Annotated in this window: 51 protein-coding genes (1 of these 51 running past the window's edge); 16 read left to right on the top strand and 35 right to left on the bottom strand. The window is 54.5% G+C overall.

Annotated elements, in window-relative coordinates; genetic code table 11:
- Positions 1-407: 407 nt before the first annotated feature.
- Entirely contained in the window at positions 408-974 is a 567-nt protein-coding gene (gene gmhB, locus BJ887_RS11650) for a D-glycero-beta-D-manno-heptose 1,7-bisphosphate 7-phosphatase (protein ID WP_014168732.1), read from the bottom strand.
- Positions 975-1,162: 188 nt separating this feature from the next.
- Between gmhB and metN the strand changes: the two genes are divergently transcribed.
- From metN to proS, 6 genes are all read left to right on the top strand, one after another.
- Positions 1,163-2,194 (top strand): methionine ABC transporter ATP-binding protein MetN, encoded by a 1,032-nt coding sequence (metN, locus tag BJ887_RS11655; protein ID WP_014168731.1) that lies wholly within the window; start codon positions 1,163-1,165, stop codon positions 2,192-2,194.
- Positions 2,187-2,840 carry a methionine ABC transporter permease MetI gene (locus tag BJ887_RS11660; protein WP_014168730.1) on the top strand — a complete coding sequence of 218 codons (654 nt, stop codon included), beginning with the start codon at positions 2,187-2,189 and terminating at the stop codon, positions 2,838-2,840. Before metN ends, BJ887_RS11660 begins: the two co-directional genes overlap by 8 nt.
- Before the next feature lie 40 nt (positions 2,841-2,880).
- Positions 2,881-3,696, top strand: a complete 816-nt coding sequence (metQ, locus tag BJ887_RS11665; protein WP_014168729.1) for a methionine ABC transporter substrate-binding lipoprotein MetQ — start codon at positions 2,881-2,883, stop codon at positions 3,694-3,696.
- A 106-nt stretch (positions 3,697-3,802) separates the two neighbouring features.
- Positions 3,803-4,207, top strand: coding sequence for an Rcs stress response system protein RcsF (gene rcsF / locus BJ887_RS11670; protein ID WP_014168727.1), 405 nt, complete (start codon positions 3,803-3,805; stop codon positions 4,205-4,207).
- A complete protein-coding gene (gene tsaA / locus BJ887_RS11675; RefSeq protein ID WP_073397214.1) occupies positions 4,204-4,908 on the top strand; it encodes a tRNA (N6-threonylcarbamoyladenosine(37)-N6)-methyltransferase TrmO in 705 nt (234 codons plus the stop codon). The genes rcsF and tsaA overlap by 4 nt, the downstream gene beginning before the upstream one ends.
- Positions 4,909-5,020: 112 nt before the next feature.
- Entirely contained in the window at positions 5,021-6,739 is a 1,719-nt protein-coding gene (gene proS / locus BJ887_RS11680) for a proline--tRNA ligase (protein WP_014168725.1), read from the top strand.
- A gap of 53 nt (positions 6,740-6,792) precedes the next feature.
- Here proS and nlpE read toward each other — a convergent pair whose 3' ends face one another.
- From nlpE to BJ887_RS11695, 3 genes are read right to left on the bottom strand one after another with little or no spacing between them, the layout of a single operon-like run.
- Positions 6,793-7,491: an envelope stress response activation lipoprotein NlpE gene (gene nlpE / locus BJ887_RS11685; RefSeq protein ID WP_014168724.1), complete on the bottom strand. Its 699-nt coding sequence runs from the start codon at positions 7,489-7,491 to the stop codon at positions 6,793-6,795.
- A gap of 33 nt (positions 7,492-7,524) precedes the next feature.
- On the bottom strand, positions 7,525-7,947 hold the full coding sequence (arfB, locus tag BJ887_RS11690; RefSeq protein ID WP_121339898.1) for an alternative ribosome rescue aminoacyl-tRNA hydrolase ArfB: 423 nt from the start codon (positions 7,945-7,947) through the stop codon (positions 7,525-7,527).
- Complete coding sequence (locus BJ887_RS11695; RefSeq protein ID WP_014168722.1) at positions 7,944-8,489, bottom strand: YaeQ family protein; 546 nt, start codon at positions 8,487-8,489, stop codon at positions 7,944-7,946. The genes arfB and BJ887_RS11695 overlap by 4 nt, the downstream gene beginning before the upstream one ends.
- A gap of 196 nt (positions 8,490-8,685) precedes the next feature.
- Here BJ887_RS11695 and BJ887_RS11700 point away from each other — a divergent pair, with 196 nt between their 5' ends.
- Together BJ887_RS11700 and rof are read left to right on the top strand one after the other, a co-directional pair.
- Positions 8,686-8,886 carry a YaeP family protein gene (locus BJ887_RS11700; protein WP_014168721.1) on the top strand — a complete coding sequence of 67 codons (201 nt, stop codon included), beginning with the start codon at positions 8,686-8,688 and terminating at the stop codon, positions 8,884-8,886.
- Positions 8,873-9,133 carry a Rho-binding antiterminator gene (gene rof / locus BJ887_RS11705; protein WP_014168720.1) on the top strand — a complete coding sequence of 87 codons (261 nt, stop codon included), beginning with the start codon at positions 8,873-8,875 and terminating at the stop codon, positions 9,131-9,133. Before BJ887_RS11700 ends, rof begins: the two co-directional genes overlap by 14 nt.
- A 28-nt stretch (positions 9,134-9,161) precedes the next feature.
- Here the strand turns inward: rof and tilS are convergent, their stop codons facing one another.
- From tilS to rpsB, 20 genes are all read right to left on the bottom strand, one after another.
- Positions 9,162-10,448, bottom strand: a complete 1,287-nt coding sequence (tilS, locus tag BJ887_RS11710) for a tRNA lysidine(34) synthetase TilS (RefSeq protein WP_121339899.1) — start codon at positions 10,446-10,448, stop codon at positions 9,162-9,164.
- Positions 10,449-10,505: 57 nt separating this feature from the next.
- Positions 10,506-10,895, bottom strand: coding sequence for a VOC family protein (locus BJ887_RS11715; protein WP_014168718.1), 390 nt, complete (start codon positions 10,893-10,895; stop codon positions 10,506-10,508).
- 64 nt (positions 10,896-10,959) lie between these two features.
- Positions 10,960-13,092, bottom strand: a complete 2,133-nt coding sequence (locus tag BJ887_RS11720) for a lysine decarboxylase LdcC (RefSeq protein ID WP_047743460.1) — start codon at positions 13,090-13,092, stop codon at positions 10,960-10,962.
- 100 nt (positions 13,093-13,192) lie between these two features.
- A complete protein-coding gene (accA, locus tag BJ887_RS11725; protein ID WP_014168716.1) occupies positions 13,193-14,152 on the bottom strand; it encodes an acetyl-CoA carboxylase carboxyl transferase subunit alpha in 960 nt (319 codons plus the stop codon).
- A 12-nt stretch (positions 14,153-14,164) separates the two neighbouring features.
- Positions 14,165-17,647 carry a DNA polymerase III subunit alpha gene (gene dnaE / locus BJ887_RS11730; protein WP_014168715.1) on the bottom strand — a complete coding sequence of 1,161 codons (3,483 nt, stop codon included), beginning with the start codon at positions 17,645-17,647 and terminating at the stop codon, positions 14,165-14,167.
- A gap of 38 nt (positions 17,648-17,685) precedes the next feature.
- On the bottom strand, positions 17,686-18,282 hold the full coding sequence (rnhB, locus tag BJ887_RS11735) for a ribonuclease HII (RefSeq protein ID WP_014168714.1): 597 nt from the start codon (positions 18,280-18,282) through the stop codon (positions 17,686-17,688).
- Positions 18,279-19,427, bottom strand: a complete 1,149-nt coding sequence (gene lpxB / locus BJ887_RS11740; RefSeq protein WP_121339900.1) for a lipid-A-disaccharide synthase — start codon at positions 19,425-19,427, stop codon at positions 18,279-18,281. The genes rnhB and lpxB overlap by 4 nt, the downstream gene beginning before the upstream one ends.
- Entirely contained in the window at positions 19,427-20,215 is a 789-nt protein-coding gene (gene lpxA / locus BJ887_RS11745; RefSeq protein ID WP_020882620.1) for an acyl-ACP--UDP-N-acetylglucosamine O-acyltransferase, read from the bottom strand. The genes lpxB and lpxA overlap by 1 nt, the downstream gene beginning before the upstream one ends.
- Positions 20,216-20,218: 3 nt before the next feature.
- Positions 20,219-20,674: a 3-hydroxyacyl-ACP dehydratase FabZ gene (fabZ, locus tag BJ887_RS11750; protein ID WP_010426706.1), complete on the bottom strand. Its 456-nt coding sequence runs from the start codon at positions 20,672-20,674 to the stop codon at positions 20,219-20,221.
- A 103-nt stretch (positions 20,675-20,777) separates the two neighbouring features.
- Positions 20,778-21,803: a UDP-3-O-(3-hydroxymyristoyl)glucosamine N-acyltransferase gene (lpxD, locus tag BJ887_RS11755; RefSeq protein ID WP_014168709.1), complete on the bottom strand. Its 1,026-nt coding sequence runs from the start codon at positions 21,801-21,803 to the stop codon at positions 20,778-20,780.
- Positions 21,804-21,806: 3 nt separating this feature from the next.
- Entirely contained in the window at positions 21,807-22,301 is a 495-nt protein-coding gene (gene skp / locus BJ887_RS11760) for a molecular chaperone Skp (protein WP_020882619.1), read from the bottom strand.
- A gap of 122 nt (positions 22,302-22,423) precedes the next feature.
- Positions 22,424-24,841: an outer membrane protein assembly factor BamA gene (gene bamA, locus BJ887_RS11765; protein ID WP_014168707.1), complete on the bottom strand. Its 2,418-nt coding sequence runs from the start codon at positions 24,839-24,841 to the stop codon at positions 22,424-22,426.
- Between the two features lie 31 nt (positions 24,842-24,872).
- Positions 24,873-26,225 (bottom strand): sigma E protease regulator RseP, encoded by a 1,353-nt coding sequence (gene rseP / locus BJ887_RS11770; protein WP_020882618.1) that lies wholly within the window; start codon positions 26,223-26,225, stop codon positions 24,873-24,875.
- 11 nt (positions 26,226-26,236) lie between these two features.
- Positions 26,237-27,094 (bottom strand): phosphatidate cytidylyltransferase, encoded by an 858-nt coding sequence (gene cdsA, locus BJ887_RS11775; protein ID WP_032679640.1) that lies wholly within the window; start codon positions 27,092-27,094, stop codon positions 26,237-26,239.
- Positions 27,095-27,106: 12 nt separating this feature from the next.
- Complete coding sequence (gene ispU / locus BJ887_RS11780) at positions 27,107-27,865, bottom strand: (2E,6E)-farnesyl-diphosphate-specific ditrans,polycis-undecaprenyl-diphosphate synthase (protein ID WP_014168704.1); 759 nt, start codon at positions 27,863-27,865, stop codon at positions 27,107-27,109.
- Between the two features lie 186 nt (positions 27,866-28,051).
- Entirely contained in the window at positions 28,052-29,251 is a 1,200-nt protein-coding gene (gene ispC, locus BJ887_RS11785) for a 1-deoxy-D-xylulose-5-phosphate reductoisomerase (protein ID WP_020882617.1), read from the bottom strand.
- Positions 29,252-29,346: 95 nt separating this feature from the next.
- Positions 29,347-29,904, bottom strand: a complete 558-nt coding sequence (frr, locus tag BJ887_RS11790; RefSeq protein ID WP_014168702.1) for a ribosome recycling factor — start codon at positions 29,902-29,904, stop codon at positions 29,347-29,349.
- Positions 29,905-30,070: 166 nt separating this feature from the next.
- On the bottom strand, positions 30,071-30,796 hold the full coding sequence (pyrH, locus tag BJ887_RS11795) for a UMP kinase (protein ID WP_003856194.1): 726 nt from the start codon (positions 30,794-30,796) through the stop codon (positions 30,071-30,073).
- 150 nt (positions 30,797-30,946) lie between these two features.
- Entirely contained in the window at positions 30,947-31,798 is an 852-nt protein-coding gene (tsf, locus tag BJ887_RS11800) for a translation elongation factor Ts (RefSeq protein ID WP_008501911.1), read from the bottom strand.
- Positions 31,799-31,915: 117 nt separating this feature from the next.
- Positions 31,916-32,641, bottom strand: coding sequence for a 30S ribosomal protein S2 (rpsB, locus tag BJ887_RS11805; RefSeq protein WP_003856207.1), 726 nt, complete (start codon positions 32,639-32,641; stop codon positions 31,916-31,918).
- A gap of 321 nt (positions 32,642-32,962) precedes the next feature.
- Between rpsB and map the strand changes: the two genes are divergently transcribed.
- The 4 genes from map to BJ887_RS11825 all read left to right on the top strand — a co-directional run bounded on the left by map (position 32,963) and on the right by BJ887_RS11825 (position 37,851).
- Positions 32,963-33,757 carry a type I methionyl aminopeptidase gene (gene map / locus BJ887_RS11810; protein WP_014168699.1) on the top strand — a complete coding sequence of 265 codons (795 nt, stop codon included), beginning with the start codon at positions 32,963-32,965 and terminating at the stop codon, positions 33,755-33,757.
- Positions 33,758-33,820: 63 nt separating this feature from the next.
- A complete protein-coding gene (glnD, locus tag BJ887_RS11815) occupies positions 33,821-36,496 on the top strand; it encodes a bifunctional uridylyltransferase/uridylyl-removing protein GlnD (protein WP_113656567.1) in 2,676 nt (891 codons plus the stop codon).
- Positions 36,497-36,528: 32 nt separating this feature from the next.
- On the top strand, positions 36,529-37,353 hold the full coding sequence (gene dapD / locus BJ887_RS11820) for a 2,3,4,5-tetrahydropyridine-2,6-dicarboxylate N-succinyltransferase (RefSeq protein WP_020882614.1): 825 nt from the start codon (positions 36,529-36,531) through the stop codon (positions 37,351-37,353).
- A gap of 111 nt (positions 37,354-37,464) precedes the next feature.
- Entirely contained in the window at positions 37,465-37,851 is a 387-nt protein-coding gene (locus BJ887_RS11825; protein WP_014168696.1) for a DUF3461 family protein, read from the top strand.
- Between the two features lie 90 nt (positions 37,852-37,941).
- Here the strand turns inward: BJ887_RS11825 and cdaR are convergent, their stop codons facing one another.
- From cdaR to dgt, 3 genes are all read right to left on the bottom strand, one after another.
- Positions 37,942-39,099 carry a DNA-binding transcriptional regulator CdaR gene (cdaR, locus tag BJ887_RS11830; RefSeq protein ID WP_020882613.1) on the bottom strand — a complete coding sequence of 386 codons (1,158 nt, stop codon included), beginning with the start codon at positions 39,097-39,099 and terminating at the stop codon, positions 37,942-37,944.
- A 154-nt stretch (positions 39,100-39,253) separates the two neighbouring features.
- Positions 39,254-40,690 (bottom strand): serine endoprotease DegP, encoded by a 1,437-nt coding sequence (degP, locus tag BJ887_RS11835; RefSeq protein ID WP_032679638.1) that lies wholly within the window; start codon positions 40,688-40,690, stop codon positions 39,254-39,256.
- 131 nt (positions 40,691-40,821) lie between these two features.
- Positions 40,822-42,336, bottom strand: coding sequence for a dGTPase (dgt, locus tag BJ887_RS11840; protein WP_121339901.1), 1,515 nt, complete (start codon positions 42,334-42,336; stop codon positions 40,822-40,824).
- Positions 42,337-42,418: 82 nt separating this feature from the next.
- Between dgt and mtnN the strand changes: the two genes are divergently transcribed.
- Genes mtnN through BJ887_RS11855 form a run of 3 tightly spaced genes read left to right on the top strand, consistent with a single transcriptional unit; the run spans position 42,419 to position 44,561 of the window.
- Complete coding sequence (mtnN, locus tag BJ887_RS11845) at positions 42,419-43,117, top strand: 5'-methylthioadenosine/S-adenosylhomocysteine nucleosidase (RefSeq protein ID WP_014168692.1); 699 nt, start codon at positions 42,419-42,421, stop codon at positions 43,115-43,117.
- A complete protein-coding gene (gene btuF, locus BJ887_RS11850; RefSeq protein ID WP_025205196.1) occupies positions 43,110-43,910 on the top strand; it encodes a vitamin B12 ABC transporter substrate-binding protein BtuF in 801 nt (266 codons plus the stop codon). The genes mtnN and btuF overlap by 8 nt, the downstream gene beginning before the upstream one ends.
- 27 nt (positions 43,911-43,937) lie before the next feature.
- A complete protein-coding gene (locus tag BJ887_RS11855) occupies positions 43,938-44,561 on the top strand; it encodes a TRIC cation channel family protein (RefSeq protein ID WP_014168690.1) in 624 nt (207 codons plus the stop codon).
- A gap of 56 nt (positions 44,562-44,617) precedes the next feature.
- On the opposite strand, the gene erpA is transcribed toward BJ887_RS11855, so the two are convergent.
- Together erpA and clcA are read right to left on the bottom strand one after the other, a co-directional pair.
- The gene (gene erpA, locus BJ887_RS11860) at positions 44,618-44,962 is read right to left on the bottom strand and encodes an iron-sulfur cluster insertion protein ErpA (protein WP_013095643.1); all 345 of its coding nucleotides are present in this window, start codon (positions 44,960-44,962) and stop codon (positions 44,618-44,620) included.
- Between the two features lie 85 nt (positions 44,963-45,047).
- Positions 45,048-46,448, bottom strand: a complete 1,401-nt coding sequence (clcA, locus tag BJ887_RS11865; RefSeq protein ID WP_121339902.1) for a H(+)/Cl(-) exchange transporter ClcA — start codon at positions 46,446-46,448, stop codon at positions 45,048-45,050.
- Between the two features lie 177 nt (positions 46,449-46,625).
- On the opposite strand from clcA, the gene hemL reads away from it, so the two are divergent.
- Positions 46,626-47,906: a glutamate-1-semialdehyde 2,1-aminomutase gene (gene hemL, locus BJ887_RS11870; RefSeq protein WP_032679636.1), complete on the top strand. Its 1,281-nt coding sequence runs from the start codon at positions 46,626-46,628 to the stop codon at positions 47,904-47,906.
- A 56-nt stretch (positions 47,907-47,962) separates the two neighbouring features.
- On the opposite strand, the gene fhuB is transcribed toward hemL, so the two are convergent.
- The 6 genes from fhuB to hrpB all read right to left on the bottom strand — a co-directional run.
- Positions 47,963-49,945: a Fe(3+)-hydroxamate ABC transporter permease FhuB gene (gene fhuB / locus BJ887_RS11875; RefSeq protein WP_063214156.1), complete on the bottom strand. Its 1,983-nt coding sequence runs from the start codon at positions 49,943-49,945 to the stop codon at positions 47,963-47,965.
- Positions 49,942-50,832 carry a Fe(3+)-hydroxamate ABC transporter substrate-binding protein FhuD gene (gene fhuD, locus BJ887_RS11880; RefSeq protein WP_014168686.1) on the bottom strand — a complete coding sequence of 297 codons (891 nt, stop codon included), beginning with the start codon at positions 50,830-50,832 and terminating at the stop codon, positions 49,942-49,944. Before fhuD ends, fhuB begins: the two co-directional genes overlap by 4 nt.
- Complete coding sequence (gene fhuC / locus BJ887_RS11885; RefSeq protein WP_020882606.1) at positions 50,832-51,629, bottom strand: Fe3+-hydroxamate ABC transporter ATP-binding protein FhuC; 798 nt, start codon at positions 51,627-51,629, stop codon at positions 50,832-50,834. The genes fhuD and fhuC overlap by 1 nt, the downstream gene beginning before the upstream one ends.
- A 50-nt stretch (positions 51,630-51,679) precedes the next feature.
- The gene (gene fhuA, locus BJ887_RS11890; protein WP_014168684.1) at positions 51,680-53,899 is read right to left on the bottom strand and encodes a ferrichrome porin FhuA; all 2,220 of its coding nucleotides are present in this window, start codon (positions 53,897-53,899) and stop codon (positions 51,680-51,682) included.
- A gap of 229 nt (positions 53,900-54,128) precedes the next feature.
- On the bottom strand, positions 54,129-56,654 hold the full coding sequence (gene mrcB / locus BJ887_RS11895; RefSeq protein WP_025205202.1) for a bifunctional glycosyl transferase/transpeptidase: 2,526 nt from the start codon (positions 56,652-56,654) through the stop codon (positions 54,129-54,131).
- A gap of 176 nt (positions 56,655-56,830) precedes the next feature.
- A protein-coding gene (hrpB, locus tag BJ887_RS11900) for an ATP-dependent helicase HrpB (RefSeq protein ID WP_121339903.1) crosses the window boundary here: on the bottom strand, positions 56,831-57,671 show its 3' end. Its footprint extends 1,589 nt past the window's final position; the window shows 841 of its 2,430 coding nt (coding positions 1,590-2,430); its start codon lies beyond the right edge, outside the window; the stop codon is at positions 56,831-56,833.

Consider the following 57,671-nt stretch of genomic DNA (forward strand, 5'->3'; position numbering starts at 1 on the left):
GCGTTCAATCTGAGCCATGATCAAACTCTTCAATTTAAGTTTGATGCTCGTGAATTAAACTTCGTAATGAATTACGTATGTTCACTCAGAGACTTTGGTATTCATTTTTCGTCCGAGGACGTTAAGAATCCATGTCACTTTGAGTGCCCACACAGATTGTCTGATAAATTGTTAAAGAGCAGTTGCGACGCGGCTTACAGCTCACCGTCGCGAGGTGGCGTATATTACGCTTTCCTCTTTCAGAGTCAACCCTGAAGTTCAGGATTTTTTCTCTTCAACCGACCGGGTTATCTGTGAAGTGATTCACATCTGCCGTGTCGATGGAGGCGCATTATAGGGTGCCGCCGAGGAATGACAAGCGGAAATATGCATTTTTATTTCGACCGCTCACCTTTTCACCAAAAAGGCTATTTTTGGTGCTTTTTAATCTCTTTTGGCAGCTCTGCCAGGCTATTAATCACCCAATCCGCGGCACTCTCTGCTTCAGGGGTCACAGGTTTGCCGGTGCGCACAAGTATTTTAGTCCCCACACCTGCGGCGGTTGCTGCCTGCATATCTTCCAGTTTATCGCCCACCATATAAGAAGCAGCCATATCGATATGCAGGAATTCCTGCGCAGAGATAAACATTCCCGGATGCGGCTTGCGGCAATCACACGTCTGGCGAAACTCTTCTACAGTTCCCTGCGGGTGGTGCGGGCAATAGTAAATGCCATCAAGTTCAACACCGCGGTCAGCCAGCGACCAGTCCATCCATTCCGTCAGCGTCTCGAATTGCGCCTCGGTGAATTTTCCACGAGCGATACCGGACTGATTGGTCACGACCACCAGCGCATAGCCCATCTCTTTCAGCTGGCGCATGGCATCGATAACGCCCTCGATAAACTCGAACTCATCAATCTCGTGGACATAACCGTGATCCACATTAATAGTGCCATCACGATCGAGAAAAATTGCGGGTACTGATTTTGCCACCGGTTTGCTCCTGAAAAAGGCATGTACAGCTAGTATCTCATGAATCGCAGCGCAATAAAGTGCTCATCGTACAGAGTTGGATTGATTTAGACGTCTGGATGCCTTAACATCCGTTTTGTTTACGGTCATCACCCGTATCTGGCAGAAGAAAATGCCACGGCTAACTTACATACGATAAAAATAATCTAATGATTAAACTTTCCAATATCACCAAAGTGTTCCAGCAGGGGAACCGAACCATTCAGGCGCTGAACAATGTCAGCCTGCATGTTCCTGCTGGTCAAATTTATGGCGTCATTGGCGCATCGGGTGCAGGTAAAAGTACGCTGATCCGTTGTGTTAACCTGCTTGAGCGCCCAACCCAGGGTCGTGTAGAAGTAGGCGGGCAGGAACTGACCGCACTTTCAGAGAAAGAACTGACGAAAGCACGCCGCCAGATTGGCATGATCTTCCAGCACTTTAACCTGCTGGCCTCCCGTACGGTGTTTGGCAACGTTGCCTTGCCGCTGGAACTGGACAACACGCCAAAAGAAGAAGTTAAGCGTCGCGTAACCGAACTGCTGGATCTCGTTGGTCTGGGTGATAAACACGATAGCTACCCGGCAAACCTGTCCGGTGGACAAAAACAGCGTGTGGCCATTGCCCGCGCGCTGGCAAGTAACCCGAAAGTGCTGCTGTGCGATGAAGCCACCAGCGCATTAGATCCCGCCACTACGCGTTCCATTCTGGAGCTGCTGAAGGACATCAACCGTCGCCTCGGCCTGACCATTCTCCTTATTACACATGAAATGGACGTGGTGAAACGCATCTGTGATTGCGTCGCGGTAATCAGCAACGGTGAGTTGATTGAGCAAGACACGGTCAGCGAAGTGTTTTCCCATCCGAAAACCCCACTGGCACAACAGTTTATTCAGTCCACGCTGCACCTGGATATTCCGGAAGATTATCTGGAGCGTTTAAAAACAGAATCGACCGCGGACAGCGTCCCGATGCTGCGTATGGAGTTCACTGGCCAGTCCGTCGATGCACCGCTGCTGTCCGAAACCGCGCGCCGCTTTAATGTGAATAACAACATCATCAGCGCGCAAATGGATTACGCCGGTGGCGTGAAGTTCGGCATCATGCTGACGGAAATGCACGGCACACAAGCAGAAACCCAGGCGGCAATTGCCTGGCTGCAAGAACATCACGTAAAAGTAGAGGTACTGGGTTATGTCTGAGCCGATGATGTGGCTGCTGGTTCGCGGCGTTTGGGAAACGCTGGCAATGACCTTTGTATCAGGCTTCTTTGGTTTTGTGATTGGTCTGCCAGTCGGCGTGCTGTTGTATGTGACGCGCCCGGGACAAATCATTGAGAACGCGAAGCTGTATCGCACCCTCTCTGCACTGGTGAATATCTTCCGTTCTATCCCGTTCATCATTCTGCTGGTGTGGATGATTCCATTTACCCGAGTGATCGTGGGAACGTCTATCGGTTTGCAGGCAGCCATCGTTCCGCTGACCGTAGGAGCTGCGCCGTTTATCGCCCGTATGGTGGAAAACGCCCTGCTGGAAATCCCGACCGGTTTGATCGAGGCTTCCCGCGCGATGGGGGCAACGCCAATGCAGATCGTGCGTAAAGTCCTGCTGCCTGAAGCGCTGCCAGGGCTGGTGAATGCGGCAACCATTACGTTGATTACTCTGGTGGGTTATTCCGCGATGGGCGGTGCCGTTGGCGCCGGCGGTTTAGGCCAGATTGGCTACCAGTACGGCTATATTGGTTATAACGCTACCGTAATGAATACCGTTCTGGTATTGCTGGTTGTGCTGGTTTACTTAATCCAGTTCTCTGGCGATCGCATCGTCCGGACTGTTACTCACAAATAACGTTACACACAACACAAACTCGACGAGTTAAGGATATAACATGGCGTTTAAATTAAAGACCTTTGCAGCGGTAGGCGCGCTGATCGGCTCTCTGGCACTGGTGGGTTGCGGTCAGGACGAAAAAGATCCAAACCACATCAAAGTGGGCGTTATCGTGGGTGCAGAACAGCAGGTTGCTGAAGTCGCGCAGAAAGTCGCGAAAGAGAAGTATGGTCTGGACGTTGAGCTGGTGACCTTTAACGATTACGTTCTGCCGAACGAAGCGCTGAGCAAAGGCGATATCGACGCCAACGCCTTCCAGCACAAACCTTACCTGGATCAGCAGATCAAGGATCGCGGCTATAAACTGGTGGGTGTGGGTAACACCTTTGTTTACCCTATTGCCGGTTACTCCAAGAAAATTAAATCTCTGGACGAACTGCAGCCAGGCTCTCAGGTTGCCGTCCCTAACGACCCAACCAACCTTGGCCGTTCCCTGCTGCTGCTGCAGAAAGTGGGCCTGATTAAACTGAAAGACGGTGTTGGCCTGCTGCCAACCGTTCTGGATGTCACCGAGAATCCGAAAAATCTGAAAATTGTTGAGCTGGAAGCCCCACAGCTGCCACGTTCTCTCGACGACGCGCAGATTGCCCTGGCCGTTATCAACACCACGTACGCCAGCCAGATTGGCCTGACGCCAGCGAAAGACGGTATCTTCGTTGAAGACAAAGACTCCCCGTATGTAAACCTGATTGTGACTCGCGAAGACAACAAAGATGCGGAAAACGTGAAGAAGTTCGTACAGGCTTATCAGTCTGACGAAGTTTACCAGGAAGCCAACAAAGTGTTTAACGGCGGCGCTGTTAAGGGCTGGTAATCTCACCTCAGTGTAATATCATCAAGACGGGCTTATGCCCGTCTTGTCATTTGTGCAGTCAACTGATTCAATATCTGACGTTTTGATTATCCATTGAGGAATTATTATGCGTGCTTTACCGATCTGTCTTTTAGCACTCATGCTGAGCGGCTGTTCTATGCTAAGCAGATCTCCTGTTGAACCTGTCCAAAGCACGGCAACCCCGCCAAAAGCAGAACCCGTAAAACCGAAAGCGCCTCGCCCTGCGCCGGTTCGCATTATTACCAAAGCTGACGAACTCGTGGGTAAACCTTTCCGTGAACTGGGTGAAGTAAGCGGCGAATCCTGTCAGGCTACCAATCAGGACTCTCCACCGAATATCCCAACAGCGCGTAAACGCATGCAGATCAACGCGGCAAAAATGAAAGCAAACGCGGTTCTGCTGCATAGCTGCGAAGTGACCAGTGGAACACCGGGTTGCTACCGTCAGGCGGTTTGCATCGGCTCGGCGCTGAACATTACGGCGAAATGAGTTCATTTCAGTTCGAACAGATAGGCGTTATTCGCTCTCCCTATAAAGAGAAGTTCGCCGTGCCACGCCAGCCAGGTCTGGTCACCAGCGGTGGCGAGCTTCACTTGATCGCGCCCTACAATCAGGCCGATGCCGTACGCGGGCTCGAAGCATTCAGCCACTTATGGGTTGTGTTTGTGTTTCACCAGACGATGGAAGGTGGCTGGCGTCCGACCGTACGCCCTCCTCGTCTGGGAGGCAACGCCAGGATGGGCGTGTTTGCGACGCGCTCAACCTTCCGTCCAAACCCTGTCGGGATGTCGCTGGTCGAACTGAAGGGTATACGCTGTCAGAAGGATCAGGTCATACTGGAGTTAGGCAGCCTTGACCTGGTTGATGGCACGCCGGTTATCGATATCAAGCCGTATCTCCCCTTTGCCGAAGCGTTACCCGACGCCCGCGCAAGCTATGCTCAGGAAGCACCGCAGGCAGATATGCCTGTTCACTTCACGGCTGAGATAACCACGCAGCTTCAGCAGCTGGAAACACGCTATCCCCGCCTTCGTGACTTTATCACCGAAGTGCTGGCACAGGACCCCCGCCCGGCCTATCGTAAAGAAGAGGACGCCGGGAAAACCTACGCCGTCTGGCTGCTGGATTTTAACGTTCGCTGGCGCGTGACCGGGACAGGTTTTGAAGTGTTTGCCCTTGAACCCAGGTAATTTTGTCCTCCTCTCTTTTGGCATCTTTGCCACACTGGTAAACTAAACCACTTTTTTTGTCTCAGGCTGGTGTTTCAGCCTGTTCCAATCGTCGAAATGGAACCGTAACAACATGCGTACTAGCCAATATCTGCTCTCCACTCTGAAGGAGACGCCTGCCGACGCCGAAGTGATCAGCCATCAGCTGATGCTGCGCGCCGGGATGATCCGCAAGCTGGCCTCCGGGTTATATACCTGGCTGCCGACCGGCGTGCGCGTCCTGAAAAAAGTCGAAAACATCGTGCGTGAAGAGATGAACAACGCCGGTGCTATCGAGGTGTCCATGCCTGTGGTTCAGCCCGCTGACCTGTGGCAGGAGAGCGGCCGTTGGGAGCAATATGGCCCTGAGCTGCTGCGTTTCGTTGATCGTGGCGAGCGCCCATTCGTCCTCGGCCCAACGCATGAAGAAGTCATTACCGACCTGATTCGTAATGAGCTGAGCTCTTACAAACAGCTGCCGCTGAACTTCTTCCAGATCCAGACCAAGTTCCGTGATGAAGTTCGCCCACGTTTCGGCGTCATGCGCTCACGCGAATTCCTGATGAAAGATGCTTACTCTTTCCATACGTCTCAGGAATCGCTGCAAGAGACCTACGACAAAATGTACGAGGCTTACAGCAAAATCTTCTCCCGTATGGGTCTGGATTTCCGTGCTGTGCAGGCTGATACCGGTTCTATTGGCGGAAGCGCGTCTCATGAGTTCCAGGTTCTGGCTCAGAGCGGTGAAGACGATGTGATCTTCTCTGACTCTTCTGATTACGCTGCGAACATCGAGTTTGCAGAAGCGCTGGCCCCTAAAGCGCCACGTGCTGCTGCAACGGAAGAGATGACGCTGGTTGATACACCTCACGCAAAAACCATTGCCGAGCTGGTTGAGCAGTTCAACCTGCCCGTCGAAAAAACGGTAAAAACCCTGCTGGTGAAATCCACCGAAGGTAGCGCGTACCCGCTGGTTGCCCTGCTGGTGCGTGGCGATCACGAACTAAATGAAGTGAAAGCTGAGAAGCTGCCTCAGGTTGCCAGCCCGCTGACGTTCGCAACGGAAGCGGAAATCCGTGCCGTCGTGAACGCAGGTCCTGGTTCTCTGGGCCCGGTGAATATGCCGGTTCCGGTGGTTATTGACCGTACGGTAGCCGCAATGAGCGACTTCGCCGCTGGCGCTAACATCGACGGTAAACATTACTTCGGTATCAACTGGGATCGCGATGTCGCGACGCCGGAAGTGGCTGATATCCGTAACGTGGTGGCAGGCGATCCAAGCCCGGACGGCCAGGGCACCCTGATGATCAAACGCGGTATCGAAGTGGGCCACATCTTCCAACTGGGGGATAAATATTCCCGCGCGCTGAATGCCGCCGTTCAGGGGGAAGATGGCCGCAACCAGATCCTGACCATGGGTTGCTACGGTATCGGTGTGACGCGTGTGGTTGCAGCCGCCATTGAGCAAAACTACGACGAACGTGGCATCGTCTGGCCAGACAATATCGCCCCGTTCCAGGTGGCTATTCTGCCAATGAACATGCACAAGTCTTACCGCGTGCAGGAGCTGGCCGAAAAACTTTACTCCGAGCTGCGCGCTCAGGGTATCGAAGTGCTGATGGATGACCGTAAAGAGCGTCCAGGCGTGATGTTTGCCGATATGGAACTGATCGGTATCCCGCACACCGTAGTCATCGGCGACCGTAACCTCGACAGCGACGACATTGAATACAAATACCGTCGCAGTGGTGAAAAGCAGATGATCAAGACTGGCGACATTCTTGATTACCTGGTGAAAGCCATCAAAGGTTAACGTTCAACAAAAAACCCCGCTCAGGCGGGGTTTTTTAATGGATCGATATCGGCTTATTTACTGTTACAGTCTTTGCCCGCAACAAACTTCGCGTCTTTATCTGCCACCAGCGTTTTCACCAGCTCTCCGCTGTCCGGGTTCGGCTCCAGCGTAAAGTGACCATCTACCGTCAGCAGGACAGGCTTGCTGTCATTGCCGCGCGCAACAGCGTAATCACGCTCCAGCTGCGCATTGTTCGCCACGCTGATTTTCTTGCCGGTGGCGCAGTCGGTAAAGATCGCCGCATCCGCCATATAGAAATACATCCCACGCATTGGCATTGGCGTTGCAGGCAGGGCCGCTTTCACCGGGGCCAGCGTATAGTTGAACTGGGACTCAATCGGATTGCCTTCGCGGTCGAGCATCTCCATCCCTTCACCTTTGGCGCGGAAATAGGTTTTCTCACCAGTGGTATCCGTCAGTACCAGCTTCTCAGCCGTACGCGCCCATGTCCCGTAGGACGCAAAGGAAGATGGTTCTTTCGCCCCCTGATAACGCTGGTTCATAACCCAGGTACCGTCTTTCTGCAGGAACAGTGACGTTTCAATGCCCTCGCAGTCGGCACACGGTAAAACGCCGCGCCAGCTCTGCTGCATTGGTTTTAACTCTTCATTCTGCGCAGGCTGCACGACCTGCGTTTCAGAACGGTTGTTACACCCGAAAAGCGCAAACAGCGTACTCACTGCCAGCGCTGACAATAATGCTTTTTTCACAATGAATTCCTTATGAAATTGTGTTCCTTTTCGTCACTCCGTAGGGCGACGAACTTTACCGCGTAGTGCTTTCACTGTGGATTTTTGGGCCTTCGACGATAGCCGACGCTCTTTCGATGCGCGGGTCGGTCGCGTTGCCCGACGGCTTTTTTGCACTGCCGTTAGTTCTTTAATCATCGACACCAGTCTGGCAATCGCCGCTTCGCGGTTCAACTCCTGGCTGCGGTACTCCTGCGCTTTAATCACAATCACGCCATCACTGGTGATCAGGTGATGGCTGGCAGCGAGCAGGCTTTCTTTGTAATACTCTGGCAGGCTGGAGGCCCGAATGTCAAAGCGCAAATGGATAGCCGTTGAAGCCTTGTTAATGTGCTGTCCACCCGCCCCCTGAGCACGGATGGCGGTGATCTCCAGCTCATTGTCAGGGATGCTAACGTTTCGGGACAAGACAATCATGGCGCTGGCTGCCACGCCGTCAAATGAATTTCCAGATTATTCTGAGAATCAGAAAGCCAGATAGCACCGTCCTGAATTGTGGCCTGCAGGACCATCGTCCGGCTGGCAAACTCGCTCAGCTTCGCCAGTTGCTCATCGTCCAGATACCAGACGGTAAGGTTGGCAAACTGCCCGCACTTGCTCTTGCTTTGCTGCCACCAGATTTCCGCAGCACGTTGATTATACGCGAATAACGCCACGTTAGCGGACTGCGTGCAGGCCTTTTTAATGCGGCGCTCATCCGGCAGGCCGAGTTCAATCCATAAATCGATACCCAGATGATCGTTGTGCAGCCAGGCCTCTGGCTCGTCCTCAGCGCTTAAGCCACGGCTAAATTGCAGACGCTCGTCAGCATACTTTATCCACGCCAGCAGGCGCAGCATCATGCGCTCCTGGGTTTCAGAGGGGTGGCGTGCCAGAGTGAGTGACGCATCCAGGAACTGGTTGCGGTCAAGATCTGCCACATTGACCACAGCTTTATAAATTGTCGCTTTCAGCGCCATGAGAGAACTCCTTTCGAATCAGGCGCACATTGTAGCGAAAAAGGAATAAAAAGGCTGTTCCCGGGTGAACATTCACCGGCTATCAAGGCGCTGATATTGCTTAAATGAGTATGGTATAGTCACCTTGCTAAACCGAGTTTATCTTCGTAGGCTTAATGATATCTCACAGTAAGTCAGTGCGCTGGCGGGAGGGGATGTGAATAATTATTGTGAGTTAATTCGCAAACGGTATGCGGAAATCGCCAGCGGAGATCTGGGGTATGTCCCGGACGCGTTGGGCTGTGTATTGAAAGTGCTTAATGAAGTGGCCTCTGATGAGGGCCTTTCAGAATCGGTCAGGGAAAAAGCAGCGTATGCTGCGGCGAATTTACTGGTGAGCGATTATGTCAATGAATGAAACTTATCAACCCATCAATTGTGATGACTATGACAACCTCGAACTCGCCTGCCAGCATCATTTAATACTGACGCTGGAGCTAAAAGATGGCGAAGTGTTGAAGGCAAAAGCCAGCGACCTGGTTTCGCGAAAGAATGTGGAATATCTGATAGTGGAAGATGCCGGGGCGACGCGTGAGCTACGTCTGGACAAAATTGCCAGCTTCAGCCACCCGCAAATCGGCACCGTTGTGGTGAGCGAATCCTGATGACACTAACGGGCAGCCCGGCTGCCCGTTACGCTTTCCACTCAAACTGCACGCCCGTTTCTGCCCACCCCTCTTGCGTAATGAATACCCCTGCTGCAGCAATCAGCGTTTCACCGTAGAAAAGTAGCGGCGTGGTATCGCGTCGCCAGGGCGGCACATTGCTCTCCTGCCAGATTTTCTTCAGCTTCCGCCCTCCGTTGCGCCCGACAATATGCAGCAGACCGCCCGCCTTAAAGCGCACGGTGACCGGCTCCCCGGGTTCAGGCAGACGCACATGGCCGGTTGGCACCAGAGACACACGACCGGCATCACAGGGCAACAACAGCGGTTCCGCAAGCGACGGCCAGTCGAGCACCCTGTCGGCGAGCGAGGGAGATGATTTAACCCACCAGAGCGCCCCTTTATAGCGTCTGACGTCGAAACCGTTCAGGTGCACACACGGCGTAGCATCTTCCCGTGCCAGGGCGACTTCATCCCAAAGACGAGCCAGCATTGCCCGCGACGGCATAGCGGCACCGTGAGAGGCCAGCCAGCGTCGTAACAATGCGGCCCGACGCGCCGGGCTCATCGCTTCCAGCGGTGCGATGGTAAGCGATCCCTGCTCGGTAATCAGTTCCGCCAGCACTTCGCTCAGCAGCTCATCCAGCAGACTCTCCTGTTCAGCGCACAGCATGGCGCTGCGTGCTGCCGCTTCTGCAAAGTGCGGCCAGCGCTCGCTCAGAAGCGGTACGACACGCAGACGCAGGAAGTTACGGTCATAGCGGTCATCCTGGTTGCTTTCATCTTCAATCCAGCTCAGCCCGTGTTCCCGTGCCCACGTTTCCAGCGAGGCTCGCGTCTCGCCAAGCAGTGGACGAAGGAGGTGCGATCCGGAGAAATCAGCCCGTTCTGGCATCGCGGATAGCCCCGCCGGGCCGCTTCCTCGTTTGAGGGCCAGTAATAACGTCTCGCACTGGTCATCGAGATGCTGCGCCGTGACCAGCGCTTCGTCAGGCTGTAATTCAGCGGCAAAAGCGGCATAGCGTGCTTTACGCGCCTGCGCCTCAATGCCCAGCCCCTCATCCTGGAGATGTACACGTTCAACAGTCAGCGGGATCGCCCATGCTGCACACACCGCCTCGCAGTGTGCCACCCACGCATCCGCGTGCGGGCTTAACCCGTGATGAATGTGCATCGCCCGAAGCTGAATATCAGGCTCGTTGTCACGCCAGAGTTTGAGACGGTGGAGCAAAACGGTGGAATCCAGGCCACCGCTAAACCCCACCAGCAGCTGGCGGTACGGTGAAACGGCTTGAGCAATCGCGGGTAGGGTCATAGAAAATCACACATAAAAATGCCCGAACTGAGCGGGCATTATCACACAGGGTGGAAATTACTGCTGGTAAAGCTCCAGCGGAAGGCCATCCGGATCGTTGAAAAAGGTAAAACGCTTGTCGGTGAACGGATCGATACGAATCGCTTCGCACTTCACGCCGTGGGTCTCCAGATGTTTTACGGCACGATCAATGTCGTCGACGCTAAAGGCAAGGTGGCGCAGGCCGCAGGCTTCCGGGCGGGACGGACGTGCTGGCGGAAAAGGAAAAGAGAACAGCTCAATCACATATTGCCCGTTTAAAGCGAGATCGCCTTTCCAGGAGTCACGCTCCTCACGGTAAGCCTCGCTTAACAACGTAAAGCCCAGAATATCGCAGTAGAAGGCCTTACTTTTTGCGTAATCGGTGGCAATGATCGCAATATGGTGAACCTGTTTTAAACCCAGCATAGCTTCTCCTTTTATGATGCCTGAACGTTACAACCGACAACCCGGGCCTGGCAAGCTGTCGCCCTTATTTTAGGACTCGCACCCAGTAAACCCCTTGCTCATCGCGCTTCGCCCCGTGAATATCAGTCTCAAAGCCCGGATAGTGGCGCCCCACTGAGCAGAGCATCAGCAGAAAATCGAGCACCGCTCGACTCTCTTCGGTGATCATCTCCCCCGGCATCAACAACGGTACGCCCGGCGGATAAGGCAGGATCATGTTAGCCGACACGCGCCCGACCAGATTTTCCAGCTCAACGGTTTCAACCTCCCCTTTCACCTGACGTTGCCAGGCCTTGTGTGGGGTCAACTTCATCTCCGGCAGCACGTCAAACGCCTGCAGCATCAGGCGCGGCAGATCGTGCTGACGGATCAGCCGATGGATCCCCTGAGCCAGATCCTGAATGCGCATATTGCGGTAGAAGTCAGGATCTTCAGCATAAAGATCCGGCAGCATATTTTTCACCCGCAGGTTGAGATCGTAAGCGCGCTTAAACTCCATCAGTCCGCGCAATAAGCCCATCGCACGGGTTTTATCTATCCCAATACTGAACAGGAACAAGAGGTTATACGGGCCGGTTTTCTCCACCACTACGCCACGTTCATCAAGGAATTTTGCCACCAGAGCAGCAGGAATGCCTTCGTCACTCATCGTGCCCTGTTCGTCCATCCCCGGCGTCAGGATCGTCACCTTCACCGGGTCGAGGAACATATGGTCGGCATCGGCATCGCGAAAACCGTGCCAGCTCTCGCCGGGTGAGACAGGCCAGCACTCGGCCTCATCAATCTCTTCGGGTTGCCAGATATCGAAGAACCAGCCGTCCGCTTCATCTTTAAGCCGCTGAACTTCTTTACGGAAATGCAGCGCCCGCTCCACAGACCGATTGATCAGACGCTTGCCCGGATTCCCGCGCAGCATTGCCGCCGCCGTTTCAATAGAGGCCACCAGCGGATAGCTTGGCGAGGTGGTGGTGTGCATCATAAAGGCTTCGTTAAACGTCTCTTCGTCGTACTCGCCTTTGATGTGAATAAGCGAGGCCTGAGAAAACGCGGCCAGCATTTTGTGCGTCGACTGCGTTTCGAAAAACACTTTGCCCGGCACGCGCTCACCGCTCATGCCGCTTTTTCCCGCGTAAATCGGGTGAAAGTTGGTGTATGGCACCCACGCGGAGTCAAAGTGGATCGACGGCACATCCAGCGTCTGCTTAATCCAGTTGGTGTTATAGAGCAGACCGTCATAGGTGGAGTTAGTGATGACCGCATGGATCGGCCAGCTTGCCCCCGGGATCGCCGCGACCTTATGTTCAATCGCGGCGTGGCTAAATTCACGACGCGGGATCCCGCCGAGGATCCCAAGCGCGTTTCGCGTCGGGGAGAGCCATAACGGCACGACATCGCTCATCATCAGCAGATGAGCCAGCGACTTGTGGCAGTTACGGTCAATCAGCAAGGTGCTGCCGGCGGGTGCGGCGTACATTCCGACGATTTTGTTTGATGTCGAGGTGCCGTTGGTCACCATATAACTCTGCTCGGCACCAAAAGTCCGGGCAATGTATTCTTCAGCTTCCAGGTGCGGTCCGGTGTGATCGAGCAGCGATCCAAGTTCTGTGACGGAAATCGACACGTCCGCTTTAAGCGTGTTGCCCCCGAAGAAATCATAGAACAAACAACCCACCGGGCTTTTTTGATAGGCCGTCCCTGCCATATGGCCAGGTGTGCAGAAGGTGTATTTGCCTTCTTTGACGTAAGTGAACAGCGCGCGGGTAAACGGTGGCGTGATGTTATCGAGATATTCACCGGTGTACTGCTGAATACGGGTCGCAATATCTTCCGCGACACCGAGTGAGTATTCAAAGAACCACAGCGCCATTCGCATATCATGAGCGCTCACGTCCATTGTCGAGTGGGTATTAATAAAAGCGTACAGCGGGAGATATTCGTTCAGCTTATTGATATCGCTGCACAACTCCATGTCGTACTCGTCCCAGTCGAAGATCACGCCACAGATGCGAGGGTTGTGCTCGATAAATTTCAGCAGGTCGGCGCTATTGTGCGGCCAAATCAGCTGGTACCCGCGGGACTGAAGGGCTTGCTCCAGCTCCTTAATGGGCTCGTCTTTATAAAAGACGCCGTGCGGCCCCATAATGGCGATGATGTTCACGGTTTACCTCCTTGAAAAACATTAGCTAAGCATAGTTAAGGTAAACGGCAGGCATAAAAAAAGCCGCAACAATGTGCGGCTTTTAGGATAATTGTGAAGCTTACGCGTAACCGTAGGTCATCAGACGCTGGTAACGACGGTTGAGCAGATCTTCTGTGCTCAGGACATCCAGGTCCGCCAGGTCTGCCAGCAGCTGCGCTTTCAGGGAAGCCGCCATCACTTCCGGCTTACGATGCGCGCCCCCCAGAGGTTCAGGGATCACGGAGTCGATCAGCTTCAGCTCTTTCAGACGTGGGGCAATGATGCCCATCGCTTCTGCAGCCAGAGGCGCTTTATCGGCGCTCTTCCACAGAATAGAGGCGCAGCCTTCCGGGGAGATAACGGAATAGGTGCTGTACTGCAGCATATTCACTTTATCGCCCACGCCAATCGCCAGCGCACCACCGGAACCCCCTTCACCGATAACGGTACAGATGACCGGCACCTTCAGGCGAGACATCTCGCGAAGGTTGCGTGCGATGGCTTCTGACTGGCCACGCTCTTCCGCGCCCACGCCAGGATACGCACCCGGGGTGTCGATGAAGGTGATGATGGGCATCTTGAAACGCTCAGCCATCTCCATCAGACGCAGGGCTTTACGGTAGCCTTCTGGTGCCGGCATACCAAAGTTACGACGAATTTTCTCTTTGGTTTCACGGCCTTTCTGATGACCAATGATCATCACCGGGCGCCCGTCCAGACGTGCGATGCCGCCGACGATAGCTTTGTCGTCAGCGTAAGCGCGATCGCCTGCCAGTTCGTCAAATTCGTCAAACGCCAGGCGGACATAATCCAGGGTGTACGGACGCTGTGGATGACGCGCCAGCTGGGCGATCTGCCATGCGCCGAGATCGGCAAAGATTTTGCGCGTCAGTTCTACGCTTTTCTCACGCAGACGATGCACTTCTTCATCGATGTTAATATCCAGTTTTTCATCCTGACGGCTTACCGCTGTCAGAGAATCGATTTTCGCTTCCAGCTCAGCAATCGGCTGTTCGAAATCAAGGAAATTCAGACTCATAGTATTCCTGTATTAGTCAAACTCCAGTTCCACCTGCTCCGAACCAATGAGGCCACGGAGATCGTTAAGTAAACGATCGCTCGGAGAGACACGCCACGTTGCACCAAAGCGCAACCGCGCACGTGCATCCGCCCTCTGATAGTAGAGATGTACTGGAATTGTCCCCGAGCGGTGGGGTTCCAGAGACTGACGGAGTCGGTTTAAAAGCTGGTCATCAATTTGCCTGTCCGTCAGCGAGATAGCAAGCCCGCGAGCATATTTTTCCCGGGCTTCGTCAATGTCCATCACTTCGCGGGCGGTCATTTTAAGCCCCCCACTGAAGTCATCAAAGCTGACCTGTCCGCTGACGATAAGTATGCGGTCTTTTTCCAGCAAATGCTGGTATTTATCCAGCGCGTCGGTGAACAACATCACCTCCAGACGCCCGGAACGGTCATCCAACGTACAGATGCCGATACGATTGCCGCGCTTGGTGACCATAACCCTTGCAGCAATCACGAGCCCCGCAGCCGTGGTGATTTTACCACGTTCTGTCGGATGCATGTCTTTCAGCCTGTAGCCTCCGACATAGCGCTCAATTTCTTTGATGTACTGGGTGATGGGGTGCCCCGTCAGGTATAAGCCTAACGTTTCACGCTCTCCATCCAGCACCACCTGTTCTGGCCACGGCTGGCAGCTGGCATAAGACTGCTCTATCTGCTCTGGCTCTTCCGCCAGTACGCCAAACATATCCGCCTGACCGATCGCTTCCGCTTTGGCGTGCTGATCCGCCGCTTTCAGCGCATCGCCGAGAGAGTTCATCAGCGCGGCACGATGCGGCCCCAGCCTGTCGAACGCGCCGGACATGATCAGTTTTTCGAGCACGCGGCGGTTCAGTTTTTTGGTGTCCGTACGGGCGCAAAGATCGAACAACTCGCGGAAATAACCGCCGTTGTTACGCGCTTCGAGAATCGCCTCAATCGGGCCTTCACCCACGCCTTTGATCGCGCCAATCCCGTAAACAATTTCCCCGTGCTCGTTGACGTGGAAATGATAGAGACCGGAGTTGATATCCGGCGGCAGGATCTTAAGCCCCATGCGCCAGCACTCATCGACCAGGCCAACCACCTTCTCGGTGTTGTCCATATCGGCAGTCATAACCGCTGCCATAAATTCAGCAGGATAGTGCGCTTTCAGCCACAGCGTCTGGTAAGAGACCAAAGCATAGGCAGCAGAGTGGGATTTGTTAAATCCGTACCCGGCGAATTTCTCTACCAGGTCAAAGATTTTGATCGCCAGCTCGCCATCAATACCGTTTTTTCTTGCGCCTTCTTCGAAAGTGCCGCGCTGCTTGGCCATCTCTTCCGGCTTTTTCTTACCCATTGCACGACGCAGCATGTCCGCGCCGCCAAGGGTGTAGCCAGAGAGCACCTGGGCAATCTGCATAACCTGTTCCTGGTACAGGATAATGCCGTAGGTTGGCTCCAGAACGGGCTTCAGGCACTCGTGCTGCCACTGCACATCCGGATAGGAAATCTCTTCACGCCCGTGCTTACGGTCGATAAAGTTATCTACCATCCCTGACTGTAGCGGGCCCGGTCGGAACAGCGCCACCAGTGCGATCATATCTTCGAAGCAGTCAGGCTGCAGGCGCTTAATCAAATCTTTCATGCCGCGGGATTCAAGCTGGAAGACGGCGGTGGTCTCCGAGCGCTGCAGCATGTCGAAACTTTTCTTATCATCAAGCGGGATGGCCGCGATATCCAGCGGCGGCTCGCCGTTCTTCTCGCGACGGGCGTTGATCATCTCCAGCGCCCAGTTGATGATGGTGAGCGTACGCAGACCGAGGAAGTCAAACTTCACCAGCCCGGCGTATTCGACGTCGTTCTTGTCAAACTGGGTGACCGGATGCTGGCCCGCTTCATCGCAGTATAGCGGCGCAAAATCGGTGATTTTGGTCGGCGCGATAACTACCCCACCCGCATGCTTACCGGCGTTACGCGTGACGCCTTCCAGCTTACGGGCCATGTCGATCAGCGCTTTAACTTCTTCATCGGCTTCGTAGATTTCTGGCAGCTGTGGTTCAGCTTCAAACGCTTTTGCCAGCGTCATACCTGGGTCAGGTGGAACCAGTTTAGAGATACGATCGACAAAACCGTATGGATGCCCCAGTACACGGCCAACGTCGCGAATAACCGCTTTCGCTGCCATCGTACCGAAGGTAATAATCTGCGATACCGCGTCGCGGCCGTACATGTCCGCCACGTGTTCAATAACCTGGTCGCGTTTCTCCATGCAGAAGTCGACGTCAAAGTCGGGCATCGAGACACGTTCCGGGTTAAGGAAACGTTCGAACAGCAGGTCAAATTCCAGCGGGTCGAGGTCGGTAATTTTGAGTGCATAGGCCACCAGCGAGCCCGCACCGGAGCCACGCCCCGGTCCAACCGGTACGCCGTTATCCTTCGACCACTGGATAAACTCCATAACGATCAGGAAGTAGCCCGGAAAACCCATCTGGTTGATCACCTGGAGTTCAATATCCAGGCGCTCGTCATATTCTGGACGACGCTTTTTACGCTCTTCTTCATCCGGGAAGAGGAATTCCAGACGCTCTTCGAGGCCTTCTTTTGACTTCATGACCAGGAAGTCTTCCGTGGTCATGTCCCCGGTCGGGAACTGCGGCAGGAAGTATTCGCCAAGGCGCACGGTGACGTTACAGCGTTTGGCTATCTCTACGCTGTTCTCCAGCGCTTCCGGGATATCGGAGAAGAGTTCGCACATCTCCTCTTCATTGCGCATGTACTGCTGAGTCGAGTAGTTGCGCGGACGTTTCGGATCGTCAAGCGTGAAGCCATCATGGATCGCGACGCGAATCTCATGCGCGTCAAAATCGCCAGGCTCAAGGAAACGCACGTCATTGGTTGCCACCACGGGCAGGCCGCGTTCTTCAGCCAGCGCAACCGCGGCGTGCAGGTAACTCTCTTCGTCCTGCCGACCGGTGCGGATCAGCTCAAGGTAGTAACGATCCGGGAAATGTTCTTCATAGAACGACACGCACTGATCCACCAGCGCACTGTTGCCACGCAGCAGACATTTGCCGACATCACCCATACGGCCGCCGGAGATCAGCAGCAGCCCGTCGTTCAGCTCAGCCAGCCAGTCCCGGTCGATCCACGGCCCCAATGCGCCATAGCCGCGTTGATAGGCTTTGGAGATAAGCAGAGTAAGGTTTTGATACCCCACGTTATTCATCGCTAACACGGAGATTTGCGTCAATTCATCGCCGATAAGATCGCTTTGGACGTGAAAATCCGCACCAACGATGGGTTTCATCCCCGCGCCATGTGCCGCTCCGTAGAACTTCACCAGGCCACACAGGTTGGTAAAATCGGTGATCGCCAGCGCAGGCATGCCAAGCGAGGCCGCCTTTTTTACCAGCGGCCCGGTCTTCGCCAGCCCATCGATCATGGAGTAGTCGCTATGCACCCGCAGGTGTACGAAACGTGGTTCAGCCATCTTCAGATTCCGCGTTACTTAATTGCTTGCGTATTGATTCAGGACACCAGTCCCAGCGCGCGTTTCACCGGGCCAAAGCTGCGTCGGTGATGTTCAGTTGCGCCATGTTCAGCCAGCCTTTCCAGATGAAAGGCCGTTGGATAACCCTTATGCTGGGCGAAGCCATACTGAGGGTAAGTGAGGTCCAGCGCGGCCATTTCGGCATCACGCGTCACTTTGGCAATGATAGAAGCCGCACTGATTTCTGCGACCCGGCTATCGCCTTTCACCACCGCCATTGACGGCATCGGCAATGCAGGGCAGCGGTTTCCGTCAATCAGGACATACTCCGGGGTAATTTTCAGACCCGCCACCGCACGCTGCATCGCCAGCATAGTGGCATGCAAAATATTGAGTTCGTCGATCTCATGCGGCTCTGCACGCCCCAGGCTCCAGGCCAGCGCCTTTTCCTGAATCTCACTAAACAGCGCCAGACGGCGCTTTTCAGACAATTTTTTAGAGTCGTTTAACCCGATAATCGGGCGAGCAGGATCGAGGATCACCGCAGCGGTCACCACTGCACCCACTAACGGGCCACGACCGACTTCGTCCACACCCGCCACGAGGTGGGTGTGAGGGTAAATAAATTCCATCATTTTGCTAACTCCAGCACCGCTTCAGCCGCTTGTTCATCGGCATTACAGCGGATCTGCTGATGCAGTTCGCGGAACGTATCATGCATTTGGTGGCTGGTTTTGCCGTCGGCCAGTAGCGGTAACAACGCATCGGCCAGCGCCTGCGGCTCGCACTCATCCTGCAGAAGCTCTTTCACCAGCTCGCGCCCGGCAAGCAGGTTTGGCAGAGAGACATAGTCCGTTTTCACCAGACGTTTCGCCAGCCAGAAGGTGAACGGCTTCATGCGATAGCCTACCACCATCGGGCATTTCGCCAGCATACACTCCAGCGCAGCGGTGCCCGAGGCCAACAGTGCGGCGTCGCTTGCGACCATCGCCTCACGGCCCTTCCCGTCCAGCAGATGAACATGGAGATCCGGAGCAACGTCCGCCTTGATGCGCTCAAACTGCTCGCGACGTTTTGCATTCACCAGCGGCACAACCACTTCGAGGTCAGGATAGGTCTTGCGAAGGATTTGCGCCGTTTTCAGGAAGTCCGCGCTGAGCATCTCGACTTCTGCACCACGGCTACCAGGCAGCAGTGCCAGACAGTGCGCATCATGAGAAATACCCAGCACATCGCGCGCCGCGTTTTTATCCGGATCCAGCGGCATTGCATCCGCCATGGTATGACCGATAAAACGGCACGGGACATTAAATTTGTCGTAAAACGCTTTTTCGAAAGGCAGAAAAGCCAGCACCAGGTTGGTTGACCGTCCGATTTTGAAAACGCGTTTCTGTCGCCACGCCCAGACGGACGGACTGACATAATGAATGGTTTTGATGCCCTTCTGTTTCAGATTCCCTTCGAGGGTAATGTTGAAATCCGGTGCATCGATACCGACAAACACATCAGGTTTGAGTTCGGTAAAGCGACGGGTGAGATCGGCACGAATGTGCAGCAGACGATGCAGGCGACCCAGCACCTCAACAATGCCCATCACAGCCAGCTCTTCCATTTCATACCAGGCTTCACAGCCTTCGGCCTGCATCAGCGGGCCAGCAACGCCTACAAAGCGCGCATTGGGTACCCGGGCCTTGAGCGCACGGATAAGACCTGCACCAAGAATATCGCCGGAGGTTTCTCCGGCGACCAGGGCTATCGTAAGCGGACGACTGTCGACCATTAACGAATCAGACCCCTTGTGGAACGGTCAAAGAACGTCATGAACTCGTTCACTTCAGGGTGCTTCTCCGCCAGCTCGGCAATTTCCGGCTTCGCCTCTTCCAGCGTTTTACCGCTACGGTACAACAGTTTGTACGCGTTGCGGATTGCAGTAATCGCTTCGCGGCTAAAGCCACGACGCTTGAGGCCTTCGATGTTCACGCCAAACGGCGTGGCATGGTTACCCTGCGCAATGACGAACGGTGGGACATCCTGCGCCACACCGGAGCATCCGCCGACCATCACGTGTGCACCAATGATGCAGAACTGATGGACTGCGGTCATGCCGCCAATAATTGCGAAATCATCTACCGATACGTGTCCTGCCAGCGTTGCGTTGTTGGCAAGAATACAGCGGTTACCTACCGTACAGTCGTGCGCGATATGCGCATTAACCATAAACAGGTTGTCGCTGCCCACCTTCGTCAATCCACCACCCTGTACTGTTCCACGATGAATGGTGACGCTTTCGCGAATGCGGTTACGATCGCCGATTTCCAGACGGGTCGACTCACCAGCATATTTAAGATCCTGGTTTACTTCGCCGATGGAAGCGAACTGATAGATCTCGTTATTGCAGCCAATAGTCGTATGACCATTCACGACAACGTGAGATTTCAGTACTGTACCCTCACCAATTTCGACATGGGGTCCAACAATACAAAATGGGCCAATATGGACGTTAGCACCAATAATGGCACCGACTTCCACAATGGCGGTAGGATGAATAAAGGCGGATTTATCAATCACGTATCAAGACTCCCGGCTACGAGCACACATCATAGTCGCTTCGCAAACAACTTTGCCGTCAACCAGAGCTACGCCTTTGAAGCGAGTCAGGCCGCGACGCGTTTTTTCAAAAGTGACTTCCATGATCATCTGATCACCAGGCACGACAGGACGCTTGAAGCGCGCTTCATCGATACCCGCGAAGTAGTACAGCTCACCCGGCTCCAGTTTGCCCACGCTTTTAAACGCAAGAATACCGGTAGCCTGTGCCATCGCTTCCAGAATCAACACACCCGGGAAGATAGGTTTACCCGGGAAGTGTCCCTGGAAGAACGGCTCGTTCACGGAAACATTTTTCACTGCGCGCAGAAAACGACCTTCTTCAAAATCCAGCACACGGTCTACCAGCAAAAACGGGTAGCGGTGCGGCAGAAGTTCTAAAATCTCTTCAATATGCAGAGTATGAGTGTCAGTAGTCAAAATACTCTTCCTGTCAAAATGTACTGATAAAAATAATAACACGGCCTGCCGGTTTATAAGAAAGCCGACAGGCCGGGGAATATAGCATTAAACGGATGAACGCTTAGTCTTGTTGATCGATTTTGCGCTCAAGAGACTTGAGTCGCTTGCTCATATCATCAATATTCATCACCAGAGCAGCTGTTTTACGCCATACCTTGTTGGGTTGCAGCGGGATGCCAGAGGAATAGACGCCAGGTTCGGTGATAGGACGCATTACCATGCCCATTCCTGTCACGGTCACCTTGTCGCATATTTCCATATGGCCATTAATCACGCTCGCACCGCCGATCATGCAGTAACGGCCAATTTTCAGGCTGCCCGCCATGATAACGCCACCCGCAACCGCGGTATTGTCGCCAATCACAACGTTATGCGCAATCTGGCACTGATTATCGATGATAACACCATTGCCAATAATCGTATCGTCAAGTGCACCACGGTCAATGGTGGTACAAGCACCAATCTCAACACGATCGCCGATAATCACGCGACCAAGCTGTGGGATCTTAACCCAATTACCACGATCGTTAGCGTAGCCAAAGCCATCAGAACCAATCACTGTGCTGGACTGAATGAGGCAATTTTCGCCAATTTCTACTTCATGGTAAACAGACACGTTGGCCCATAAACGGGTCCCGGCGCCGATTTTCGTATTTTTCCCAACGAAGCAACCTGGGCCAATGACAACATTATCGCCCAGCACCACGCCAGATTCGATAACGGCATTTGCGCCAACTGCCACGTTGTGACCAAGCTGAGCCGTCGGATCAATCGCTGCACTGGCAGCAATGTCCTGCGCCGGCTGCGGCGTGGAATCAAGAATTTGTGCCATGCGTGCATACGTCAGGTAGGGATTTTTCACTACCAACGCGCTTCCAGTGGCAAACGGAAGATCGTCCTGCGTCAGAACAACAGCTGACGCCTGGCATTGAGCCAGTTGCTCACGGTACTTAGGGCTTACCATGAAGGTAATAGTGCCGGCTTTAGCAGATTGCATGGACGCAACAGCGGTGATGACGAGATCGCCATCACCGTGTAATTCTGCATCCAACTGCTGAGCTAAATCAGCCAGTCGAATTGAAGGCATTACTTATTTAACCTGTTTCAGAACATCAGCGGTGATGTCTTTAACATCGCTGCTGTTGAAAGCAACGGCATTCGCATCAACAACCAGATCGATGCTCTGATCGGCAGCAACTGCTTTAACAGCAGTCTGAATGCGAGTCACCAGCTTGCCACGCTCTTCGTTAGAACGACGCTGACGATCCTGCTCGAAAGCCTGCGCTTTCTGGGAGAACGTCTGACGCTGAGCCATTACGTCTTTTTCCAGCTTGCTACGGTCGCTCGCTTTCATGGTAGAACCATCACGCTGCAGACGCTGCATTTTGGACTGAAGATCGTTTTCCATACCCTGCAGTTCGCTTGCACGGCCTTTGAATTCGTTTTCCAGCGTCGCAGAAACACCTGTTTTCTGTGCAACCTGCTGGAACAAATTACCCATGTTGACGATTGCAATTTTGTCTGCTGCCTGAGCAGAGGTTGCCATCGCTAAACCGAGACCTGCAGCTAATAACCACTTTTTCACAATTAACTCCTTACCATCCCATTGGCACCAGAAGGTACCGTTCTTTGCGTGGCAAGGCGATCGTGTTACCGATCGCCAGTTGTCAGCGCTACACTGCCAACGCATTCCATTGCAGCGGATTATTACCAGGTTTTACCAATGTTAAACTGGAATTGCTCCGCTTTGTCTCCATCGTATTTCTTAAACGGCTGGGCGTAAGAGAAGACCAACGGCCCCAGCGGTGACATCCATTGTAATGCGATACCTGCAGACATGCGAATATTGCTCGGATCGCTGTAGTCTGGTACGCCTGCCGCACGCATCTGGGCAGTATTCTCCCAGTTGGTATCCCATACAGTACCGGCATCCCAGAAGATGGATGTACGGACTGAGTTTGCGTATTTATCACTGATGAACGGCGTAGGCGTGATGAACTCCAGGCTGGCAACGGCCATGGCGTTACCGCCCACCGCATCATCAGAGCTACAGACTTCAGAAGACGACGATTTATTACAGTTATCGGTGTCGTTACCGCCGTAATAGACCGCTTTCGGACCAATGTTGTTGGACTGGAAGCCACGGACGGTGCTGGAACCACCGGCGTAGAAGTTCTCATAGAATGGCAGTTCTTTGCCACCTAAACCATCGCCATAGCCCCAACGGGTACGACCCAGGACTACCCACTTGTGGTCGTCATCAATTGGGAAGTAGGACGCGGTGTCCAGCGTTACCTTGTAGAACTCGTTATCAGAACCCGGAACGGTCACTTTACCGTTCAGGTTGACACGAGAACCTTCCGTCGGGAAGTAACCCCGGTCGAGACGGTTATAGGTCCAGCCATAGTTGAAGGTGAAGTCATCAGCAGCAAAGCCGTTGTTGTCCCCATTTTTACTGGTTGACTGGCCAATAGAGTCCAGATAACGCCACATCGCCACCTGCGGTTGCATGTTGGACAGGTCGTTATGCACATAACCTAAACCAGCGCGCAGCGAGTTGTATTCGTTAACCGGGAAGCCGAGCGTGCCATCTACACCGTAGCTCTTGTTGGTGTAAGAAGACAGATCCGCGTCATCTGCTTTAAAGTCGTTATAGAAGATACGACCGCCCAGGCTCACACCATCTACGGTGAAGTATGGGTTGGTAACAGAGAACTCAGAGTAGGTCTGGTAGTCGTTTTTGGTACCGTTGATACCTACGGAGTAACCCGTACCCAGCCAGTTATCCTGCTGTACGCCGACCTGGAAGCTGACGCCACTTTCAGTACCGTAGCCCACACCGAAGTTAAAGCTACCGGTGTTACGCTCTTTGACTTTATACACGACATCAACCTGATCCGGGCTGCCCGGAACACGCTGGGTATCGGTATCAACCGTTTCGAAATAGCCCAGACGGTTCAGACGCTCTTTACCCTGATCAACAAGGTCGCTACCTAACCATGCGCCTTCCATCTGACGCATTTCGCGACGCAGGACGGAATCTTTGGAGGTGTCGTTACCTTCGAAGCGGATCTTACGCACGTAGAAACGGTTACCCGCATCAACGTTAACGTGAAGCTTCACAGTTTTATCCGCGTCGTTGATTTCAGGCTGAGTTTGTACACGCGGATAAGCATAACCATAGCGGCCGAGCAGCTTCTTAATACTGTCTTCCATTTTGGTCACTTTAGACCCGCTATACAGCTCGCCCGGCTGAATTTTAGTCAGCGATTCGATCTCAGCAGAATGGCCTGCCAGGTTACCACTCACGTCAACACCAGAAAGCTTGTACTGATCGCCTTCTGTGATGTTAATCGTAATGTAGATGCCTTTCTTGTCTGGCGTCAGACTGACCTGAGTCGAGTCGATGTTGAAACGGGCATAACCGCGATCCAGATAGTAGCTGCGCAGGGTTTCAAGGTCGCCCGCCAGTTTCTGCTTCTGGTATTTACGATCGCCCACCACGTTCCACCATGGCACTTCGTCGCGCAGCTGGAACGTAGAGATCAGTTCATCGGTGCTGAACGCGTGGTTACCCACGATGTTGATCTGTTGGATCTTCGCAGAAACACCCTCCTGGAAGACCAGTTTCAGGTCAACACGGTTACGTGGCAACGGCGTCACAACCGCTTTCACGCTGGCACTGTATTTACCCACGCTGTAATAGAAGTCTTCCAGACCTTTTTCTATGTCTGAAAGGGTTGTGCGGTCCAGGGATTCCCCCACACGTACGCCAGATGCTTCAAGGTTCTGCTTGAGCATGTCATCTTTCACCGACTTGTTACCGGAGAAGGTGATACTGGCGATCGTCGGACGTTCTTTTACCTGAACCAGAAGCGTATCACCATCGCGCAGGACGCGGACATCCTCGAAGTTGCCAGTGGCAAACAGAGCACGGATGGTGTTACTGATGTCATCATCATTAACCGTATCGCCGGGGCGCACAGGCATACTGAGGAGGGCCGCACCAACGGCGACACGCTGAAGGCCTTCGAAATGAATGTCTTTCACTACGAACCCGTCAGCACCGTATACGGTGGCGCTGCTAAACAGCAGCGACGCTATGAGCAACTTTTTCATCGCCATCGTTATTATGCGTTCTTCCTAACTAACTCTCTTACAACCGAGAGAAATCATTGAAAAGTGCAAGCCCCATTAACAGCACCAGCAAAATCGAGCCAATGCGATAACTAAAGTCTTGAACTCGCTCGGATACCGGCCCGCCTTTTAGCTTTTCAATCGCCAAAAACAGCAGATGACCCCCGTCTAAAACGGGAAGCGGGAACAGGTTGATTATCCCAAGGTTCACGCTAATGAGCGCAAGAAACATGAGATAGTAAATCACCCCGAACTCCGCTGACATCCCAGCCCCCTGAGCTATTGAAATTGGCCCACTGAGGTTGTTCAGTTTCACATCACCGGTTATCAATTTCCCCAACATGTTTACCGTCAGCTTCATCAGTTGCCATGTTTTATCCGTGGCTTCAAGGATGGCGCTGAACGGCCCATACTGGCGTATTGTCTTGTACTCATCTGGCAGCGGGATGACTTTCGGCACAACGCCTGCAAACCCTTCTGCCTTTTTGCCGACCGACTTCGTATCCGGAGTCAGCGTCAGCGAAAGCGGACTGCCCTGCCTTTCAACTTCCAGCGCGAGCGACGTGCCCGGATTATCGCGCACCAGAGTAACAAAGGTCATCCACTCTGTTAATGGTTGACCATCGACTTTAACGATCCTGTCGCCCGCTTGCAAACCTGCTTTGCTGGCAGCCGAGTTTGCCTGTACTTCGGCTAATACCGGCTCAATCTGCGCACCGCGTGGACGAATGCCCAGCGCAGAGACGGGATCTTCTTTGTCTGGCTCGAAACGCCAGTGACGTAAATCGAGCACTTTGTCCTGCCGCTGGTCAGAACCAAACGGCGACACGCTGAATGTTGTCTGCCGATCGCCAATTTTGGCTACCAGCTGCAGACGCACGGCATCCCAATCAGGGGTTTCGATGCCATCAATCGCTTTAAGTTCCATCCCCGGCGTAATTTGCGCACTCGCCGCGATGGAATCAGGCGCAATTTCACCCACAACCGGACGCACGCCAGGCACGCCGATGATAAACACCAGCCAGTAGGCGAAAACAGCAAAGATGAAGTTGGCTACCGGCCCGGCAGCGATGATGGCGGCGCGTTGTCCAACGGTTTTGTTGTTGAATGCGCTGTGTCGTAGCTCAGGGGCGACAGGCTCAACGCGTTCGTCGAGCATCTTAACGTAGCCGCCAAGCGGGATAAGAGCGATGACAAATTCTGTGCCGTGGCGGTCAGTGCGCGTCCAGAGTGATTTACCAAAACCGATGGAAAACCGCTCTACCCGCACACCGCAACGGCGAGCAACCCAGAAATGGCCAAATTCATGCACGGTAATCAGTACACCCAGTGCAACAATGAACGCCGCCAGATTCCAGAGAATGCTCAGCATAAAACCTTCCGTTAAATCGTCCCGAATACCAGTAAAAGCAAGCACGCAAACACTGGAACAGCCGCTGTCAGGCTATCAATGCGATCCAGTATACCGCCATGTCCTGGAATCAGGTGTCCGCTGTCCTTAATCCCTGCTTCACGCTTAAACATACTTTCGGTTAAATCACCGAGTACCGAGGCCAGCGCAGCAAAAATAGAGCACACCAGCAGTATTGACGGTGCCACTTCCAGATTCGCCCAGACGCCATAGCCCCAGGAAATGATTGCTGCCGTAAACAGGCCGCCGATGAATCCTTGCCAGGTTTTGCCCGGAGACACTTTTGGCGCCAGTTTATGTTTGCCAAACAGTTTACCAAACATATAGGCCCCAGAGTCAGCCCCCCAGACGAGAATCATCACATAAAGCAGCCAGATCGCGCCGCTGTAGTGGTTTTCGTCATAGTGCCAGGCGCGCAGTGCGACCATACCCCAGAAAAAAGGAACAATTGTGAGCAGGCCAAAAATAAGACGCAACACTTTTGAATTACGCCAGAATGCCGCGGAACCTGGGTAAAAAAGCACCAGCAGCAGCGCGGCAACCCACCAGCCCAGCGATACCCAAAGGGAACCGGCTACCAGCGGTTGGTGAATATCATGGTGATATTCAGGCAAGGTAAACAGCATCAGGGCCAGGATAAAGCCACAGAGTACCGCCAGCCATACCCGCTGAGTGCGTGAGGTAAAGCCGCTAAACTGACCCCATTCCCACGCGGCGAGCATGCAGACCACCAGCGTCAAAATAGCGAATCCCACCGGGGGCAGTAAAAACAGCGCCGCAATGACAATGGGTATTAATACAAAAGCGGAAATCAGGCGATACTTCAGCAAAAGCTACCCCCATCAGGCTTTGTCGCCACCTGGCTCGGTGCCGCCGAAACGACGCTCTCGATTGGCAAAGGCATGCAGCGCACCTTCAAAGTCTTGTTCATCAAAATCGGGCCAAAGAACATCAGTAAAGTAAAGTTCGGCGTAGGCAATTTGCCACAGCAAAAAGTTACTGATGCGATGTTCTCCCCCTGTCCTAATTACCAAATCCACAGGTGCCAGTTCATTCATGCAGATTTGCTTACTCAGCGCCTCTTCATCAATTTGGTCAGGTCTCAACAGCCCTTCCTGAACCTGTTCGGCCAGATGCCGAACGCCCTGGATAATATCCCAGCGTCCACCGTAATTCGCCGCGATATTGAGCGTCAGACCGGTATTATTTTCAGTCAGCGCTTCTGCTTTACGAATCCGTTCCTGCAAACGTGAGTTAAAACGACTGGTTTCGCCGATAATACGCAGACGGACGTTGTGGCGGTGCAGGCTTTTTACTTCGCTATCGAGCGCCCACACAAACAATTCCATCAACGCGGTCACTTCCTGCGGCGGTCGATTCCAGTTTTCACTGCTAAAAGCATAGAGCGTTAACGCATCAATGCCGTTATTGGCGGCAAAAGAAACGGCGCGGCGAACAGATTTCGCCCCAGCTTTATGCCCAAAGGCTCGTATCTTCCCTTGTCTTTTCGCCCAGCGGCCGTTGCCATCCATAATGATTGCTACATGACGGCAGCCATGAGCTGGCAAGTTTTCGCTTATTGGTTGATTCGCAGACAACATAACGCGTTTTTGGTCCCTGAAAAGGATTTAACGGTACTCAGGAATACTGAAGCCTATACGTAAAAAAGCCGTGTCAAACCACGGCTTACCTGACCACGTAAAGTCAAATACCTGCGATCAGGTGGCGCAGACTATATCACTGAAGCCCAACGCTAACAAATAGCACAACCACTAGTGCTTGCTTTATCACCAGCTTGCGAGGCGTGTCACCTGCTTACGTGCAATAACGCGAGCCTGAGCATCCACCGCCAGCACCTCTTCCACGCTTTGTGGTTCGCGCAAATCCATCATTTCCAGTACCGATAAATTCAACGTCGCAATATCGGTAAATCGGATCTGCTGATTCAGAAATGCCTCAACGGTAATTTCATTAGCTGCATTAAGTGCCGTCGTCGCCGCCTGCCCCTGGTCAAAAGCTTTCATCGCAAGCTTCAGACACGGATAACGATCGTAGTCCGGTTCGCTAAAGGTCAGTGAACTCAGCTTGCAAAAATCGAGCGGTTTCGCCCCGGACTTCACCCGATTCGGCCACGCCATGGCATGCGCGATAGGCGTGCGCATGTCCGGTTCGCCCAGTTGCGCAAGGACGCTGCCATCCTGATAGCGCACCATCGAGTGAATCACCGATTGCGGGTGGATCAGCACTTCCATCTGTTTCGCCGACGCATTGAACAGCCAGCGCGCTTCAATGTATTCCAGACCTTTGTTCATCATGGTGGCGGAGTCAACGGAGATTTTACGCCCCATTGACCAGTTCGGATGACGGCACGCCTGCTCAGGCGTCATTGCGCTCAGTTCAGACAGTGGCGTTTCACGGAACGGGCCACCTGACCCGGTAAGCAAAATCGATACAACGCCATTCTGCTCCAGGTCAGCGTACCCCAGGTTCTGTTGAAAAGGTTGCGGTAAACTCTGAAAAATCGCGTTGTGCTCGCTGTCGACCGGTAAAAGACGCGCCCCGCGCTGCTTCACCGCCTCCATAAAGAGACGTCCGCAGGTCACCAGCGACTCTTTGTTAGCCAGCAGAACCTCTTTACCGGCATCAATAGCGGCAAGCGTCGGTAGCAGCCCTGCAGCCCCGACGATTGCCGCCATGACCTGATCAACCTCATCCAGCGCAGCCATGTCGCAGGCCGCCTGCTGGCCACTCAGGACCTCGGTACGACAGCCTTTCTCACGCAACTGCGCGGTGAGCAGGCGGGCGCTCTCTTCGTCATCCATAACCGCATAGCGAGGCGTAAACTCCAGGCACTGTTCGATCATACGCTGCACATTCTTACCGGCCACCAGCGCGGTCACGGTGTAATGTTCAGGATTATGGCGAACAACGTCGAGAGTGCTGCAACCGATAGAGCCGGTTGAGCCAAGGAGTGTTAAATGCTTCATGAGATGCCCGAAAAAAGTTAGACCAGATAAAAGCAAAACGCCGCCAGCAAGACCCGAAGTCCTTCTGAACGGCGTTTATCAGTGTACGACAGAAATCAGAACTGCATCAGTTCCGCTTCTTTATCTGCCAGCGCCGCATCAATTTTCTTGATCGCAGCATCCGTCATCTTCTGAATGTCGTCCTGAGAACGACGATCGTCATCTTCACTGATCTCTTTTTCTTTCAGCAGCGCTTTGAGTTTGTCGTTCGCATCACGACGTACGTTACGCACGGATACGCGACCTTGCTCAGCTTCACCACGAACGACTTTGATCAGGTCTTTACGACGTTCTTCAGTCAGTGGAGGCAGTGGAACGCGAATGTCAGCGCCCGCAGAGCTTGGGTTCAGACCCAGGTCAGACGCCATGATCGCTTTCTCAACCGCTGGGCTCATAGAACGATCGAAGACGTTGATTTTCAGCGTACGGGTATCTTCAACGGTAACACTCGCCAGCTGACGCAGTGGCGTTGGCGTGCCGTAGTATTCTACGATGATGCCATCCAGCAGGCTTGGGGAAGCACGGCCAGTACGGATTTTGCTGATTTGGGTTTTGAACGCTTCTACGCATTTTTCCATGCGTACTTCAGCATCTTTTCTGATTTCGTTAATCACGTTACGAATCCTTGAAAACTTGTCTCAGGCAGACTATCCGCCAGCACAGCGCTACAGGTGTGCTAAGTATAGTCGCGTTTAATTCTGACAACGCCAAAGGCGCGCCCAGGTAAGATACCACTACAAAATAAAGCGGAATCTTACCTGTATTTATCGCCGACGGAAATTATTCCGTGATCAAAGTGCCTTCTTTTTCACCCATGACCACGCGACGCAGTGCGCCAGGTTTGTTCATGTTGAAGACACGGATCGGCAGTTTGTGGTCACGAGCCAGCGTAAAGGCGGCAAGATCCATCACTTTCAGCTCTTTTTCCAGCACTTCGCTGTAGCTCAGCTGATCGTACATGGTGGCAGACGGATCTTTTGCCGGGTCGGCAGTAAACACGCCATCCACTTTGGTCGCTTTCAGAACCACATCGGCTTCGATCTCGATACCGCGCAGGCAGGCAGCGGAATCGGTAGTAAAGAACGGGTTACCCGTACCGGCGGAGAGGATCACCACGCGGTTGTTGCGCAGCAGGCTAATCGCCTCTGCCCAGCTGTAGTTATCGCAGACGCCATTCAATGGGATTGCGGACATCAGGCGGGCGTTCACATAGGCGCGATGAAGCGCATCACGCATTGCCAGGCCATTCATCACGGTTGCCAGCATACCCATGTGGTCGCCCACAACGCGGTTCATCCCCGCTTTCGCCAGACCAGCACCACGGAAAAGGTTGCCACCGCCAATGACCACGCCAACCTGAATACCCAGTTCGACCAGTTCTTTGATTTCCTGTGCCATGCGGTCAAGGATGCTTGCGTCAATACCGAAGCCTTCCGATCCCTGCAGCGCTTCGCCACTCAGCTTAAGCAGAATGCGTTTGTACACGGGTTTTGCATTGGTAGCCATGTTTCTTTCCTGAGACTGTCAACGATTAAGATGGGGGTTAATTCTGGCGACATGATATGTCGCATATCAGCACAGGGATACTGGAGCCTGTCTGATTTCGTGTGACGGGTGACAAAAAGAAGCCGCCCTCAGGCGGCTCCTTTTCAATCATTAAGACTGCTTGGACATTGCAGCAACTTCTGCTGCGAAGTCAGTCTCAACTTTCTCGATGCCTTCGCCCACTTCGAAGCGGATGAAGCCAGTCACGTCAGCGTTGTGCTCTTTCAGCAGCTGAGCAACAGACTTGCTTGGATCCATAACGAATGGCTGGCCAGTCAGAGAAACTTCGCCGGTGAATTTCTTCATGCGGCCTTCAACCATTTTCTCTGCGATTTCTTTTGGCTTACCAGACTGCATCGCGATGTCCAGCTGAACCTGGTACTCTTTCTCTACCACTTCAGCAGACACGTCTTCTGGCTTAACGAATTCTGGTTTGCTTGCAGCGATGTGCATAGCCAGCTGTTTAACCAGCTCTTCATCAGCGCCTTTAGCCGCAACCAGAACACCGATACGTGCACCGTGCTGGTATGAACCCAGAACGTCGCCTTCCAGAGAAGCAACACGACGGATGTTGATGTTCTCACCGATTTTAGCAACCAGAGCAACACGTTCTTCTTCGAACTGTGCTTTCAGAACTTCAACGTCAGTGATTTTGCCCGCAACAGCTGCGTCCAGAACTTTGTTAGCAAATGCCTGGAAACCACCATCTTTAGCAACGAAGTCAGTCTGGCAGTTAACTTCCAGGATGATGCCGTAGTTGCCGTCGATCTTGGTGATGATCACGCCGTCAGCAGCAACGTTGCCTGCTTTTTTAGCTGCTTTGATCGCACCGGATTTACGCATGTTTTCGATTGCCAGCTCGATGTCGCCGTTCGCTTCAGTCAGCGCTTTTTTGCAATCCATCATGCCTGCGCCAGTACGCTCGCGCAGCTCTTTTACCAGGGATGCGGTAATTTCAGCCATTCTTAAATCCTCGGGAGATGTGAACTGCCCGGCCTGAGGCCAAACAGTGTAAATTGAAAAAAGGGGCCGATAATTGGCCCCTATTCATACACGGTACTAATAAGGGGTGAAACCTTATTATTCAGCTTCTACGAAGCTTTCTTCCGCCTGAGAAGCCAGATCCTGGGAACGGCCTTCACGAACGGTAGCAGCTACAGCGCTCAGGTACAGGCTAACAGCACGGATTGCGTCGTCGTTACCCGGGATAACGAAGTCAACACCGTCCGGATCGGAGTTGGTATCAACGATAGCGAATACCGGGATACCCAGGTTGTTAGCTTCTTTGATTGCGATGTGCTCGTGGTCTGCATCGATTACGAACAGCGCGTCTGGCAGGCCGCCCATATCTTTGATACCGCCCAGGCTGTTTTCCAGCTTGTCCAGTTCACGAGTGCGCATCAGCGCTTCTTTCTTAGTCAGCTTGTCGAAAGTACCGTCCTGAGACTGGGTTTCCAGATCTTTCAGGCGCTTGATGGACTGACGAACGGTTTTCCAGTTAGTCAGCATGCCGCCCAACCAGCGATGGTTCACGAAGAACTGATCGCAGCTGTTAGCAGCATCTTTCACAGCTTCGCTTGCAGCGCGCTTAGTACCAACGAACAGAATCTTACCTTTACGGGAAGAGATCTTGTTCAGCTCAGCCAGGGCTTCGTTGAACATTGGTACAGTTTTCTCAAGGTTGATGATGTGAACTTTGTTACGTGCGCCGAAGATGAAAGGCTTCATTTTCGGGTTCCAGTAACGGGTCTGGTGACCGAAGTGAACACCAGCCTTGAGCATGTCGCGCATGGAAACAGTTGCCATGTTTAAAACCTCTATATTAAAAGTTGGGGTTATGCCTCCACGTATCCCATATTACCGACCCCGAAGGGCACCCCGGAATATGTGCCGATACGTGTGTGTTGTTACACAAAGTGAGATTTGTCGCTTCCGTCCAGCCTGTGTATCTGAAATGGATCGGAAGTCCGGCGCGCTTTATACCACAAAACACGACCAGAAACCAACAGTTGTTGGCCGAGTGTGCTGTTAATGATTCTCAATTTGGCACGGGGTGCGCCTGACTGATACCATTAACGACACTTAGACTAGTATTGTCGAAAAAATCGACACTGATGGACAGATTACATGGCTATCTCTATTAAGACACCTGAAGAAATTGAAAAGATGCGCGTCGCCGGTCGTCTGGCCGCAGACGTGCTGGAAATGATCGAGCCGTACGTGAAGCCGGGCGTTAGCACGGGTGAACTGGACCGCATTTGTAACGACTATATCGTCAATGAGCAGCACGCGGTCTCCGCCTGCCTTGGCTACCATGGTTTCCCGAAATCCGTCTGCATTTCGATTAACGAAGTGGTTTGTCACGGTATTCCGGACAACGAAAAACTGCTCAAAGATGGCGACATCGTCAACATCGACGTGACGGTCATTAAAGATGACTACCACGGTGACACCTCTAAGATGTTCATCGTGGGCAAGCCGACGATTCTGGGCGAGCGTCTGTGCAAAGTGACGCAAGAAAGCCTCTACCTGGCGCTGAAAATGGTTAAACCCGGCATTCGCCTGCGCACCATCGGGGCCGCTATCCAGAAATTCGTTGAAGCGGAAGGTTTCTCCGTTGTGCGTGAATACTGCGGCCACGGCATTGGTCGTGTCTTCCACGAAGAGCCACAGGTTCTGCACTATGATGCGGATGACGGCGGCGTGGTACTGCAAAAAGGCATGACCTTCACCATCGAGCCGATGGTCAACGCCGGTGATTACCGCATCCGCACCATGAAAGATGGCTGGACGGTGAAAACCAAAGACAGAAGCTTGTCTGCGCAGTACGAGCATACTATTGTGGTAACAGACAACGGCTGCGAAATTATGACGTTGCGCAAGGATGACACCATCCCGGCGATACTCACACACGATGAATGATAAAAAAGCCGGCAGATGCCGGCTTTTTTAATGGCTATAGCTTTTTCTTATGGGTGGCGCACGATGAGTAATCTTTTACCCGAACAGTATGCTAACACAGCACTTCCCACCCTACCCGACCAGCCCGATAACCCGGGCGTCTGGCCCCAGCAGGATTTGACCTGCGCCGGTATCAAGGCGCATATGGATGTCTTCCAGCGCTGGCTCGGAAGCGCATTTGATGCCGGCATCTCCGCGGAGCAGCTCATTGAAGCACGCACCGAGTTTATCGACCAGCTCCTGCAGCGTCTGTGGATTGATTACGGGTTTGGGCAGATCAGTGACGTGGCACTGGTCGCCGTCGGGGGCTATGGCCGCGGTGAGCTTCATCCGCTTTCCGATATCGACTTACTGATTTTAAGCCGCAAAAAACTGCCGGATGAACAGGCGCAGAAAATTGGTGAACTGCTGACGCTGCTGTGGGATGTGAAGCTTGAAGTGGGCCACAGCGTGCGCACGCTGGAAGAGTGCCTGCTCGAAGGATTATCTGACCTGACCGTCGCCACCAACCTGATTGAAACCCGCCTGTTGATTGGCGACGTTGCGTTGTTCCTGGAACTGCAAAAACACATTTTCAGCGACGGCTTCTGGCCTTCAGAAAAATTCTTCGCCGCGAAGGTCGAGGAGCAGAATCAGCGTCACCAGCGCTACCACGGCACCAGCTATAACCTGGAGCCGGATATTAAAAGCAGTCCGGGCGGACTGCGCGACATTCACACGCTGCAGTGGGTGGCCCGCCGCCACTTTGGCGCCACCTCAATGGACGAGATGGTTGGCTTCGGCTTTTTAACCGAGGCTGAGCGAAACGAGCTGAATGAGTGTCTGCACCTGCTCTGGCGGATCCGTTTTGCCCTGCATCTCGAGCTTAGCCGCTACGATAACCGTCTGCTGTTTGACCGTCAGCTCAGCGTAGCGCAGCGCCTCAACTACCGTGGTGAAGGTAACGAGCCGGTTGAACACATGATGAAGGATTTCTTCCGCGTTACCCGTCGCGTCACTGAACTGAACCAGATGCTGCTGCAGCTGTTCGACGAAGCGATCCTGGCCCTGACGGCAGACGAAAAACCGCGGCCAATCGATGATGAATTCCAGCTGCGCGGCACGCTTATCGATCTGCGCGACGAAACGCTGTTTATCCGTGAGCCGGAAGCGATCCTGCGGATGTTCTACATCATGGTTCGCAATAGCACGATCACCGGGATCTACTCCACAACGCTGCGTCATCTGCGCCATGCGCGCCGTCATCTGACGCAGCCACTGTGCTATATCCCGGAAGCCCGATCCCTTTTTCTCAGTATGTTGCGCCATCCGGGGGCCGTCAGCCGTGGGCTTCTGCCGATGCATCGCCACAGCGTGCTGTGGGCCTATATGCCACAGTGGTCACATATCGTCGGGCAGATGCAGTTCGATCTGTTCCACGCCTATACGGTGGATGAACACACGATCCGCGTCATGCTCAAGCTGGAGAGCTTTGCCAGAGAAGAGACACGCTCACGTCACCCACTGTGCGTCGAACTGTGGCCACGTCTTACCCACCCGGAACTGATCCTGATTGCCGCCCTGTTCCACGACATCGCCAAAGGTCGCGGCGGTGACCACTCGGTGCTCGGCGCACAGGACGTGCTGAAATTTGCCGAACTGCATGGACTGAACTCTCGCGAGACGCAGCTGGTTGCCTGGCTGGTACGCCATCACCTGCTGATGTCCGTCACCGCGCAGCGTCGTGACATTCAGGATCCGGAGGTCATCAAGCAGTTTGCAGAAGAGGTTCAGACGGAAAACCGCCTGCGCTATCTGGTCTGCCTGACGGTAGCCGATATTTGTGCCACCAACGAAACGCTGTGGAACAGCTGGAAGCAAAGCCTGTTGCGCGAGTTGTACTTTGCCACCGAAAAACAGCTGCGCCGCGGGATGCAAAACACCCCGGACATGCGCGAGCGTGTACGCCATCATCAGCTGCAGGCGCTGGCGCTGTTGCGGATGGATAACATTGATGAAGAGGCGCTGCATCAGATTTGGGCGCGCTGTCGTGCCAACTATTTTGTCCGCCACAGCCCAAACCAGCTTGCCTGGCATGCGCGACATCTGCTTCAGCATGATTTGTCGCAGCCGATGATCCTCCTCAGTCCGCAGGCCACGCGCGGCGGTACCGAGATCTTTATCTGGAGTCCGGATCGGCCTTATCTGTTTGCTGCGGTTTGTGCCGAACTGGACAGGCGTAACCTGAGCGTTCACGACGCGCAGATTTTCACCACCCGGGACGGCATGGCGATGGACACCTTTATTGTACTGGAGCCAGACGGAAGCCCGCTGTCGTCGGACCGCCATGAAGGGATACGTTTTGGCCTGGAACAGGCGATCACCCAGCGCAGCTGGCAACCACCGCAGCCGCGTCGTCAGCCGTCGAAATTACGCCACTTTACCGTCGATACCGAGGTCAATTTCCTGCCGACCCACACCGATCGTAAATCGTTCCTGGAGCTGATCGCGCTCGACCAGCCAGGGCTTCTCGCCCGCGTCGGCCAGGTTTTTGCCGATCTGGGAATTTCGCTTCACGGGGCCAGAATTACAACCATTGGCGAACGAGTAGAAGATTTATTTATAATCGCCACCGCCGATCGGCGTGCCCTTAATAATGACCTGCAACTTGAAGTGCAACAACGGTTGACAGCAGCCCTCAATCCAAACGATAAAGGGTGACGTGTTTTTTAGTGAAATGGAAAGAGTAAACAATGCAGCAGTTACAGAACGTTATTGAGTCCGCTTTTGAGCGTCGCGCCGAGATTACTCCGGCAAATGTGGATACCGTTACCCGTGAAGCGGTTAATCAGGTTATTTCTCTGCTGGATTCCGGCGCGCTACGTGTAGCAGAAAAAATCGACGGTCAGTGGGTAACTCATCAATGGCTGAAGAAAGCCGTGCTGCTCTCTTTCCGTATCAATGATAACCAGGTTATCGACGGAGCAGAAAGCCGCTACTTCGATAAAGTCCCTATGAAATTCGCTGACTACGACGAAGCTCGCTTCCAGAAAGAAGGCTTCCGCGTAGTACCGCCAGCGGCCGTACGTCAGGGTGCGTTCATCGCGCGTAACACCGTGCTGATGCCCTCCTACGTGAACATCGGTGCTTACGTAGACGAAGGCTCCATGGTGGATACCTGGGCAACCGTCGGCTCCTGCGCGCAGATCGGTAAAAACGTTCACCTGTCCGGCGGCGTGGGTATCGGTGGTGTACTGGAGCCACTGCAGGCTAACCCAACCATCATCGAAGATAACTGCTTCATCGGCGCGCGCTCTGAAGTGGTGGAAGGCGTGATCGTTGAGGAAGGCTCCGTTATCTCGATGGGCGTTTACATCGGTCAGAGCACCCGTATTTACGATCGTGAGACCGGTGAAATTCACTACGGTCGCGTGCCGGCCGGTTCCGTTGTGGTCTCCGGCAACCTGCCGTCAAAAGATGGCAAGTACAGCCTGTACTGTGCGGTTATCGTGAAGAAAGTTGATGCGAAAACCCGCGGTAAGGTGGGCATCAATGAGTTGCTGCGCACCATCGATTAATCGGATATAACAAAAAGCGGGGGCCACCCCGCTTTTTTCATATCTGAGGGTGGCGAAAATAGATTTTTTCGTTAATTATTCAAAGGTTATGTTGAGATCAAGGGTACCGCTATGTACGATAATCTGAAAAGTCTGGGCATTACCAATCCTGATGAAATTGATCGTTACAGCCTTCGCCAGGAAGCTAATAACGACATTCTGAAAATCTATTTTCACAAGGACAAAGGAGAGTTTTTCGCCAAGAGCGTGAAGTTTAAATATCCACGCCAGCGTAAGACCGTCGTCGCTGACGGTGTAGGACAGGGATACAAAGAAGTACAGGAAATCAGCCCTAATCTGCGCTATGTGATCGATGAACTCGATCAGATCTGTCAGCGCGACCGCACTGAAGTCGATCTCAAACGTAAGATCCTCGACGATCTGCGTCACCTTGAAAGCGTTGTCACCAACAAGATTAGCGAAATCGAAGCGGATCTTGAAAAGCTTACCCGGAAATAAACGCAAAACGGCAATCTTTGATTGCCGTTTTAGTGTTTGCGCCCTCTCCCGTGGAAAGGTATGGAGTAAGGGCATCAGGCCGTATTTCACTCATCTCTGCTCATCGAGCTGTAACGCCACATAAAGCAGCAGCCTGTCGTCAAAGCTCCCCAGATCCAGCCCTGTCAGCTCCGAAATCCGGTTCAGTCGATATTCCAGCGTATTGCGATGTATAAACAACGCTTTCGACGTTGCCAGCGGCTGTACGTTATGACGGAACCACGCCTGCAGCGTCCGACGCAACAGACCGTTGTTGTCCATTGCCTTGAGGCGCGCTAACGGACGTGCCAGCTCATTGGCCTGCCAGCCACCGCGCAGGCTGTCGAGCAGCACCGGGAGCATCAGATCCTGGTAGAAATAACTGCGGCTTTCCGGCATCCGCTGCTTACCCACCATCATGGTGGTGCGGGCAGTACGCCAGGAGCGGGCAATACTGCCCGGACCGGTGAAGTAATTGCCCAGCGCGACGCGAAAACGAAGCTGACCATTCTCCTTCATGCGGGCTATCAACTGCTCCACGCGACGACGATGATCTTCTGCATCCCAGCGCCCGAACGCGTTCAGCGCGGGCTTGAGCACCACCATTTCCGTCAGAGAGACAATCGCCACCAGGTTATCGCGTTCCGGCGTCGCCAGCGCATTTTGCAGCTGCTGCAGCTCAGCCATCGCACTGTCGACGCCAAGCTGGCCGCTGTCCACCTCAATTACCGCCACGACGCGCGGCTGATTCAGATCGATTCCCAGGCGCTGCGCCCATTCATTGAGTGCAGGGGTATGCTCATCCGCCTGAATCAGGTTCATCACCAGCTCTTCACGCAGACGGCTGTCCTGGGCGAGCAGATGCATCAGGCGCGACTGCTCAAGCATCATCTCCGCCGTCATACAGACCAGTTCGCCATATTTTCGCAGCGACTCCGGCTCGCCGGTCAGGCCGATAACGCCAACAATTTCCCCCTCAAGACGCAGCGGTAAATTGATGCCCTGACGGACACCGTGCAGGTGTTTCGCCACCGCATCGTCGATGTCCACCACCCGCCCCTGGGAGAGCACCAGCAGCGCCCCTTCGTGCAATTCCCCAATACGCTCACGATCGCCACTGCCAATAATGCGCCCACGGGCATCCATTACGTTGATATTGGTATCAATGATGCGCATGGTGCGTGCCACAATATCCTGCGCCATTTTGGTATCGAGATGCCAGCCAGCCATGTAACCCTCCTGTGAGCAGAGCTCAAGCATAGGGAAGTTCAGCTACCGCTGCATTGTGCGAATGCACAAAGTGAAAGGGAGAAGTATGGAGTTGTGGAAAAGGTCACAGAAAGGTGAAAAGCCCCTGCTCATCTGAAACAGGGGCCTGAGAGGATTACTGCATCAGCAGGTAAATTGAGGTATCACCACGCTGAATATTCAACGCCAGCACGGAAGGTTTGCTGTCCAGAATTTTGCGCAGTTCAGCGATGTTTTTCACTGGCTGCTGGTTCGCACCCATGATCACATCGCCTTTTTTCAGGCCAATGCGCGCAGCCGGGCTGTTCGCTTTAACGTTGTTCACCACAACGCCTTTGTCCTGACCTTTATTGCTCATCTCGGCGCCTTCAATGCCGCTGAAGATGGTGCTGGAATCAACCTGATTCTGGCTGCTCTGCTGCAGTTCCAGGCTCACGTTAACCGGTTTACCGTCACGCAGCAGGCCGAGGGTCACTTTGCTGCCAATCGGCATGGAGCCCACTTCAGCACGCAGCGCGGCAAAGCTGCTGATCGGTTTCCCGTTCAGGGAGGTAATGACATCACCCGCTTTAATGCCCGCTTTCGCCGCGGAGGAGTTCGGCATCACCTGGCTGACAAATGCACCGCGCTGGGCGTCAACTTTCATCGCCTTAGCCAGTTCGGAATTCAGTTCGGTACCCAGAATCCCCAGTTCACCGCGTTTCACCTGCCCATACTGCACCATCTGCGCGGTCAGGTTTTTCACCATGTTACTTGGGATAGCAAAGCCGATCCCGATATTGCCGCCGTCCGGTGCAAGGATCGCGGTGTTGATACCAATCAGCTCACCGTTCAGGTTCACCAGCGCGCCGCCGGAGTTACCCCGGTTGATGGCGGCATCCGTCTGGATGAAGTTTTCATAGTTTTCAGCGTTGAGGCCGCTACGACCCAGCGCGGAAACAATCCCCGAGGTTACGGTTTCACCCAGACCGAACGGGTTACCGATAGCGACGGTATAATCACCGACACGCAGCGCATCGGAGTCGGCAATTTTAATCGCCGTCAGGTTTTTCGGATCCTGAATCTGGATCAGCGCGATATCGGAGCGCGGGTCTTTCCCGACCACTTTGGCATCAAATTTACGCCCGTCGCTCAGTTGGACCTTAATGCTGTTGGCGTTATCAACAACGTGGTTGTTGGTCACGACGTAGCCTTTCGCCGCATCGATAATCACACCCGAGCCAAGCGCCATGAATTTCTGCTGCTGGCCACCCCCCTGGGTGTCATCCCCTGCACCACCGCCCTGACAGAACGGGGAGCTCTGGAATGGCGAACCGTCCTGGCAGAAAGGTGAGTTATCACCAAAGAACTGCTGGAAGTTACGCGGCATACGCGGCGTATTGACGGTTGTGCTGCCCTCAACGTTAATACTCACCACCGATGGCATCACTTTTTCGAGCATCGGTGCCAGGCTTGGCATCTGCTGCGCGGTCGCTGCCGACGATGCGGTCTCAGCTGCAGTAGCAGTCAGAGGAGACAGCGCTAAACCTAAACTCAGAGCCAGTGCACTCATTGCTAATGTGGTTTTTTTCATGTGTCTTAATCTCGATTTACAGATAACGCAAAATTGCTGTGTAACTCAGATTCATTTTATACCGCTTAGTTCCGGCCATAAGTTTATGGAAAAGGTAAAAATTTATTGGCCGTCTTTACAAAACTCTGTGCTTATTCCACCGCCATGAGCTTGCGGTATTCATCCCAGGCATACAAATCTGTCATCCCGCTGATATAGTCCTGGATAAGACGGCAGCGATAATAATATTCCAGCACCGGCCACTGGGGCGACTGCCGATCCAGCTTGCCGATGGCTTCGACATAAGCCAGACGGTGGCGGGTTGAAAGTTTCTGATAAAGCCGGGATTCGATCGGTATTCGCCGCACGCGCTCTTTTTCCACCAGCTCGCTGAACTCGTCGACGGATAACTGCAGCAGAGGCCGATAGATTTCGAGTAACCCACTGATAACCCTGTATCCCTGCAGCTCAAGCTGTTCAACATCCGGATGGCTGAAAACATGACGCACGGCCACGTTTTTATAGAGTTCAAGAAGCTGGCTAAAGCTGCTGTCATCTTCCAGCAACGCATGGTTGAATTCGCCGCTATAAATTAACGGCAGGTTGTCTATAAAGCGCGAGGCGGCATACGGCACCAGTTTATTTAATGTATTGACCCGTAAATACATAAAGAACTGATCTTCCGTGCTGCGGCTTAATGTATTTGAACGCGATTTCTCCCAGGCATTTTCGACAACCTGAGCAAACAGCGAGCCTTTTTCATGCGTTCCCCAGGCCTCATAAAGATGCTGATAAAGTTCTTCGACGCTGAATATTCTTTTCTCAACGGCGTCTTCCAGGTCGGCAACACAATATGAAATGTCGTCGGCAGCTTCCATAATCCAGGTTAAGGGGAAGCGGCCGTTTGGTGTCAGAGAAAGTTCTTTACGCAGGCGCTCAATATAGGCTTCTTCAGAAAGATAATAGCCCGGCTTTTTCATCAAATAACTGTGCGACGCGGGCGTCTCGCCCATCCACCATGCCGGTCGCGTATATTTCAGGATGCACCCCACCTGTGCCCAGGTCAGGTTCATACGCATCAGGGAGTGGACCAGCCGGATCCCCTGCGCATTGCCTTCGAAGTGACAGAGGTCGTGACGGACTTTACGCCGCAGGTCGTTCAGCGCGTCTTCACCTTCGCGCAGGCGTAAATCCCCCGCCAGGCAGCGGTCATCGCTCAGAGGCTGGCTTACCGCATCAGCAGGATAAAGCCGCTGTTTAAACCAGTCATTTATGGCGGCTTCACCAAAATGACCAAAGGGCGGATTACCGATGTCATGCATCAGGCAGGCCATCTCAACGATGCTCTCAAACGGCCCGGTCAGCTCATTCAGCCCATAGGTTTCGAGGAGCTGCTGCTCTTTGAGACGGCTTAAGATCTCTTTGGCAATGTAGCGGCCAACCTGCTGAACTTCCATAGAATGCGTTAAGCGCGTGCGCACCGCAGCGTTACGTTCAAGCGGAAACACCTGGGTTTTTTGCTGTAACCGACGGATTGCCGGCGAGTTTATGATCCGCCCACGATCGCTTTCGAAGATACGCAGGATCTCATGCTCGCTCTTGTCGCCCTGCGGCGAACGGAAACGTCGGTGCCAGTTAATTTTGGTGCGAAAATCGATTGGTGACATGTGCTCCCCCGCGTGAGAATGCGTTTCCTCTTAACCGCATGATAGACTATGCATCTTAACAAGGCACATCGCGAGTAAATCTATGAAAATCGGCATTATTGGTGCAATGGAAGAAGAAGTTACGCTGCTGCGTGACAAAATTGAGAACCGTCAGACTCTCTCCCTCGGTGGCTGTGAGATCTATACCGGCCAGTTGAATGGCGTTGACGTCGCTCTGCTGAAATCAGGCATCGGTAAGGTTGCTGCTGCGCTGGGCGCGACCCTGCTGCTCGAACGCTGCAAGCCGGACGTTATCATTAACACCGGTTCTGCAGGCGGCCTGGCGTCGACGCTGAAAGTCGGTGATATCGTTGTTTCCGATGAAGCGCGTTACCACGATGCAGACGTTACCGCATTCGGCTACGAATACGGTCAGCTTCCGGGTTGCCCGGCCGGGTTTAAAGCCGATGACAAACTGATTGCGGCGGCTGAAAGCTGCATCGCTGAGCTGAACCTCAACGCGGTACGCGGCCTGATCGTCAGCGGTGATGCGTTCATTAATGGCTCCGTCGGCCTGGCGAAAATTCGTCATAACTTCCCTCAGGCCGTTGCCGTTGAGATGGAAGCGACCGCCATTGCTCACGTTTGCCATAACTTCAACGTTCCGTTCGTGGTGGTTCGCGCCATCTCAGACGTGGCTGACCAGCAGTCTCATATCAGCTTCGACGAGTTCCTGACCGTTGCGGCAAAACAGTCCACCGTGATGGTGGAGCGCCTGGTGCAGAAACTGGCTCGTGGGTAACCCATACATCAGGGCGCTGGTCGCCCTGCTTTTTCTCGCACCGGCATGGCTATTTGCCGCGCCGCGTGTGATTACGCTCTCTCCGGCAAACACCGAACTGGCCTTTGCCGCCGGGATCACGCCTGTCGGCGTGAGCAGCTTTTCGGATTACCCTCCGCAAGCGGCCCATATTGAACAGGTGGCGACCTGGCAAGGGATGAACATTGAGCGCATCGTGGCGCTTAAACCCGATCTCGTGCTCGCCTGGCGCGGCGGTAACGCCGAGCGGCAGGTCAACCAGCTCTCCTCGCTTGGGATCAAGGTGATGTGGATTGATGCGGTGAGCATTGAGCAGGTCGCTCAGGCACTGCGTTCTCTGGCCCCCTACAGCCCTACCCCAGCAAAAGCCGAGAATGCCGCGAAACAGATGCTCAGCGACTATGCCGCGCTGAAATCCCGCTACGATACCCCCGTCAAAAAACGCATCTTCCTGCAGTTTGGCAGCCAGCCGCTGTTCACCACCGGGAAAGGATCCATTCAGAATCAGGTGCTGGAAATCTGCGGCGGTGAAAACATCTTTGCAGCCAGCCGGGTGCCGTGGCCTCAGGTCAGCCGGGAACAGGTGCTCGCACGCCAGCCACAGGCCATCGTGGTGGTCGGAAATGCGAGCGAGATTCCTAAAATTGAACAATTCTGGCAACGTCAGCTAAAAATACCGGTGATCCCCCTCACCAGTGACTGGTTTGAACGCGCCAGCCCGCGTATTATCCTCGCCGCAAAACAGCTCTGTGCCGCGCTGGCAGAGAGTCACTAACAACATACCCCGCTCGAGGATTTAACGATGCTCGTTTATTGGCTGGATATTCTTGGCACAGCCGTTTTTGCTATCTCCGGCGTTTTACTCGCCGGAAAACTGCGCATGGATCCGTTTGGCGTGCTGGTGCTGGGCGTGGTCACCGCCGTGGGTGGCGGGACGATACGTGATATGGCCCTGGCGAATGGCCCGGTATTTTGGGTAAAAGATCCAACCGATCTGGTGGTGGCGATGGTCACCTGTCTGTTGACCATTGTGTTGGTTCGCCAACCCCGCCGGTTACCGAAATGGATACTCCCGGTACTGGATGCCGTCGGTCTGGCCGTCTTTGTGGGCATCGGGGTCAACAAAGCCTTCAATGCGGGAACGGGCCCGATGGTGGCCATCTGCATGGGCGTGTTAACCGGGGTCGGCGGCGGGATTATTCGCGACATTCTGGCGCGTGAAGTTCCCATGATCCTGCGTACCGAAATCTATGCCACGGCGTGTATTATTGGTGGGATTGTTCACGCGACGGCGTATTACACCTTTGCGATGCCGCTAGAAAATGCAGCCATGCTGGGTATGGTGGTCACGCTGGGGATACGGTTAGCGGCGATACGCTGGCATCTGAAGCTGCCGACGTTTGCGCTGGATGATAATGCGCGATAAGCGTTGTTTATAAGCCCGGTGGCGCTACGCTTACCGGGCTTACGACTGCATCCCTGTCAGATGCTGAACGAAGAGCCACATCCACAGGTACTTGTCGCGTTCGGGTTAGTCACAACGAAGCGCGAACCTTCCAGGCCTTCAGTGTAATCCACCGAACCACCCACCAGGTACTGCAGGCTCATCGGGTCAACCACCAGCGCAACGCCCTGCTTCTCGATAGTCATATCGCCGTCGTTGACCTGATCGTCAAAGGTAAAACCATACTGGAAGCCGCTGCAGCCGCCACCGGTAATATAGACACGCAGTTTCAGATCCGGATTGTCCTCGTCGGCAATCAGGGTTTTCACTTTGTTGGCTGCTGCTTCGGTAAATTCCAGCGGCAACGCTACGTCATCACTCATCTTATGCTCCCATGAATACTGCTACTGCTATTGGGTAAAATTCACCCAATTCTTTATCTCATTATCTAATACCCTGGTAATTCATTCAAGTATTCTGCGTCGGGGCCCGCTCGGCCTCTTGTTTTGCCAGGGTACGAGCAAGAATGGTGGAGTATAGCGGTTTTCCACCCAGGAATTGGGCTAATAGTGTCGCGCCGAGACAGGTAATGATCATTGGCAAAATGAGCTGGTAATTATCCGTCATCTCCAGAACCAGTACGATGCCGGTCAACGGCGCGCGCAGGGACGCCGCCAGCAGCGCGCCCATTCCGGCAATAGCAAAGGTCCCGGCGTCCAGATGATAGGCCGGGAATCCGGCAGCAGCGCCCATGCCAAACGCGGTTCCCAGAAGCGTACCCAGCGCCAGCATCGGGGCAAAAATACCGCCAGGCGCACCGGAGGAGAAGCACAATACGGTGGTAATCACCCGCGAAATAAACATGAACAGCAACAGACCAATGCTGAAATTACCCGCCGCGGCAATCGGTATCAGCCCGAAGCCACCGCCTGCGGCATTGGGCTCAATGAAGCCGAGCACGCCGCAGGCGCCGCCCAGCAGTCCGCCGATCAATACCCAGCGGGTGGTATTCCCACCGTGAATGCGCTGGAACATATCCTGGGCGCGTAAGATAAGCGTGTTAAACAGCGGGCCAACCACGCCAAAAATCATGCCGAGGATCAGGTACAGCCACAGCGTATTCACCGGCGCATTGGTCAGTTTCCCCACCTCAATCACCGCCCCTTCGCCATTAAAAATGCGAAAGACAATGCTCGACATAATGACGCCGGTGAATACCGCTTTTATCGAGATAAGGTTGTAGCGAAACTGTGCCCGCATCTCTTCAATAATGAACAGGATCCCCGCCAGCGGTGCGTTGAACGCCGCCGAAAGGCCGGCCGCCGCCCCCGTTGCCAGCAGCGTATGTCGCGCCTCCGCGCTGCGCATGCGAAACAGATCGCCGACCATGCGCCCAACGTTTCCGCCCAGCTGCACCGTTGGTCCTTCGCGCCCGAGCACCATGCCTGCCCCGAGCGTTCCCATGCCACCGATAAATTTTACCGGGATGACGCGCCACCAGCGAACCGGCCTCAGCTCTTCCAGCGCACCTTCTATTTCAGGGATCCCGGAACCGCCCGCTTCCGGCGCAAATTTACGAACCAGGAAATAGCCCACCATGGCAAACAGCGCAGATAAGCCAAAGGCCCACACCCATACCCATCCACCGCTATAGGCAAAACCCGCCACGGTTCCAATTCGCCAGTTCATTATCGCGTTAACCGCTTTTTCGAAGGCGATACCCACCAGCCCGGCAACTGCGCCGACCACGGCAGCAGCCAGCAGGATAGCCAGCGGCGTTTTATCACGATTAAGCAAGCGCCGGATGCTGATACGGTGCTGCGCACGTCTGAACTGCTGTTCAGTATAAGAATGAGTGTCTGCTTTCATTACCGTTTCTTTTCGTCATACAAATAACCGCAGGGATTTTACCAGAGTGCGTAATATCATCCCGTGAAAAATACTTAACAATTGTTTGGGCATGAAAGGGGGCAAAAATTTCATTACCTTCCGAGGATCACTTAGAATAGTGTGCTTAATCATTTTATACGAACCAGGAACGACGCCATGAGCAAGTCTGAAAACCTCTACAGTGCAGCCCGCGAGCTTATCCCAGGTGGCGTGAATTCGCCTGTTCGCGCCTTTACCGGCGTAGGCGGTACGCCGCTGTTTATCGAACGTGCTGACGGCGCGTATCTGTATGATGTCGATGGCAAAGCCTATATCGATTATGTCGGCTCCTGGGGTCCGATGGTGCTGGGTCACAACCATCCTGCTATCCGCAATGCGGTGATTGAAGCCGCCCAGCGCGGCCTGAGCTTCGGCGCGCCAACCGAGATGGAAGTGAAAATGGCGGAACTGGTCACCGAACTGGTCCCGACAATGGACATGGTACGTATGGTGAACTCCGGTACCGAGGCCACCATGAGCGCGATCCGCCTGGCACGTGGTTTTACCGGCCGTGACAAGATCATCAAATTTGAAGGCTGCTACCACGGTCATGCGGACTGCCTGCTGGTAAAAGCCGGCTCCGGCGCGCTGACCCTCGGTCAGCCGAACTCACCGGGCGTACCGGCTGACTTTGCGAAGCATACCCTGACCTGCACCTATAACGATCTGAACACCGTTCGGGCAGCCTTCGAGCAGTATCCGCAGGAGATTGCCTGTATCATCGTTGAACCTGTCGCAGGCAACATGAACTGCATTCCACCGCAGCCGGAGTTCCTGCCGGGTCTGCGCGCTCTGTGCGATGAGTTTGGCGCTCTGCTGATCATCGACGAAGTGATGACCGGCTTCCGCGTCGCGCTGGCGGGGGCACAGTCTTACTACGACGTAGAGCCGGACCTGACGTGCCTTGGCAAAATCATCGGCGGCGGCATGCCTGTCGGAGCATTCGGGGGACGTAAAGAGGTGATGGAAGCGCTGGCGCCGACTGGCCCGGTCTACCAGGCGGGTACCCTTTCCGGCAACCCGATTGCAATGGCCGCAGGTTTCGCCTGTCTGACCGAAGTGGCGCAGCCGGGTATTCACGAAACCCTGACCGATCTGACAACTCAACTGGCCAACGGCCTGCTGGAGGCCGCGCAAGAAACCGGTATTCCTCTGGTGGTAAACCACGTTGGTGGGATGTTCGGGATTTTCTTCACCGATGCGACAACCGTGACCTGCTATCAGGATGTGGTGAAGTGTGACGTTGAACGCTTCAAGCGCTTCTTCCATCTGATGCTGGAAGAAGGCGTCTACCTGGCACCATCCGCGTTTGAAGCAGGCTTTATGTCCGTCGCGCACAGCGAAGACGATATCAATAAGACTATCGATGCTGCGCGCCGGGTCTTTGCGAAGTTGTAAGACAGAAACGATCTGCTGCCCTCTCCTCCCGGAGAGGGCAATACCCCACCGCCCTTCTACCTGCTTTGCTTTCTCAACAAATAGATAAAGTACGGCGCCCCGATAAACGTCGACAGCAACCCGGCAGGTATCTGGTACGGGAACAGCACCATCCGCCCCAGCCAGTCAGCAACCACCAGTATTACGCCCCCCGTCAGCGCCGACATCACAATGTGCGGCATCGTGCGACGAAAGCCCATCATTCTGGCAATGTGCGGCGCCATTAAGCCGACAAAGCTCAGCGGGCCGATGGTCATGGTGGCCGTTGCCGTGAGGCATGCGGCCAGCAGCAGTAACCCGATACGGGACGGCGCCAGGGCCATCCCCACCGCACGCGCGGTCTCGCCGCCCAGCGGCAGAATGGTCATCCAGCGACGGCACAGCGGCACCATCGCCAGCAATACGATCATTGCAATCCCGGAATGCACGACCTGGCTGCCGGTGGCGCTGTACGTTGAACCGGAGATCCAGGTCAGGATCTTGGCCATACGCGGATCGCCACTCGCCTGCAGCATCATCAGCAGCATAGTAAATGCCGTGCTGAGCGCCATCCCGGCAAGCAGCATCCGGTGAGGGGAAAACCCACCACGCCCGGAGGCAATGAGGATGATCAGCAGCGTCACCGCCGCGCCAACGCTCCCGGCAGGCATCAACCAGCCGAAGGCATTTCCCGGCACCAGGAACAGCATCAGGACCACGCCAAAGGCGGCACCAGAACTGATACCCAGAACCTCCGGGCTGGCCATCGGATTACCGGTCAGACGCTGGATAATACAGCCCGCCACCGCCAGCATGACCCCGGCGATTAACGCCGAGAGAATGCGCGGCCAGCGCCACTGCATGAGTTCGTTAAGCAGATCCCCAGACGCCCAGTGCCAGCCCACCGCATCGCGTCCGAAAGCGAGCGCGGCAAATGAGATAACAATCAGCACTGCCAGCCCGGCAAGGCTGAACCCCAGCACTGACTGGCGCTCAGCATAGACCTTATCGCCAGCATCCATCGCTGGCGCGCTGATACTGCGCAGACGCGGCAGCAGCCACAGCAGCAGCGGTGCACCGATAAGCGCCGTCATCGAACCGGTAGACACTTCCATCCAGACGCGTGCCAGCCAGAGAATGATTTGATCGGAAAGCCAGAGGATCAACGCGCCAATCAGCGGGGCTAACATCAGGCGCGCCAGCAGGCGGCGCGCACCGAGCATTTTTGCCAGCAGCGGCGCAAACAGTCCAATAAACCCGATGATGCCTACCGCATTAACCAGCAGGGCACTGAGCACAATCGCCAGCGTCAGCGCCCCCAGACGGGCCAGCGACAGCGCCAGCCCCAGATTACGCGCCACGCCATCGTCAAGACCCATTAACGTCAGCGGGCGCAAGAGCAGCAGCGTCAACACGACGCCACCGACGAGCTGCGGCCACAGACGCTGCACGACGCTCCAGTCGGTCTGGGTGAGCGTACCGGTGCTCCAGAGGAACATGCTTTGCAGCTGATCGTGATGGAACAGCACCAGCAGCTGATTAATCGCGCCGCAGTACAGGCTCACCACCAGCCCCGCAAGAATAAGCGTGACGGGGGAGAGACGCTTGCCCCAGGCGACGCCGAATACCAGCGCGCCCACCACACACGCACCGGCGAGGGCAGCAAACTGCGAGGTCAATGCCCCAGGCAACGCCCAGAGTGTGGTAATCGTGATCCCAAGCTGTGCCCCGGTCGCCACGCCAAGCGTCGTCGGCTCGGCCAGAGGGTTACGCAGTACCTGCTGGAATAAAACGCCCACCAGCCCTAATCCCGCACCGACCAGCAGCGAAATCGAAAGGCGCGGCAACAGACTGTAGTGGAACAGCATTTGCTGAATATTATCGATATCTGGCGTCACCAGCGCCGCACGCCACTGGTCGCGCGGTAAGGCCGTCGACAGATTGAACCAGGTCAATACCAGCGCGCACAGGAAAATGAGGCAAAGTAACAGTGCCGGGAAACGGGCAATACGCTTACTCATGCCTGGCCTCCCAGCGCGTTGTCCAGCACGCGGGCAAAGTGCATGGCAGAAAGCGTCGCGCCGTAGAACCATACCGCAGGTGCGCGCAGGAACCGTTTTTCACGCACAAACGGCATTGCCTGCCAGAGCGGCGTCGCCATCAGGGTTTGCATCTCCCGCTCGTTGCCGTGGTCAAAGCACAACACATCCACATCGCGAAATGCCGCAAGACGGTCAATCCCCACGGCGGTGCTGCCCCAGAAGGTCATCTCCCCTTCCCAGGCATTACGAATACCAAAACTGTCGAGCACGTCCTGGAACAGGCAGTTTTTCCCAAAGACCAGCATATGGCGGGCATCCAGCAGCGTCACCATCAGCAGCGGGCGATCGCCCCGGTGAGCAAAACGCGGCTTCAGGGCGTTAATCAGGGCATCAAAATCGTCGAGATGTTTTTTGGCCTCAACCTCACGGTTAAGGAACAGTGCCATCTCGTGGAGGGAGTTTTTCGCCATCGCCAGCGGATTTTTACCGTCGCTGAAGGAGAAACCACGGCCGGGCGCAATCCGTGCCATTGTCTCTTCTGACGGGCCGTAACCTGCAGACCAGAACAGGAATGACGGCTTCATCTGGGTGAGCAGTTCGAGGTTTGGCTCGGTGCGCAGGCCGATGTCGATTACCGAGTCCGGTAGCCTCGGCTCATTCACCCATAGCCTGTAGTTGGGAATATCCGCCACACCATAGGGCGTAACGCCCAGCGCCATCATCAGCTCTACCGGCAACCATTCCAGCGCCACAATGCGGTGTGGATCGACCGCAGCCGCACGCGCGGTATTCATTTTTAACAGCAGCGGTGAAAGCGCCATTGCCGTCAGCAGACGACGGCGACTCATCAACATAGAATCCAGCATCAGTACACAAAGCTCACCGGTGCAGCCCCGGCAGGGTGAGGCAAAATCCCCATTGGAATACCGTAAATGTGTTCCAGCGTTTCACTGCGCATCAGTTCAGACGGCGTCCCCTGGGCGATCATCTCACCGCCGCGCAGGGCAACGAGGTAATCGCAGTAACGCGCGGCCATGTTGATATCATGCAGGACCGCGATAACCGTCAGACCGCGCTGCTGGCTTAAACGATGCACCAGCGCAAGCACGTCGACCTGATGGGCAATGTCCAGCGCAGAGGTCGGTTCGTCGAGCAGCAGGCAGCGGCTGTCCTGGGCCACCAGCATTGCTATCCACGCGCGCTGACGCTCCCCTCCTGACAGGCTGTCTACCAGACGGTGGGCCAGTGGTTTTAGCCCCACCAGCGCAATCGCCTCTTCCACTTTCTCTCTGTCGGCCACGCCGAAACGGCCAAGCGCGCCGTGCCACGGATAACGCCCAATCGCCACCAGTTCACGCACGGTCATCCCCTCCGCCTGCGGCAACTGCTGCGGCAGATACGCCACTTTGCGGGCAAAGGCTTTACTGCTCCAGCTCTCCAGCGGCTGACCGTCCAGCAGGATATCGCCTTCTGACGGCGGCTGATGGCGGCCAAGCATTTTGAGCAGCGTTGATTTACCAGAGCCGTTGTGACCAATCAGGCCTGTCACTTTACCTGCCGGGAAGGTCAAAGAGAGCGGATGCAGCAGGGTGCGTCCGGGCACGCGAAAGGAGAGATTATTGAGCGTGAAGGTGGTGTCGGATTGCGTTTGATTATCCTGCATATCGGCCAACTTAAATAAAAAGGGCACGGCGAACCGTGCCCGAAGAGAGATTAGAAGCGGAAGGTCGCGGTGGCGACAACCTGACGTTCAGCACCCCAGTAGCATGCATAATCCTTGTAGCAGCTGGAGACATATTCCCGATCGAACAGGTTATTCACGTTCACCGCCACAGATGACCCCGGCAGACCCAGACGGGCCAGATCGTATTTCACCATCGCATCGGCAAGGGTGTAGCTCGCGACGTTAAACGGCTGATCTTTTTTGTCGCCGCTTGAGTAGTAGCTCACCGTGTTACCGATGTAACGGGTACCGGCACCAATCGTCAGGCCGCTTAAGGCCGTGTCGGTGAAGGTGTAATCTGCCCACAATGACGCCTGATTACGCGGCACTTCCGCCGGACGTTTACCTTCAAAGGTGCTGTCATGGGTGTACTCAGCATCAATAAAGCTGTACGCCGCGGTCACGTTGATATTGGCGTTAACCGCTGCCTTCGCTTCCAGTTCGAAACCGCGAGAACGGATCTCACCGGTCTGGATACTGTGAGTATTCGTTGGATCGTTCGGATCCGCCGTCAGGTTCTTATCTTTCGTCAGCTGGAACAGCGACGCGGTGACCACAACCGGCAGGTCTTTCGGCGCGTATTTCACACCCGTTTCATACTGCTTACCGCGGGAGGGGTCGAACGGTGTGCCGTTACGATCGGCGCCCGATACCGGCTCAAACGACTCGCTGTAGCTGAAGTAAGGCGAGATACCGTTATCAAAGAGATAGTTAATCCCCCCGCGCCAGGTGAAAGCCTGGTCGTGGTTTTCAGCCAGCGAATCGGCCGTACCGCGCGTCAGCGTTGAGGCCATCACGTAGTCGTAGCGTCCGCCCAGCGTCAGCACCCACTTATCCCACTCCGCCTGATCCTGAGCATAGAGCCCGGTCTGTTCATTACGGTTAACGACGGAATAGTTAGACCATGGCAGGTTGGTGTTGATATTCGCGTTGCCGTAATCCGGGTTCTGGATATCAATCGGGTCGGCGGAACCATACAGCGCATTGATATCATTACGCATACGCGAGTAATCAACACCCGTCAGCAGCGTGTGGTCTACGGCGCCCGTCGCGAATGTCGACTGCAGTTGAGTATCCACGGTGAACATATTCAGATCTTCATCTGAACGCACATAAGCGCGGTTAATCTTGCCAGGCTCAGCGTAGCCATTGCCGTAAACAGAGCGGTAGAGCGTATGAACTTTTGCGTAACGCAGATTCTGACGCACGGTGAACGTGTCATCAAACTGATGCGAGAAGCTGTAACCAATCAACTGCTGGCGACGAGCCATCTTATTATCCGCTTCACCTTCGTTGAAATCGGTTGGGATCTTATGCTCATTGCCGTTTGCGTCACGGTATGGCACCACGGTCCCTTCCCGTGGCAACCAGCCGTAGTAGCCCGCTTCCGGATCGTTCTGGAAATTGCTCAGGAAGGTGAAATCGGTTTTGTCATCCGGACGCCAGCTAAAGGAGGGCGCAATCGCATAGCGGGTTGATTTTGACATCTCCTGCTGTGCGTTCTGACTACTGCCAAGACCGGTCAGGCGGTACGACCACACGCCATCTTCATCGATTGCATCACTGAAATCGAAGCCCGTTTGCCACAGGTTATTGGTCCCCATTTTAAACTGGACTTCTTTCAGCGGCTCGGTCAGTGGGCGTTTGCTCACCATACTGACGATACCGCCGGGATTGCTGTTGCCGTAGAGCACAGACGTAGGTCCGCGCATCACTTCTACGCGCTCAAGGAAGTACGGATCCATGGAAGCTTCGGAGTAGTTATTCCCCATCAGCTTCATGCCATCGAGATACTGGTTGGTGTTTACCGTCGAAGGCGCGGTAAAACCACGAATTGAGACCACATCATAGGTGGTGGAGCTGCCGCGGGTCGCAAACACGCTCGGCGTATAGCCCAGCGCCTCTTTTACGGTCGCTGGCTGGCGGCGTTCCATTTCATCACGCGTCACCACGGAAATAGACTGCGGGGTCTTTTCAATCGCGGTATCGGTTTTGGTCGCCGTTGCCGTGCGTTTTGCTGCGATCGTTGGCGCAGGCCCCCACGGACTTTCCTGGGCGGCAGGCGCGGCGGTAACGGTGATGGTTTCTTCTTTTTTCTGGGTTTCAGCCGCATGTGCATACGTAGACATGCCGGCAACCGCTGTGGCTACGACGACCGCGATTTTTCGCAGCGACGTGTGAATTGGCTGAGCAGTATTGGAAAGCGCCATGTTTATCTCTGATGGAAAAGTGAATGATAACGTAAACGAGAATTATTATTATGACCGCAGAATAATATGCGAAACGCTGGCTGCATAGCAAGCAGTAAGCGGCCCTACGAGAATTAAGGGTTTAAGAAATAAACAAGAGAAAACGAAGGGTTAATCAGAATGAAAACGAGGGTTAAGGAAATGGAAAGTACAGGTAAAAAAATCCCCCCTTTCGGGGGGATGTGAGGCGTTAGTTACCGCCGAACATATCTTTAATCCAGCCCGCGACACCGTCGCTGTCTTTTTTCTCATTCTGCTGCTGCGGCTGTTGTTGCGGCTGCTGCTGAGGCTGAGAAGACTGCTCGAACGGGTTACCCGTCGGTTGCTCTGGCTGGCTTTGCTGGCACAGCGAATCCGGGTTGGTGGTCCAGACAGGCAAGGTACGCATACCGCCGCCACAGACAAAGTTACCAGAACCGTCCACGCCCATATCGACGATATCTTCCGGCGCCACCAGATTCAGCGGTACCGGAGACTGATTCGCCAGATAGCGCTGGTAAATCGACATCGCCCCGCTTGCACCGTACAGTTTGGTTGGCTGGTTGTTATCGCGACCTACCCAGGTGATCACCACTTCACGGCCATCGATACCGGCGAACCAGGTATCCACATTGTTGTTGGTGGTCCCGGTTTTACCTGCCAGATGCAGGCCCGGATACTTCGCACCCAGTTGACGTCCGGTCCCCCGCTGCACAACCTGCTGCATCGTCCACAACGTCATATAGGCCGCCTGCGCTGGCACGGCACGTTCCGCTTGCGGGAAGCTCTGATACAGCACGGAGCCATCCTCGGCAATCACTGAACGCAGAGCAGAAAGCGGTGCACGGTTACCCCCGCTGGCAATGGTCTGGAACGCCTGAGCCACTTCGATCGGCGTCAGGTTAAGCGCCCCCAGGATCATCGCCGGAACAGGATGGAGCTGATCTTTCGGCACACCCAGTTTCTGCCAGGTGTCGACAATCGCCGGCAGACCGAGCGCCATACCCAGGTTCACCGTTGGCACGTTCATCGAGCGGGTCAACGCATCCACCAGCATGACCTGGCCGCTGAACTGTTTATCGTCGTTCTGCGGAGACCATACCTGGCCGTTAGGCTGGCGCAGGGAAATCGGCGCATCGGCAATCCAGGTATTCAGGCGATACTGGTTAGGCTGACTCAGGGCGGTAAGATAGGTTGCCGGTTTTGCCAGTGAACCAATCGAACGTCGCGCCTGCATTGCACGGTTGTAGCCTGCGAACTGCGGCTCAGCACCGCCCACCATGGCGCGAACTTCGCCGGTGTTACGGTCAACCACCACCATCGCGGTTTCAAGATCGCTCAGCTTACGCTGTTTCTTCAGCGCCGGGATGCCTTCCACCGCAGCTTTTTCAGCGGCTTCCTGCGCCACGGAATCGAAGGTAGTAAAGATCTTCACGCCGGAGAGATCTTTCACCTTATCACCGAGCTTGCTTTGCAGCTCCTGACGCACCAGCTGCATAAACGCAGGCTGAGGCGAGATCACGCCACCGCGCGGCTGAACGCCGAGTGGACGTGCGCTCAGCATGTCGTACAGCTCCTGGTCAATCACCTGCTGCTGTTGCAGCAGACGCAGCACCAGGTTACGACGTTCCAGCGCCAGTTTCGGGTTACGCCACGGGTTATAAATGGACGCCCCTTTCACCATGCCCACCAGCAGCGCCTGCTGGTCAAGGCTCAGCTCTTCCACCGGACGACCAAAGTAGTACAGACTTGCCAGCGGGAAGCCGCGGATTTCGTTATCCCCGCTCTGACCGAGGTACACCTCGTTCATGTACAGCTCAAGGATACGATCCTTGCTGTAACGCGCATCCATCAGTACGGCCATGTACGCTTCGTTGGCTTTACGCCAGTAAGAGCGTTCACTGGAGAGGAACAAGTTCTTCACCAGCTGCTGGGTCAGCGTACTCGCCCCCTGCACCGTCCGTCCGGCGGTCAGGTTAGCCAGCACCGCACGGCCAATTGAGTAAAGGCTGATGCCATCATGCTCATAGAAGTGACGGTCTTCGGTTGCCAGCAGGGTATCAACCAGCAGGTCCGGGAAGCCGTTACGGGCAACGAACAGACGTTGTTCGCCGTTCGCCGACGAGAGCATGGTGATCAGACGCGGATCGAGACGGAAGAAACCGAACTGACGGTTGTTATCCATGTTCTCGATGGTGTCCAGACGATCGCCGTCAAAGGTCAGACGCGCACGCACCTGGCCCTCTTTGCTGTCCGGGAAATCAAACGGACGGCGGATCATCTCAATGCTTTTCGCCTGCACGGTAAATTCGCCAGGACGCGTCATTTTCGACACCTGACGATACTGGGTGGCTTCCAGCAGTTTCACCATCTCGTTCTTGCTGATGGACATATCTGGCTCAAGGTTCACCATGCGGCCATACACCGCCGCAGGCAGTTGCCAGACTTTTCCGTCGATACGGCTACGGATCTTCTGATCCAGATAGACGCCGTAAATCGCCATCAGCACAACAAATACAATGAACAGCTTCAGCAGCAGCCAGAACCAGCCGCGCTTGCCCCGAGGCTTACGCCCTTTGCCTTTCCCTTTACGCGGCATCGGTTCTTCATCCTCATAATCGTCTTCATAGTCATCGTCATAGTCCTCATCTCTGAGGCGACGACGGCTTACCTTTTCTTTCGCCGGACGCGTTGGTTTTCCCTTACGTCCTATTGGCTCGCGGTCATTCCCCGCCATGCTTTTTCTCCGCAACTTTCAGGCGCAAGGGCCCGATTCTCTTTTCTTCCACTGGCCTGTGAAAGAAGAAATCTCTCAAAGTAAACAGCAAGACCTTCCTGACAGGAACGTCTTTAGTATTTTCTCCCGCACCCTGCGGGTGAGGGCATCAAGCCGCACGTTCCCAGCCACACCCGTCACGAATATTTCTTCGTCCGTCGTGTCGGTGCCGTATTTGCCGGATCGTCCGGCCAGACATGTTTGGGATACCGCCCCTTCATCTCTTTTTGCACGTCACGGTAGCTCCCCGCCCAGAATGCCCCCAGGTCGCGGGTAATCTGTAACGGGCGATGGGCTGGCGACAACAGCTCCAGCACCAGAGAGACGCGCCCTTGCGCCACAGAAGGCGTGGTGGCTTCTCCAAACATTTCCTGCATACGTACCGCCAGCGCCGGAGGATTATCCTCGTGATAACGAATGGCAATCCGGCTTCCGGTCGGCACAGTGTAATGCCCTGGCAGTTCACTATCCAGACGTTGACGTAATGACCAGTCCAGTAAATTCTGTAACGCGACCTTAACATCAAGCGCTTTTAGCGCACGCAGCGAGTGTACACCGTGCATTTGCGGCAGCAGCCAGCGTTCAAGCGAGGCCAGCAATGTCTCATCATCGACCGCGGGCCAGTCATACTCCGGTAGCCAGCGCGCAGCACAGTGCAGACGAATACGGTACTGTTCCGCCTCTGGCGTCCAGTTCAGCACCCCTAACCCTTTGTCCCGGATGCCGTTCAGCATGGCCAGATGCAGCACCTCTTCCGACGGTTTTGCCAGCGGCGTGGTGCCGAGGATCAGTTTACCTGTCTGGCTGCGACGAAACGCCTTCAGCGTGCCCTGAGCCTCATCCCATTCCACGGTATCGGATTGCTGGACCAACTGCGGACAGGCACGCGTCAGGGCGTCAATATCCACCGCGATAGCCTGTAAAATACGCGCGTCCGGGGAGTGGCTACCCTGTAACAGTAACGGCGCAATCAGCCAT

The organism is Enterobacter sp. WPR_3_1 (assembly GCF_003635055.1).
Classification (GTDB): Bacteria; Pseudomonadota; Gammaproteobacteria; order Enterobacterales; family Enterobacteriaceae; genus Enterobacter; species Enterobacter ludwigii.

What these genes read in the sequence shown, in the direction of transcription:
- rpsB (WP_003856207.1), bottom strand. Translation starts at nt 32,641, where the DNA reads ATGGCAACTGTTTCCATGCGCGACATGCTCAAGGCTGGTGTTCACTTC.
- bamA (WP_014168707.1), bottom strand. Translation starts at nt 24,841, where the DNA reads ATGGCGATGAAAAAGTTGCTCATAGCGTCGCTGCTGTTTAGCAGCGCC.
- pyrH (WP_003856194.1), bottom strand. Translation starts at nt 30,796, where the DNA reads ATGGCTACCAATGCAAAACCCGTGTACAAACGCATTCTGCTTAAGCTG.
- tsaA (WP_073397214.1), top strand. Translation starts at nt 4,204, where the DNA reads ATGAGTTCATTTCAGTTCGAACAGATAGGCGTTATTCGCTCTCCCTAT.
- mtnN (WP_014168692.1), top strand. Translation starts at nt 42,419, where the DNA reads ATGAAAATCGGCATTATTGGTGCAATGGAAGAAGAAGTTACGCTGCTG.
- mrcB (WP_025205202.1), bottom strand. Translation starts at nt 56,654, where the DNA reads ATGGCGGGGAATGACCGCGAGCCAATAGGACGTAAGGGAAAACCAACG.
- proS (WP_014168725.1), top strand. Translation starts at nt 5,021, where the DNA reads ATGCGTACTAGCCAATATCTGCTCTCCACTCTGAAGGAGACGCCTGCC.
- ispC (WP_020882617.1), bottom strand. Translation starts at nt 29,251, where the DNA reads ATGAAGCATTTAACACTCCTTGGCTCAACCGGCTCTATCGGTTGCAGC.
- BJ887_RS11695 (WP_014168722.1), bottom strand. Translation starts at nt 8,489, where the DNA reads ATGGCGCTGAAAGCGACAATTTATAAAGCTGTGGTCAATGTGGCAGAT.
- BJ887_RS11825 (WP_014168696.1), top strand. Translation starts at nt 37,465, where the DNA reads ATGTACGATAATCTGAAAAGTCTGGGCATTACCAATCCTGATGAAATT.
- fhuB (WP_063214156.1), bottom strand. Translation starts at nt 49,945, where the DNA reads ATGAGTAAGCGTATTGCCCGTTTCCCGGCACTGTTACTTTGCCTCATT.
- hemL (WP_032679636.1), top strand. Translation starts at nt 46,626, where the DNA reads ATGAGCAAGTCTGAAAACCTCTACAGTGCAGCCCGCGAGCTTATCCCA.
- dgt (WP_121339901.1), bottom strand. Translation starts at nt 42,336, where the DNA reads ATGTCACCAATCGATTTTCGCACCAAAATTAACTGGCACCGACGTTTC.
- rof (WP_014168720.1), top strand. Translation starts at nt 8,873, where the DNA reads ATGTCAATGAATGAAACTTATCAACCCATCAATTGTGATGACTATGAC.
- BJ887_RS11855 (WP_014168690.1), top strand. Translation starts at nt 43,938, where the DNA reads ATGCTCGTTTATTGGCTGGATATTCTTGGCACAGCCGTTTTTGCTATC.
- BJ887_RS11715 (WP_014168718.1), bottom strand. Translation starts at nt 10,895, where the DNA reads ATGCTGGGTTTAAAACAGGTTCACCATATTGCGATCATTGCCACCGAT.
- rseP (WP_020882618.1), bottom strand. Translation starts at nt 26,225, where the DNA reads ATGCTGAGCATTCTCTGGAATCTGGCGGCGTTCATTGTTGCACTGGGT.
- glnD (WP_113656567.1), top strand. Translation starts at nt 33,821, where the DNA reads ATGAGTAATCTTTTACCCGAACAGTATGCTAACACAGCACTTCCCACC.
- metQ (WP_014168729.1), top strand. Translation starts at nt 2,881, where the DNA reads ATGGCGTTTAAATTAAAGACCTTTGCAGCGGTAGGCGCGCTGATCGGC.
- fhuA (WP_014168684.1), bottom strand. Translation starts at nt 53,899, where the DNA reads ATGGCGCTTTCCAATACTGCTCAGCCAATTCACACGTCGCTGCGAAAA.
- rnhB (WP_014168714.1), bottom strand. Translation starts at nt 18,282, where the DNA reads ATGATGGAATTTATTTACCCTCACACCCACCTCGTGGCGGGTGTGGAC.
- clcA (WP_121339902.1), bottom strand. Translation starts at nt 46,448, where the DNA reads ATGAAAGCAGACACTCATTCTTATACTGAACAGCAGTTCAGACGTGCG.
- cdaR (WP_020882613.1), bottom strand. Translation starts at nt 39,099, where the DNA reads ATGGCTGGCTGGCATCTCGATACCAAAATGGCGCAGGATATTGTGGCA.
- lpxB (WP_121339900.1), bottom strand. Translation starts at nt 19,427, where the DNA reads ATGGTCGACAGTCGTCCGCTTACGATAGCCCTGGTCGCCGGAGAAACC.
- accA (WP_014168716.1), bottom strand. Translation starts at nt 14,152, where the DNA reads ATGAGTCTGAATTTCCTTGATTTCGAACAGCCGATTGCTGAGCTGGAA.
- metN (WP_014168731.1), top strand. Translation starts at nt 1,163, where the DNA reads ATGATTAAACTTTCCAATATCACCAAAGTGTTCCAGCAGGGGAACCGA.
- degP (WP_032679638.1), bottom strand. Translation starts at nt 40,690, where the DNA reads ATGAAAAAAACCACATTAGCAATGAGTGCACTGGCTCTGAGTTTAGGT.
- dnaE (WP_014168715.1), bottom strand. Translation starts at nt 17,647, where the DNA reads ATGGCTGAACCACGTTTCGTACACCTGCGGGTGCATAGCGACTACTCC.
- erpA (WP_013095643.1), bottom strand. Translation starts at nt 44,962, where the DNA reads ATGAGTGATGACGTAGCGTTGCCGCTGGAATTTACCGAAGCAGCAGCC.
- tsf (WP_008501911.1), bottom strand. Translation starts at nt 31,798, where the DNA reads ATGGCTGAAATTACCGCATCCCTGGTAAAAGAGCTGCGCGAGCGTACT.
- fhuD (WP_014168686.1), bottom strand. Translation starts at nt 50,832, where the DNA reads ATGCTGGATTCTATGTTGATGAGTCGCCGTCGTCTGCTGACGGCAATG.
- dapD (WP_020882614.1), top strand. Translation starts at nt 36,529, where the DNA reads ATGCAGCAGTTACAGAACGTTATTGAGTCCGCTTTTGAGCGTCGCGCC.
- map (WP_014168699.1), top strand. Translation starts at nt 32,963, where the DNA reads ATGGCTATCTCTATTAAGACACCTGAAGAAATTGAAAAGATGCGCGTC.
- lpxD (WP_014168709.1), bottom strand. Translation starts at nt 21,803, where the DNA reads ATGCCTTCAATTCGACTGGCTGATTTAGCTCAGCAGTTGGATGCAGAA.
- fhuC (WP_020882606.1), bottom strand. Translation starts at nt 51,629, where the DNA reads ATGCAGGATAATCAAACGCAATCCGACACCACCTTCACGCTCAATAAT.
- ispU (WP_014168704.1), bottom strand. Translation starts at nt 27,865, where the DNA reads ATGTTGTCTGCGAATCAACCAATAAGCGAAAACTTGCCAGCTCATGGC.
- BJ887_RS11660 (WP_014168730.1), top strand. Translation starts at nt 2,187, where the DNA reads ATGTCTGAGCCGATGATGTGGCTGCTGGTTCGCGGCGTTTGGGAAACG.
- tilS (WP_121339899.1), bottom strand. Translation starts at nt 10,448, where the DNA reads ATGACCCTACCCGCGATTGCTCAAGCCGTTTCACCGTACCGCCAGCTG.
- rcsF (WP_014168727.1), top strand. Translation starts at nt 3,803, where the DNA reads ATGCGTGCTTTACCGATCTGTCTTTTAGCACTCATGCTGAGCGGCTGT.
- arfB (WP_121339898.1), bottom strand. Translation starts at nt 7,947, where the DNA reads ATGATTGTCTTGTCCCGAAACGTTAGCATCCCTGACAATGAGCTGGAG.